We start from the raw sequence: 57,671 nt of genomic DNA, 5'->3' as shown, positions 1-57,671 counted from the left end.
TTTTGATTCAATGGAGTTAACAGATGATTTGGATTCAGAAGATGATAATCCTTTTCTAAAAGACTCACTTTTTATGAAACTAAAAATGTCGTTAACTCAAAGTAAACAGGATCTGATTGATAAATGCTGTGGGGAGGTGAGAGGTATAACAGAACAAAATGAACAAAAAGATATAAAAAATACTCCAGAAAGTACTAAGTGCATAGTAGCTAAATACTTAGAAAAAGAAGTAATGTTAAATTTAAAATGTAGTTGTTGTAACAAAACTGTAACAAATACAGTATTTGAAGAAATAAAAGATCTTACTAGTGGTAGTCATATAAGTAACAGAAGTAACACTTTTGTATTTGATAACTTTCCCTATCAAAGTAAAGATAAAAACTGTAACAAAGAAAGTGAAGATCAAAACTGTAACAAAAAAAATGAAGTGTCCGAAGAGGACATTATCAAAAGCATTGTTAGTAATTTATTGTTAGAAGGTGGGAAGGTAAAACGCCATAATTTTTTCGATGGGAATGAGTTTGAGCAGATAGTTACTTGTAATGGATTTGATGATGGTCTTTCTGAGAAATGTAAGGAAATTGAAAGCAAGCTAAAAGGTTTAGCATATGAAAGTATTGTAAACAAAAGCAAGCAGACTCAAAATGTATTAGGAGTAGACAAGGATAATAGATATTTTTGTATAGAGTACTCGCAAGATAGTATTGTTGAAGTTGCAGAAATCCTAAACAATGAAAAAGCCAAAGACTTAAATTTAAGAGTTGGCATACTCAAAATTGGAGAAAGTATAGTAAGAGTTGAAAATGTAGAAGAAATAGGGGGAAAAAGAAATTACATGGATGTCTCAAAAGGTGGTATTGAAATGTCTTTTACTACTGAGGTAGGAGAGATAAGTATTTATCTAAGTCCTAGTGAGAAAGGCAGCAATAAAATAAAAGTGGAGATTGATGGGGAAAACAGAGCAAGGCTTAATGAGTTAAAAAATAGGGGAAAAAGTTTAGGGGAAAACTGTCTTTTAGGAGGAAAAAGTGTTGAGGAAGCTATAGAGCATGAAAGTTTTGAAAGATATGGCAGTGTACCTAACACTGCTATGAAGGAACCTAGCTTAGGTTGCGTTGCTAACATAGCAAGGGGGGGATAAGCTTGCAGAGATAAAATGATGGGCCAAATTGGCGGTATTTTGCTCTTGTAATGTACTTCAAAATTGCAAAGTTTGCACTAGATAGAACTTAATTGACAGACAAGAATCAACTGACAGAAAAATTTACATAGTCAAACAATCACAGAATAAACTAGTGAATTTTTTGAAAAGTATATAAAATTCAAGTTTAAGTAAATAGCATGGCACTTAGACTCATTCCAGATAACCTCAATATAAAATTTAGTAAATATAGGGATTTGACTGCATTAATTAGCATTATTCTTATCATCTTTTCAATATTCACTGTTGTGCTGCGTGGAGTGAACTTAGGCATAGACTTTGCAGGCGGAATTTTGATAGAGATAAAATCTTCAGATGAGAATCACTCTATTCTTGATGCATTAAAAGAGAATGGTTTTACAGTGCAGAGTTCAAAAGCGGGTGATAATTTAGTCATGCGTTTTAAAGATGAAGGAGATGAAGATAAAATCAAAAAGATAAAAAGCATACTAGAAGAAAAGCTGGGGAGCTCAATAAGCTATCGTAAAATAGACTATGTTGGCCCACAAATAAGCTCAACACAAATATTTGAAGGAATGTTATCCATGTTGATCGCAATTGTTGGAATATTTTTTTACGTTTGGTTTAGATTTAATTGGCAATGTGGATTCAGTGGAATAACAGCACTGATTCATGACGTGATTTTAACTGTTGGTTTTATTAGCCTAACTGGCATTGAGTTTAATATTTCATCAGTTGCAGCTCTTCTCACTGTCATTGGTTATTCAATCAATAACTCAGTAATTATATACGATCGGATTCGAGAGTATTGCAAGAGTGGTAAAAGTGGGCGGATGAGTGAGATAGTAGATGCAAGTATCAACGCTACATTATTTCGCACTATATTAACCTCGGGTACAACCCTTCTTGCTGCTCTTCCTTTGGCATTAATCTGCACAGATGCAGTGAAAGACTTCAGCTTGATCATTTTTTTTGGTATTTTGATTGGCACTTGTTCTGCAATATTTATTTCTGCTCCTATATTAACCTACAGAGCTTTGATAAGTAGATTGTAGAAGTGTTTAGTCGCGGTATAATATCAACTTATTATCTCTTATAGTGAAATGAAAATACCTTAAAAAGCTCATTCCAAGTAGTGAATGAGACATAGAATGAGTGTTAACGCTTGCCTGTACATCATTAATCAAAAAATTTCCTATTTTAACTTGAGGTATTTGAACCACTCCAGCTTTTATTTGACCTTTCGCAGTTTCATATATTTTAAAATCCTGAACATTTTGTAAGTTAATACCAACATGTAATGCGTCTTTTTGTGATAGAACAATATCGGTTGCTCCAGTATCAAGCAAAAACGTTATATTGCGATCATTGACTTGAGCCTGAATATAAAAGTGTCCATCATATGACTTCGTAAATTCAATACTTCCACTATTCTGACCGCTATTTTGAATTCTTCCTTTATATGGTAAAAAAGTACTGAGAAATCTGTCGCTTAGTTTGTCCCTTTGTGAATCAATAAGCATTGCAGTAGTGGCTATTATTAGCAACCAAATAACTAGATTTTTCACCGCGTTCATATTGTTAAAATTTGAAGCTATTAAAATAAATTTTAAAGATCAGCGTTAAAAGTTATTATTAAAAATAAGTAAATTTCATTGTTTTAGTACAATATTTAGTATACACTTTAAGAAGATATGTTTGATTTAATTTCATGTCAGAAGCAAAAAGTTTAATTTTGGCAGCTATCCTTTCCATGTTAATCATGGTGTCTTGGCATATTATTTATGATAATTTTTTTAGTACAAACCAAAACCAGCCATTGATTGAAAATATTGAACATATCGAATCTTTCAACGACCTTGCTCCTATAATATACCAAAATCGTTCTGAAATTATTAATTCTACTCGAGAACAGAGGGTTAGTTTAACCAATAACATGATTAAAGGATCAATTTCTCTGAAAGGTGCAAGGTTTGATGACTTAATTTTAACTAATTACCACTTAGAACCGAGTTCTTCTTCTCCACAAGTGGTGTTACTGTCACCTGCAGAATCAAAAGATGTATATTTTGCAGAATTTGGGTGGCTCGATCCGAGTAACAAGATTAAAGTTCCAGATTCTAAAGCATTCTGGCGAGCAGATAAACTTAATCAAAAAGAGGTCAATTTATCTTGGGACAATGAGAATGGCATTTTATTTAGAATGAAAATTAACCTCGACGATAATTATATGTTTAAAGTTGAGCAAGTTGTTGAAAATAATACAAAGGATAATGTAGTTTTGGTTCCTTATGGTAAAATTAACCGTAAACGTGACAATATCAACGAATCTTATTGGATATCCCATGAAGGAGTACTGGGTGCATTTGATAATAAACTAGAGGAGTGGACATATAAGGATATTTCCAAAAAACATTTAATAAAAGCAAGCACGAGTGAAAAAAATTGGTTTGGTTTTGCTGATAAATACTGGCTCACAGCCATCATACCTGAAAAATCTGATAAAATAAATGTAAGCATTAAACATACTAACGCTAATGATATTGATAAATTTCAAGTAGATTTTGTTAAGTCTTATAAGAGTATACTTCCTGGTGCAAGCACTTCTAATGTGAATTATTTTTTTGCTGGAGCAAAAAAGTTGAATTTACTGGATTCTTATAAGGATACTCTCAATATACCTTTGTTTGATAAAGCTGTAGATTTTGGTGTTCTTTACTTTATAACTAAACCAGTGTTTTTACTGCTTGAATACTTTAACTTCGTTTTAAAGAATTTTGGCTTAGCAGTATTATTGCTGACTTTAGTAATCAAACTTTTGATGCTTCCCTTATCTAATAGATCATATGTTTCAATGTTCAAGGTGAAAAGCTTGCAGCCTGAGCTAACTCGTGTAAAAGAGTTGTATAAAAATGACAGCTTAAAGCAGCATAAAGAGACAATTGCATTGTTTAAGAGAAACAACGTAAATCCAATGTCGAGCATTTTTCCCATGCTAATACAAATACCGGTATTTTTTGCTCTATATAAAGTATTATTTGTTACTATAGAGATGAGGCATGCTCCTTTTTTTTTATGGATTAAGGATCTTTCAGCTCCTGACCCAACGAACATCTTTACATTATTTGGGTTGTTTAATTATAACTTTCCTATTTCTATAGGCATTTTACCTATAATTTTCGGTGCCACCATGATAATTCAGCAGAAGCTAAGTGAGAAAGATCAAACCAGTAAAGATGATATTCAAGTAAATGTTATGAAGTTTTTACCTTACATTTCTGTCTTTATTTTTTCTTCTTTTCCTGCCGGCCTGGTAATATATTGGATATTTAGTAATATTATAACTCTAATTCAACAGTCATTAATAAAGTTGTTTTTAACAAAAAAAGTGGTAGTAAATGTCGAGAATACTAATAGTTAATTCGATTTATTATACTGAAATAGCGAACCTTTTGCTTGAAGGTGCAATTGATAAATTAAAAGGCAGTAATGCCAGTTACGATGTAGTTGAGGTTCCTGGTACATTTGAGATACCAGCTACAATTCTTTTTGCAGTCAAGAGTGGGCATACTAATTATGATGGTTATTTAGCTCTTGGGTGCGTAATTCGCGGTGAAACCGATCATTATCAATATGTTTGTAAAGGAGTAATTGAAGGCTTAAATGAGGTTGTTATGCATTATGCAATACCCCTTGGTATGGGTGTAATTACCGCTGACAGCAAAGATAAAGCACTAGTTAGAGCTGATAAAAACAAAAAGAACGTTGGTGGCCATGCAGCCTCAACTGTTTTGCGTATGATAGATTTACACAATAAATTAAAATAATGGAGGAAAAACCAGTAGATAAAAAGTGGCGCATAAAAAGAAGCACGGCAAGATTTCTTGCTGTACAAATTGCTTATTCAAATATTTTCGTAGGTTACAACAAAAGCACTTTTAAACTGGAAAATTGTGAGCTTAAGGACTACATAAATAAGTTGAAAGATATATTTGAATGTGAAGAATTTGAACATCAGTTCTTAGAAAACTTGTTATATAAGGTTATAAAAAGCAGTGAAGAATATGATAAAATAATAGAGTCTTATTTACACCCAAGTTGGTCCCTTTCACGGTTAAATCTTATAAGCTTATCTATTTTGCGTGTTGCAATATGTGAGTTAGCTAATTGTGATACGCCAGTTCCAGTTGTCATTAATGAATATACTAACATTGCATCTGATTTACTTGATAAACCAAGCGAAATTGGTTTTATTAATGGGTTATTGGATAAGGCAAAAGATGCAGTTAAATTAAATAAAAATCCTTAGCAATTATAGCCAGCAAGCACAAGGTGTCATCCGAGTAGCTGCTGTATGAACATTGTCTACCAGATCCCAGATACTGTCTCTGCTGTCAAACAAATTATCCAACAAAATTACAATTAAATGGTTGATTATTTTTAAGAATACCAAAAAAGACATGCATTAATTTTCGCATTAACGCAAGAACTATGACTTTTGGACATTTGCCTTTACTTGCTAGACGCTGACAAAACTTTTGAAAATGATTATTATGGTTTTTGACTACTATAGCTGGCATATAAAGAGCTTTTCGAATACGCTCAGATCCTATTTTGCATATGCAACTTCTCTTACTTACTGACGATCCCGATTGATAATGTCCTGGATTTAGACCAGCAAAAGCTGTAAATTGTTTAGCATTGTCAAAGTTATCAACTGATGGCATTTCTGCGACAACAGCAACAGCAGTAAGATATCCTATACCTTTTATAGTCTTAAGGTTTTCCACCATATTTTTTAGATGTGGATAGTTATTTATATGCTCATTAATTTCTTTTTCGAGAACAATAATTTGCTCCTCTATTGCCAAAATTACTTTAGATATAGCTTCTTTGCAACTGGAATGCATATTTTTGTTTTCCAAGCGATTTGTCTGTTGCACCTTATCATCTTTTAGCGATTGCATGCAACGGTAAAGCTCCCTCAAATGCCTCATTTCAGGTGTAATGGGCTTCCAAAGAGCAGGTTTGTTGGCGATACAAAATCTAGCTATCATAGCTGCATCTGATTTATCTGTCTTATTTCTGAGCAGCTCACTTTTGCCAAAAGCTTTGATTTGGGCTGGGTTTACTATACTGACATTATGTCCTAAATCGTGCATAAAAGTAGCCAAATCTTCTCCATACCAACTAGTTGCTTCAAGACATAAATGAGTAAGATTTGCTCCATGGCCATTGCACCAAACTACAAGTTTTGCAAAACCATCTTGATTATTTTGAAAGACTTTGTGTCGTTTTTTACTGTCCACTAACAAACAAACATCAAATTTCTTTTTTGAAATATCCACACCCAAAATAGCATTTACTTGCATAAAATTGCCTCCAAGACTATAAATAAACTGAGAGTTTAGACTAACCTTGTAATACGGGATATAATTCCAAAAGATACTGTTCAGTCTTTAACTCTATGGGAGGGAAGCAAAATCTGGGATTCGGCCTTAATGGCATTAGTGTCGCATCAGCTTCACCCTCCCTGTGAGGTATTTTAGCTCTAATGCCTCACATCATAAAGATACAAGTGTCAGCTACTTGGATGACAAGAAAGGGAGCACTGGAATGACATTATCTGTTGTGCAATTTACCTTCAAAAATGAATGTTTGTACAGTTATGTGTCAAGCACTGGGATGACAAGAAAGGGAACACTGGAATTTTTGTTTCAGCATTAGCCATGCATCTAAACAGATGCGTTGCCTTGAGAATCGCAACATCCATGCAGTTATGCGCGTAACACTAAAAATCAAAAAAAACAAAGAGGCAGACTTAATCTACCTCTTTTATTTCACTTGGCTATACTGTCTGTTGTTGAGAAGCAACTTGTTCAACAATAAGCGAGCCTAAATAAGTGTTAACCTCTTTAGCACCCTCTTTTTCTAAACCTAATGTTTTATTCCATTCTGTTTTATCTACCATACGCGTCAAGTTAAGGAATGTAGAGAGCTTAAAGTAGATACCCTGGTCTTCCTATATCTGTCTTTCAAAGAAAACTTTGACCAGATTATAGTAAGCTTTTTTAGAAAAATTTTTAAATTATTGACAATATTGTTTAATATCAAAAAGAGCTCTCTAACCCGCCTTTTCAATTCAATAAATGCCTTTGTTAAACTGAGCTCCGTGTTCTTTTTTAGTTTTACACAGCCAATCATTCCGTGAAATACGAGAATAGCACATAATTTTGCGTATAGCTCGCACAATACTCTAAATGGATTTGTCTTTCCTTTTAGTTTATCAAGATTGATATGACTTTTATATAGTTTAAATAGTAATTCGATTTGCCATCTTACTCTATAAACCGTCAATATTTGTTCAGCATTAATTTTACTCTCTGGAACATTAGTTATAAATATTGACCAATCTAATAACTTTTGATTCTTTTGAGAAGATGTATATCCATGTGACTTTGCTAATTTATTAGCCTTTCTTCTTCTAGCCATAGACTGTTCTTCAGTTAGCTTTTGACATATAATTCTTACCTTAATTTTTACTTCCTTTCCTAATAATACTTCTTTTTCTGAAGATAATTGACCTTCCAAATACTCCAATAGCTCTATTTTTTGATTTGTTTCTATATCATATATATTGGTATCAGACTTATAACGACTAACAAAATATGCACCTGCTTCATCAATCTGTTTAAAAGAACTAGGCACAAAGTAGCCCAAGTCAAATATTAGCAAATCATTGGCTGATAAACCGTTCAGATAATCCCTATAACCTTGATCCGACCTTATTCCTTCCATAAAATTTAACTTATCTAGCGCTTGATTCAGGTAATCAAAGACTAACTGTAGCTTTATTCCTGATTTGGTATTATTCTCACAATCTCTATAGCTACTGCCATATCCTTTGTACATATCTTCCATGCTACTGGGCAGGCTAATGTAGCTGCTATCCAATAATTTAACGCTTCCAAATTGCTGTAAAATTTTGCAATCAATCTGTAGACTTTTTTTAAATAAACACAAAGCTTCGTTATACATTTTTTTCATGAACTCAACTGCTTCTTCACTAAACCTAAAATCTAAACCCTGTTTTGTAATTTCTATCGAGTCTTCATTTAGCAATTGGCACATTGTTTCTATGCTGCAATCATCAACTCCTATGTTACCAAAAACCATAGCTTTTATGAATGATGAGCCATTAAGTTTTCTCTTTCTTTTTATAAAACCTACTGCAATTGATATTTCGTCTGCTTTTTCATTAAAGAATTCATTGAGGTCTTTTGATAAGCAAGCTATTCTGTCCATTGTAAGTTCTCTCATTCATATATCCAAGAGAATTTATACCTTATTATTTTCCTTCACTCTATCAACTTTACTTACACTTTTCCTTAACTTGACGCGTATGGTTTTATCTACTGTCTCGAACTTACCTTCTTTGTTTTTCACTTCTAGTGAATCTATCTCGAAGAGTGAAGTATTGCCCAGCTTATTGGTAAACTGATTAATATCAACAATAATACGGTAGTTCTTGCCTTCTAAGCTGAAGTCTATATAATATTTATCCTTTTCTACCTTACCTTCTTCATCTTTAACTTGGTTATTCCTTGCAATTTCCCTAAATGCGTCTTCTGTTACTAGCAACCCATCCTCAATAACCTTCAGAGCTTTCAACTCAGATATTTCGTTATTTTTGCTGATAGCATATATTGCTAAATAAGTCAGCGCAGCAGCAACAAATGCTAAAACGCCCATTCCAAGTGGTGTAGCTGCAAAAGCTGCTAGCTTGCAAGTTGAAGGCCTCCAAAGCGGTGTTGAAAGTATTGCTAATCCACCTATAACGTATATAGCAGTAAATGCAACAAATACAGTGTTTGCTTTGTGGAGCTGGCCACAATGATTTTTGAAAGTTAGCATAAACGACTTCATTTAATAAAATATTAATATGCTTAAATTGTGTATAAAAGAACTGTCATAGTCAAGCTTTTTCGTAAGCTACCTGCCGCTTGAGCCAAAGCCCCCTGCATTGCGACCGGTTTCTTCTGCGCAGAATTCTTCTCTGTCATCCCAAATTACCTGAGATACAGGAGAAATAAGGATTTGTGCGATTCTATCTCCTCTTTTTATTTCGTATGGCTGATTACTTAGATTAATTAGACAAATTTTAACTTCACCTCGATAATCAGAGTCTATAGTGCCCGGAGAATTTAAGACAGTGATTCCATGTTTTGCAGCAAGACCAGAACGTGGGCGGATTTGCCCCTCAAAACCGTTTGGTATTGCAATCACAATTCCAGTTGGAACAAGTAATCTTTCAAGTGGATTTAAAACAGCAGAATCATTCAATGCAGCATAAAGATCCATGCCAGCACTCTGCGTAGTTGCATAACATGGAAGAGACAAGTCTTCTCCGTGTGATAATCTTTTTATTTCTACTTTAATTTTACTTCTTTGCACTCCAATTTACCATCTATGAAGACTCAATTATAGCATGTAAATTGTATCTGCAAAAGTGATAAATGTTACATCGTAAATGATGTCATTCCAGCGCGTGACGCTAGGCCATAAAATTCCTTGACAAGTTCAGTGCCCCTTTTTTTGTCATCCCAGTGCCCCTATGATGTCATTCCAGTCTGGAATCTAGTCCTTATTATGCAGCCACTTGGTTGAAATTAAGTCTTCTAGATCCCAGATACTGTCTCTGCTGTCAAACAAATTATCCAACAAAATTACAATTAAATGGTTGATTATTTTTAAGAATACCAAAAAAGACATGCATTAATTTTCGCATTAACGCAAGAACTATGACTTTTGGACATTTGCCTTTACTTGCTAGACGCTGACAAAACTTTTGAAAATGATTATTATGGTTTTTGACTACTATAGCTGGCATATAAAGAGCTTTTCGAATACGCTCAGATCCTATTTTGCATATGCAACTTCTCTTACTTACTGACGATCCCGATTGATAATGTCCTGGATTTAGACCAGCAAAAGCTGTAAATTGTTTAGCATTGTCAAAGTTATCAACTGATGGCATTTCTGCGACAACAGCAACAGCAGTAAGATATCCTATACCTTTTATAGTCTTAAGGTTTTCCACCATATTTTTTAGATGTGGATAGTTATTTATATGCTCATTAATTTCTTTTTCGAGAACAATAATTTGCTCCTCTATTGCCAAAATTACTTTAGATATAGCTTCTTTGCAACTGGAATGCATATTTTTGTTTTCCAAGCGATTTGTCTGTTGCACCTTATCATCTTTTAGCGATTGCATGCAACGGTAAAGCTCCCTCAAATGCCTCATTTCAGGTGTAATGGGCTTCCAAAGAGCAGGTTTGTTGGCGATACAAAATCTAGCTATCATAGCTGCATCTGATTTATCTGTCTTATTTCTGAGCAGCTCACTTTTGCCAAAAGCTTTGATTTGGGCTGGGTTTACTATACTGACATTATGTCCTAAATCGTGCATAAAAGTAGCCAAATCTTCTCCATACCAACTAGTTGCTTCAAGACATAAATGAGTAAGATTTGCTCCATGGCCATTGCACCAAACTACAAGTTTTGCAAAACCATCTTGATTATTTTGAAAGACTTTGTGTCGTTTTTTACTGTCCACTAACAAACAAACATCAAATTTCTTTTTTGAAATATCCACACCCAAAATAGCATTTACTTGCATAAAATTGCCTCCAAGACTATAAATAAACTGAGAGTTTAGACTAACCTTGTAATACGGGATATAATTCCAAAAGATACTGTTCAGTCTTTAACTCTATGGGAGGGAAGCAAAATCTGGGACTCGGCCTTAATGGCATTAGTGTCGCATCAGCTTCACCCTCCCTGTGAGGTATTTTAGCTCTAATGCCTCACATCATAAAGATACAAGTGTCTGGGCACTGGGATGACACCCTGACAACCGTCATCCCGCTACTTGTTAGCGGGATCTAGAGATACCGCGAATGAATCGCGGTATGACGTGGATTGCTGTCATTCCAGTGTCAGCTACTTGAATGACACCCTCTTGGTATTCGTGTGGTTGTAAGCAGTATAGCTATAAATCACTCACAATCAATATGCTTGAATTACTCTCAGTAAATAAATCAAGCATAATGTTAGGTATTCTACCATCAACTATGTGAACAACTCCAGCACATTCCTCCGCCATTTTAACGTATGCCATAAGCCTTTCAATAAATTTTTCCCCTTTAATTTTCCCACAATCAATCGATGCATTTAAATTTTTAACAGATATCTTCCTGCCACCAATTTTATCTATTTCTTCATCTGTGTCACTCAAGATTATCATTTTAGATGCAGAAACTGCAATTGCAATTGCGCTTGCAGTGCTATCGGCATCAATATGATACGTTTCCCCATCTTTTCCATGACCAATTGGTGCAATAACTGGTATAAAATCTGATTCTTCAATAAAAAATAATATATCAGGATTGATTTCAGTGGGTCTACCGATGAACCCCATGTCTAATATCTTTTCGATATTATTTGATCTATCTTCTCTAAGCGTAGCGGTTATTTTTTCGGCTTTAATTAAGTGACCATCTTTTCCACATAATCCAATAGCTGAACCACCAGCAGAATTTATATACTGAACAATTTTTTTATTAACTGAACCACACAGTGCCATTTCAATGATTTTCATAGTGTCTTTGTCTGTAAGTCTGATACCATTCACAAACTTACTGTTCATATCCAGCATTTTTAACACTGAGTTAATTTCATATTCTCCGTCATGAATTATTACCGGATTTATACCAAGCTGCTTCAACAAGACAACATTATGCACAAAAGTATTAAATAGTGTTTCATCTAAGATTATTGTACCACCGCATTTAATGACAAAAGTCTCGCCTACAAAGCTAGGTATGTTAGATAGCACTTCAAGTAATATTTCTGCTTTTTGTTCAAATGATACCTCACCCTTTAAAAATTCACTACTCTTCATTTTTTTATCTTGTAAACTTGAAAAACTCATCTCTTACCTTGGTTATTTTATGCTTAACACGGATGCTCATTTGATGAATTGACACATTCTCATTATTAATCCATTTTTGAATATCTTCTATAACAGCACCTAAGCTTTTTTGACTTACTTTATCTATTTTTGTTAGCACAATGTTAAAGTTAATGTTATTATATATTAACCAATAAATGAAGTCTTTGTCTATTTCTTTTAATCCTACCTTGCTATCTATCAACACAAACACTCTTCTTAGATTTCTTCTTTGAATTAGATAATACTCAATTAAGTTTAAATATTGTATAATTTCCTCCTTACCTGCATGAGAATAACCATACCCTGGCAGGTCAACAAGCCTGAACTTATCATTGTACATAGAGTAAAAATTTATTTGTCTAGTGCATCCAGGTTTAGAGGAAACTCTGGCAGCTTTTTTGCTGTTTATCAGTAAGTTAATCAGACTGGATTTTCCTACATTTGATCTACCAGCAAACGCAATCTCTGGAGCCGATTCATCTGGTAATGTTTTTATGTCCGAAGCTCCAAATATGAAATTGCAGTTTGATGTTATCTGTTTTGCCATTATATTCAACTAGAAGGTAGTAGGTATATTATAGTGTTATTGCTTGATATAAGAAATTTTTTATTTCAGTATATATTACTTAGCTAGATCTGTGCTATATGGATATGGAAAATAATTTACAAGACTTAAAGAAAAAATTTAATGATATAGAGAGGAATTTGGAAAATCCTACCAATTTAAGTCAAAAAGAATTCATTACCCTTTCAAAGGAATACTCTGAGCTCAGGCCAATAATCAAGATAATTGATGAATATAACACGCTGAAAGAGGAAATTTCAGACTTAGAAGAAATAATGAAAGATGAAAACAGCGAAGGTGATATAAAAGAGTTAGCAAAAGAAGAATTTTTCGAAAAGCACAAGGTATTATTACCAAAAATAAAAGCAAAATTAAAGTTAGCATTATTGCCCAAAGATGAAGATGACTCAAGAAATGCAATATTAGAAATTAGAGCAGGTACAGGCGGAGAAGAAGCAGCATTATTTGCAGCAATGTTATTTCGTATGTATCAAAAATATGCAGAAAGAAGAAATTGGAAGTTCGAGCCAATAAGCATTTCTAATACAGGTATAGGTGGCTATAAGGAAGCTTCTGCACTCATTAATGGAACAGAAGTTTTTGCAAGGTTGAAATTTGAATCAGGGGTGCACAGAGTACAGAGAGTGCCAGAAACTGAATCCTCAGGAAGGTTGCATACCTCTGCCGCTACTGTTGCGATATTACCTGAAGTAGAAGAAGTTGACTTTAAAATAGAAGAAAAAGACTTACGAATAGATGTTTATAGATCCAGTGGTCCTGGAGGGCAATCAGTGAATACAACTGACAGCGCAGTAAGGGTCACCCACTTGCCAACAGGGATAGTTGTGATACAGCAAGATGAAAAATCGCAGCACAAAAATAAAGCTAAAGCGCTCAAAGTATTGAGGGCAAGGCTATACGAAATTGAAAGACAAAAAAAAGAAATGGAAAGGTCAACAATGAGGAAAAGCCAAATTGGCTCTGGTGATCGTTCCGAGCGCATAAGAACATATAACTTTCCACAATCAAGAATAACAGATCATAGAATTAATCTAACTTCACATCGGTTAGAGCAGATTATAAAAGAAGGTGAACTAGATGAATTTATTGAGGCATTAATTTCACGCAATGAAGCAGAAAGATTGGCCGGGGAAAGTTAGCAGCCTACAATGGAATATCTTTATTAATTACATAGGATCTTTTAAACGCAATAGATAGACAGTAAAAACAAGTTCTAGTACTATCGCGGATAAAACAAGAACAGCTACACTAATTGTTTGACCATTGTAAATGTAGCTTGTTAAGCCGATAAAAATAGCCATGATAAAAGCTCTAATGAACGAGACTGCAGAAGAAGCTGTGCCTTTAATTTCAGGGAAAACATTTATTGATGCATTAAAAATCACTGGCTGGAAAATTGCACAACCGATAGAAAAAATAATCATAGACAGTGTTACTAAGAGGTTGTCCGGAAACAAGTAAAAGGCTATAATATCTGAAATTTTAGTACGGGGTAAAGATGAGAAAAAAGTATCCAACAGATCTAAGCGAAAGGGAATAGGCAAGAATAGAAAAACACTTCAGAGTATCATACAAGAAAGGAGGAAGGCCGCCAAAGTATAGCAAAAGAGAAATATTAGAAGCAATTTTCTATGTATTGCGTACAGGGTGTCAATGGCGGTATTTACCAAATGATTTTCCGCTATGGAAGACTGTGTATGAGCAGTTCAGGCAATGGAAGAAGCAGGGAATTTTTGAGAAAATGAATTATGAAATTACAAAATATAGTAGAAGAAAAATAGGAAGGAATGAGCAGCCAAGTGCCTGTATAGTAGATAGTCAATCTGTAAAGACTACAGAAAAGGGGGGATCAAAGGCTATGATGGAAGTAAAAAAGTAAAGGGTAGAAAAAGGCATATAATTACAGACACTCAGGGTTTTATACTAGGTTGTTACGTAGGCGCTGCTAACGAAAATGATAGAGATGGTATTAAAATAGCATTAAACAATATGAGAACAAAATATACTAAAGTTAAAAAAATGTGGGCTGACATGGGATACCAAGGAAGAAATTTAAAGAATCACATAAAGGAAGAATATGACATAGATATTGAAATTGTTACAAGGCCTCCATGTAGATTTTGGGTGCACAAAGATACGCCACCTGAGCTACTACCAACAAGAGAACAAGGGTTTAAAGTACAGCCAAGAAGATGGGTTGTAGAAAGGACTTTTGCTTGGGTTAATAGGAATAGAAGGCTATCGAAGGAGTATGATTTACTCACAACATCCACTGAGAATTTCATATACCTAGCTATGAGTAGGGTTATGTTAAAGAGGGAATATGCTTGAATTTACTTGTTTCCGGACAACCTCTAATACCAATTCTCATTGTTGTCCAGTCAAATAGGAAACATTGCAGAGTTGTTTAATTGTGGAGCTGGCAAGAGAAGTAATAAATTTGCACAAAGCACCCTCAAGTAGAGCAATTGTATCGTATATTTTATTGCGCAAAATGTTCTGTTTTATATATAACCAAAGCCTCTCAACAGGATTTAGCTTAGGTGAGTATGGAGGTAGGTATATAATGTCGATATTTTTAGGTACCTTTAAATTTTTTGACCTATGCCAACTAGCACAGTCCATAACGAGAAAAGCCTCTCGTGTTTCTAGATATTGCGAAATTTGCTCAAGAAATATGTTCATGCAATCAGTGTTGACATTTGGTGCAAATAAGCTAGAACTCTCTCCATTTCTAGGATTAACTGCACTATAGAGATAGAAATTTTGCCTACCTAATTTTGTTTTAACCTGTGTTCTAATCCCCTTTTTAAACCACCCATGTCCAACTTTTGAATGTGTGCCAAACCGTGATTCATCAAAGAAAAATAGCTCTTTTTCTGGATACTTGCTAATAGCTCAATTGAGATTTTTTTTTGAATTCCTCTTGTTTGCTTTTATCTTGTCCATTATGAACTGGTCTTGGTGTAATATATGAGAATTTCATCTTTTGCATATGGCGGTGTACTGTAGATTTGCTGATATTTAATCCGAACTTTTCCTGGATTCTTATTCTCATTTCTTTAATGGTGATATTAGGATTTTCTTCTATCCACTCTTCAATTTGCTGTAGTTGAGCCTGATTTAATTTAGTTTTTCTACGACGTTGTGAAGGAGCAAACAGTTTTTCTTCTCTGCCAATTTTCAAGAGTTTTACCCACGAAGTTAGTGCGCTTCTTGAAATGCAATATATTTTTGCTACAGCCGTTATACTGTACTTTTTTGCTGCAATTACAGCATTTAGTTTTTTTGAAACATATGCATTATTCCTTACTTTCTTCAGCATTTCTTTTGCTGATTCTACTACTTTTTCATCCAATAATTTTGATCTTAATGCCATTTAAACCTCGCTATTTTACTTACTTCAGTATGGCTTTTCTTCCATCATTGTCCATCTGTTTGCCCTGTAATGGGAATTGGTATTAGAGGTTGTCCGGAAACAAGTAAAAGGCTATAATATCTGAAATTTTAGTACGGGGTAAAGATGAGAAAAAAGTATCCAACAGATCTAAGCGAAAGGGAATAGGCAAGAATAGAAAAACACTTCAGAGTATCATACAAGAAAGGAGGAAGGCCGCCAAAGTATAGCAAAAGAGAAATATTAGAAGCAATTTTCTATGTATTGCGTACAGGGTGTCAATGGCGGTATTTACCAAATGATTTTCCGCTATGGAAGACTGTGTATGAGCAGTTCAGGCAATGGAAGAAGCAGGGAATTTTTGAGAAAATGAATTATGAAATTACAAAATATAGTAGAAGAAAAATAGGAAGGAATGAGCAGCCAAGTGCCTGTATAGTAGATAGTCAATCTGTAAAGACTACAGAAAAGGGGGGATCAAAGGCTATGATGGAAGTAAAAAAGTAAAGGGTAGAAAAAGGCATATAATTACAGACACTCAGGGTTTTATACTAGGTTGTTACGTAGGCGCTGCTAAGGAAAATGATAGAGATGGTATTAAAATAGCATTAAACAATATGAGAACAAAATATACTAAAGTTAAAAAAATGTGGGCTGACATGGGATACCAAGGAAGAAATTTAAAGAATCACATAAAGGAAGAATATGACATAGATATTGAAATTGTTACAAGGCCTCCATGTAGATTTTGGGTGCACAAAGATACGCCACCTGAGCTACTACCAACAAGAGAACAAGGGTTTAAGGTACAGCCAAGAAGATGGGTTGTAGAAAGGACTTTTGCTTGGGTTAATAGGAATAGAAGGCTATCGAAGGAGTATGATTTACTCACAACATCCACTGAGAATTTCATATACCTAGCTATGAGTAGGGTTATGTTAAAGAGGGAATATGCTTGAATTTACTTGTTTCCGGACAACCTCTAAGGAAGAAAGCGAAGCCTTCATTAAGGGTGAGGGCACTTTTCAACCAAAAGGAATTTTAGCTTATGAAAATGGAAACAGTTATAATAAAATAGAGCAAGTTAAAACTGAAAAATTAGATAGTGATTCAATAATGATGTTGTATTACTCTCTGGACGAATATTATTCCAAAAATGCGTCATTTTTGATGAACAGGAGTACGTTGAAGGACATTAGGCTACTAAAAGCTCAAACAGGTCAATATCTCTGGCAACCAAGTTTGTCGCTTAAAGCCCCAGATACCTTAATGGGAATACCAGTATATCAATCTGCCGATATGCCACCAGCGCCAAACAATCAGCTACCAGTAATTGCGATGGCAGATTTCAAACAAGCTTATAAGATTGTAGATAACAGAGGAATGAGAATATTAAGAGACCCTTATACGAATAAACCTTATGTGAGGTTTTTTGTCACTAAGTGTGTCGGCGGAGAGGTTGTAAACACCAGTGCTATTAAATTGTTGAAAGTTGCGAGCAAGTACTAAAAACTTCCGCAGCATCATCTTTATAGCTGATCAAAGCAACACGTCATACCGCGATTCATTCCATAACTGTACGAACATTGTGATTTTGGCCCATCAGGAGGGTGTCACCCCAGTGCTTGACACATATAGCTAAACTGACTTAGATTTACCGACAGTTTGAAAAACAAAAATTCGTCATTCCGCTACTTGTTAGCGGAATCTATGCTGAGATATCGTGGCGGTATGACGTAGGAAAACCTTTCTTGGGTTAGCTATAGTTTGCTATATTATGTGATTTTATTTTTAGCGTTGCTTCTTATATTATGTAATTTATTTTCCATAATATACATTATGTAATTTTCGATGCTAAGATCTGTTATAGCTCTCAGTATGATATGAGTGATTCTCTTTTAATAATTATTTTTTAAATAGTTTGTTGGTTCATCAATTTCTTTAGGATTGATATCTACAATTATTTTTCCGTTTTTTAACAGAATAATCCGATCTGATATTTTTGTTAAAAAATCCAAATTGTGAGAAGCGATAATCATAGTAATACCCATATCTCTAACTGATTGTAGTAGTTCCACAACGTCGACTATTGTTGCTACATCTAAACCAGACGTTGGCTCATCGCATAATAGAATCCTTGGATTCATCATTAAGCTTCTGGCAAGCGCAACCCGCTGTTTTTGCCCACCGGATAGATTACTAGGGTAATCATTTTTTTTAGAGGCAATACCCAAAGACTCAAGTAGTGAATCACTTTGATCCTGAGTTTTGTTTTTAAGTTTGGGAGCATATGTAAGATTTTCCCAGACAGTCATATGTGGGAAAAGTTGAAAATCCTGAAATACAAAACCAGTACTATCATTGCATTCAATGCTACCAGAATCTAAAACTTCGAGTTTTTGTATACAACGTAACAATGTTGATTTACCACTACCAGAAGGACCAGCAAGACCAACTATAGATTGTTCTATAATCAGGTTAATATTATTAAGTACTGGAATATTATTAAATAATTTACAAACATTATGCATTTTTATCATATATACCTTTCTGTTCAATCTTTTTGCCTATATATTCAATTAGTAATACAAGAGCGTAATAATAAGCCCCAGCAAGACAAAGTGGTATAAAATAAGTAAATTGTTCTGCTGCAAGCATTTGCGCAGAGCGCATAATATCAACACCACCAATAGTAGAGATTAATGCCGTTTCTTTAAGGAGTGCAATGATCTCATTTATCATTGCAGGAAGAATATTTTTAATAACTTGTGGTAATATAATATCTCTCCACATATAGAAACTAGGTATTTGTAAAGTTTTAGCTGCTTCAAACTGGTTTTTTGATATAGTTTCAATACCAGCTCGTAAAATCTCAGCAATATAAGCACAGCTATTTAGACCAAATGCTATAATGCCAGCACTAAATATGTTTAATTTAGTTCCTGCAATGGTTGGAGTCATAAAATAAACAACACTTAACTGTAATATAAGGGGGGTGCCACGTATTACAGATATAATTCCATTAATTAATGGAATACAGATCTTATTATATCTGAGTACTGAAAATAACCCTCCTAGACTCATACCTAAAAGCAGTCCTCCAATCAATAATTTTAAAGTAAAGGCAAGGCCTGTTCCAACAAACAAGAAATTAGAAATTAATTCTTGCATCAGTTATCTCCTAGCCATTTTTCTGCTATCTTTTGTATTACACCTTTACTTTCTAAACTTTTTAACGCCTCGTTTATTTTATCCTTTAAATCAGATCCTTTATTCACAGCAATAGAATAACCATTATCTGACTTAGCGATGGCTGACCATGATAGACCAGGATTTTTTTTGCTAAATACTTTACCTTGGAATTCATCAATTAGGACGCTATCAACATGACCAGACTTTAATGTTTCTACAGCTTGATTATTATTGTCTATAGCAATAATTTGAGCTGTTGTAGGAACATGCTCTTTTAGCCAAATTTCCATGACAGTTCCTAGTTGAACGGCTATCTTCTTGTGAGTTAAGTTGTTTATACCGGCTATGGGTTTATTTTTGTGATATAGAATACCAAATTCCCCTGTATAATAACTATTTGAAAAATCAAAATTTTTTTCACGCTCTTCTGTGCTACCAATAGTAGATATAGCAGCATCTACAGAATTACTTTGCAATGCTGCAAATATAGTACTAAACTGCATATCTTTAAATATCGCTTCTTTACCTAACTCTTTTGCTACTAATTGAGCAAGCTCAATGTCAAAGCCAGTAAATTTACCATTTTCATAATATTCAAAAGGTGGATAATCTGCAGAAATTGCAAATCTAATGATATTATCGTGTTTATCTTCCTTGCATCCTGTTAATAGAATACTTATCGCTATAATAGCATTTAAAATGTATTTTTTCATATTACTAATTTATATTCATATTTTATTCATCTTGTGAATATAGACATTAAAAATTGAATAGTCAAGAAATAATGAATATAATTTCAAATATACTTATTACATATTCAATATGAGGAAAATGCATAATGCATGACAACACACTAGGTGAACATATTTTAAATATTATTCAAAATCATGAAATTTTAGAACAGAGCGATTTACAGACCTTACTCAAAAAAAGAGGGTATAACATTTCTCAGGCTACTTTATCAAGAAAATTGAAAGAACTTAAAATTGCCAAAGTTGCTGGTATGTATAAAGTAATTGACATCAACCAATATCGATTACCATTAATACTTAATATGCAAATTTCGGATTTTGGTTTAATAGTACTACACACTCAACCAGGACAAGCTAGCAGTCTGGCTTACTTTCTAGATCAGAAATATGTTATTTATTCATTAAATAATAGCAAAAACATAGGAATTATAGGAACTATAGCAGGTGATGATACAGTATTACTGATCATCAAAAGTAAGGCTGAACTTAACAAAGTATTACAATCAATTTATGAAACATTTCCATATTTAAGTCCTGAATAAGAATGTTGTAAGTTAAAAATGTGATATAAAGGAGATAAGAGGGATTTCTTTGTTTAAATCTTTGTCTTCTTTTTTTCAATATACCTACATATCAGAATGGACAATTCATATAGAATCAGCATAGGTATTGCAAGCCCTACTTGGCTTAATACATCAGGTGGAGTTAAGATTGCAGCAATAATAAAAATTACCACTATTGCGATTCTACGTTTATTTGACAAACTTTGTGCAGTCAGTAGCCCAACTCTCACCATTAATGTGAGTATGACTGGAATTTGAAATGCAGTGCCAAATGCAAACATAAATTGGAGAACGAGGTCTAAATATTCGCTAACTGATGGCATAAACTCTATCGGTATATCGAAGGATTTACCACTGTGTTCGAAGTTGATAAAAAACTTCCAGGCTAAAGGAAATATATAGTAATAGACTACAGTAGCTCCCGTTACAAATAAAACCGGTGTTGCAATTAAGTATGGCAACAACACTGCCCTTTCACTTTTATATAACCCAGGTGCTAAGAACATATAGAATTGCCATGCAAACACAGGAAAAGAGAGCAAAAGTGCACTCATCATTGCAACTCTAAGATACACAAAAAATGCCTCTGTTAAGTCTGTGTAAATTAAAGAAAAACCTTCGCTACCTTTTGTTGCTTCTATTAAAGGTGCGAGTAAAAAACGGTATATATTTTCCTTAAAGTAATAACAAAAACCAAAAGCAACGCAAAAAAATAGAAAGCAAAAGATAACTCTTTTTCTGAGTTCCGCAAAGTGCTCATAAAATGAGGCGTATTTGTTTGAGTTCCAGTTCATACTTTACTATAGCTCAATAATACTATGTCTAACATTCTCAGCGAAAAAGCCCACTCATTGTCATACCACGCTGCAACCCTGCATATATCACCTGTAACATATGTACCAGTTAAATCCACAATTGCACTATAAGGGTTATGCACAAAATCTATTGAGACTAAAGGTTCCTCGCATATAGAAAGTACATTTGACATTGGATAACCCTCTGTCATCCTAGTACCCTCTGATGTCATCCGAGTAGCTGACACTGGGATCCAGAAATTAGATTCCAGCGTCACGCGCTGGAATGACGTAGAGGAGAGAGCTGCATCCTTAAATATTTCATTGATTTCTTCAACGGTCGCTTTCTTATCAGTCGTAAATTTAAAATCAACCATAGAAACATTGCTAACTGGAACTCTGACGGAAGTGCCATCTAGTTTTCCTTTTAATTCATGGATGACAGAACCAATTGTTTTTGCTGCCCCGGTTGTAGTTGGCACCATAGATAATCCGCAAGCCCTTGCTCTACGCAAATCTTTATGATTACCATCAAGAACATTTTGATCATTCGTGTAGGCATGTATAGTAGTCATAAAACCGCTTTTTATGCCTAAACTAGAATGTAGGACTTTCACAATCGGAGCAAGGCAATTTGTAGTGCAAGAACCTGCTGATATCACTTTATGCTCTTTTTCGAGCATATCGTTATTCACACCATAAACTATAGTGACATCAGCATCTGGAACTGGAGCAGAGACAATTACTTTCTCTGCATTGTGCCTTATTGCTTCTTCACGTTTGTTGAATGCACCAGTACATTCAAGTATTACATCAACATTCCAAGGAATATTTTCAGGGCTCCGTTCTCTATACAAAGAAAACTTTCTGCCATTTATGGATAGCCAATTTTGAGACTCATTAAAATCAATATCACCACTGAATTTGCCATGAACAGAATCATATTTAATCAAATGTGCATGCTGCTTTGCACTGAGCGATCCATTGATAGCTACAACTTCTATTTGTTTGCTATATTCTTCTATTTCGAAAATAGCACGCAATACGCCTCTGCCTATTCTACCCAGACCATTAATTCCTACACGAATCGTCATCTCTTCATTCAAAAAATTTAATTATAGAGGATATCACTTGATATTTCATTTTATTCTTTTGCTTTTCTATCGGTATGAACATTATAGCAAGGAGACAGGGCTAAAAACTTGCTTGACAAACTCCGCCAGCCCCCTTATCATAAAGTTGAAGCTATTTATTTATCTTCGCAATCTGCAGATTAAAACGACAAAGGGAACTTTGTATTTGGCGTAAGTCATGCTTAATTTTTTGCACTATGTGCACCTCATGTCTTTATAAAACTCTTGGTTTCTACCTATACAAGCCGAAACGCGCTTATAAAGCGTTTAAGACATCAAAAGACGTCAAATAGAACAAGGGAGAATTTGAATACTAGCTACCCTAGGTTTTCTTTGCCTTTTTTTCTGCTTAGTAAATTTTTTAATGTTTATAGCTAAAAGTTAGTTGCAGTTTAAATGCAGCTGAGTCGCGGTTACTAAGTGTAAAAAACATAAAAAAACGCCAATACTGAAAATAGACAATGACTAGGGTTTCTTTTGCCTTTTTTTCGTTTGGTAAGTTTCTTAATATTCATGGCTAAAGATTGCACGAATGTTGCAATTACAAAAGCGTTTCTACTAGGAGGGTGTCATCCCAGTGCTTGACACTGGGATGGCTTTGTTGCATCGCTACTTATGAAAGGCTAACTATAGTTAGGATTATAAGTAACCTATTGAAAATCTTGTTTTTTTGCAATCAATCTGATCAAATTTAAGAATAGTAATTTGTTATTTATATTAATAAATTTAATTCTATTGAAAATAGCTAAAGCATTGAAATTCTTGAATTTTAGCCGGATTGGTAAATGGTAGTGAAATTTCTTTTACTCAAATTTAGGTATTCATTGACCGTTCTTGTTATAAATACCAGAATAATAAGCTACTGATATTCCCTATCTTTTTTATCTTTAATCCATCATAGCTAGCGATGCAACAAAGCCCACTGGGATCCAGGAATTTTATTAAGTTGGTAAGCATAAAAGTAGCCATTTTACGTTACAATACAATGTTTTGATGATTATGGAAAGGCTGGATCCCAGTGTCACGCACTGGGATGACAAAAAAGAGGCTACTCGGATGACAAGAAAGGAGCACTGCTATTATAGAGTGAAATGAGATCCCAGATATTTGTATGGTTAGAGGTTGTCCGGAAACAAGTAAAAGGCTATAATATCTGAAATTTTAGTACGGGGTAAAGATGAGAAAAAAGTATCCAACAGATCTAAGCGAAAGGGAATAGGCAAGAATAGAAAAACACTTCAGAGTATCATACAAGAAAGGAGGAAGGCCGCCAAAGTATAGCAAAAGAGAAATATTAGAAGCAATTTTCTATGTATTGCGTACAGGGTGTCAATGGCGGTATTTACCAAATGATTTTCCGCTATGGAAGACTGTGTATGAGCAGTTCAGGCAATGGAAGAAGCAGGGAATTTTTGAGAAAATGAATTATGAAATTACAAAATATAGTAGAAGAAAAATAGGAAGGAATGAGCAGCCAAGTGCCTGTATAGTAGATAGTCAATCTGTAAAGACTACAGAAAAGGGGGGATCAAAGGCTATGATGGAAGTAAAAAAGTAAAGGGTAGAAAAAGGCATATAATTACAGACACTCAGGGTTTTATACTAGGTTGTTACGTAGGCGCTGCTAACGAAAATGATAGAGATGGTATTAAAATAGCATTAAACAATATGAGAACAAAATATACTAAAGTTAAAAAAATGTGGGCTGACATGGGATACCAAGGAAGAAATTTAAAGAATCACATAAAGGAAGAATATGACATAGATATTGAAATTGTTACAAGGCCTCCATGTAGATTTTGGGTGCACAAAGATACGCCACCTGAGCTACTACCAACAAGAGAACAAGGGTTTAAAGTACAGCCAAGAAGATGGGTTGTAGAAAGGACTTTTGCTTGGGTTAATAGGAATAGAAGGCTATCGAAGGAGTATGATTTACTCACAACATCCACTGAGAATTTCATATACCTAGCTATGAGTAGGGTTATGTTAAAGAGGGAATATGCTTGAATTTACTTGTTTCCGGACAACCTCTTAGTATGGGTTTTGCGTTATAGAATGAAGCACTTTTGGTGAATTTGTAAAGAAAACTGGATTCCAGTGGGCTTTGTTGCATCGCTAGCTATGATGGATTAAAGATAAAAAAGGTGGAGAATATCAGTAGCTTATTATTCTGGTATTTATAACAAGAACGGTCAATGAATACCTAAATTTGAGTAAAAGAAATTTCACTACCATTTACCAATCCGGCTAAAATTCAAGAATTTCAATGCTTTAGCTATTTTCAATAGAATTAAATTTATTAATATAAATAACAAATTACTATTCTTAAATTTGATCAGATTGATTGCAAAAAAACAAGATTTTCAATAGGTTGCTTATAATCCTAACTATAGTTAGCCTTTCATAAGTAGCGATGCAACAAAGCCATTCCAGTGTCAAGCACTGGAATGACAAGTTCTCGGCAACCCCTACGTCATCCCGTCACGGTATCTCTTAGCCGCTAACACGTAGCGGAATGACGATTGTCGGTAAATCTAAGTTACTGTAGCTATAAAGGCTTTCACAACAACCTATTTTCCTTGAAACTAAAATAGCTACTGAATGTAATAATAATGTGGTCTATTAATTCTATTCCTATACTTTGGCAAGCTTCTGCTAGTTGTCTAGTGAGAGATATATCGCTATTTGAAGGTTGTGTATCTCCGCTTGGATGATTGTGAGATATTACAATGGATGTTGAACCAATCAAAAGTGCGCGCTTGATGATCTCTCTGACATAAAGAGGAGTTTGATCTACTGTACCAATATTTTGCAGGTCTTCCGCTATTAGACGATACTTTTTATTCATATAGATGACACGAAAATTTTCCTTATTGAGGCTTCCTATACTTATTCTTAAATAATCAAGCAATTTTTCCCAGTTATCGATTACAGGCAGGTTTTTTATTTCTTCTCTTGCAGAACGAACAAAGGCTTGTTTTACACAAAAGATGGCAGATATCGCTGCATTGCTGACATCATCAACGTTTTGCAGCGCTTCCAGGTCAGCATTAAAAACTTTATTTAAGCTGCCAAAACTTTCTATCAAACTCTTTGCCACCGGTTTTACATCAATTCTACTATATGCTGAATATAAAATGTGCTCTAAAACTTCATAATCAAGTAATGATTGTCCATTATCTAAAATAATTTTCTCTCTTAGGCGCTTTCTATGCCCCTTTTTGTAATTTTTCATCATCAATGAATTGCTTATCTCTTGTATAATAAGAAATTAGATTTTTAAGTAAAATATTTAATAAAGCGCATGACGCACAACTGTAAGAACATTCATTTTTAAAGACAGCAAATGGTGTCATGAAAGTAGCTGAGACACTGTCCTCCTTTGTCATCCGAGTAGCTGACACTGGTTCCTTTACGACGGCAGTGCCCAGAGGTGTCATCCCAGTGCATGCACATAGTGCAAAAAATTAAAAATAAGACACCAATACGCAATACTGTTGTCGTTTAATCTGCACAGATTGAAGATAAATGAATACCTTCAGTGTCATGATAAAGGGGCTGGCGAAGGGTGTCAAGTAGTTTTTAGCTCTGCCTTCTAAGGCTTTTACTCGTGACAACCACTGTGCCTGCGATCTTATCGTGCCAAGTTTGACAGCGTTTGTTGAAATTTGACCATAAAAAGCCCAAGAACAATGGTGCAACTGACAATATAAAGGAAAAAAATCTCTTTGTTGCTTGTTTTAGGGTCATCTTTTCGAAAGTTTGTGCATCCACAACTCTAAGCCCAAATAATAGCTTTCCAGGTGTAGTAGCAAACTTTACCCACATATATATTACATAGCAAAAGAGCATAATAAACTGGACTATTTGATTTAGGATTAGTAATTTTATAAGTCTACTCTGCGTTGTCTTTTCTTCCGCAGACAGTGGTGCTTGCATTGGGGATTTTGCAGCAATTTGACTTAATATTTTGCTATCCTCTGAGTTCATAAAGAGCTGATTTAAGGCTTGGCTGCAAAACTGCAAGAACAAAACGATAATAATCAAATCAAGCAATACTGATATATAGCGCCTGAGGCCCGTTACATAACATATCCCATTTTCATCTTTCTTTACCTTTTGAATAACATTTATAGAAGAAAAAATAGAAAATAAACGATTAAAAAATTTATGTAACATATATATACTTTCCAATATTTAACGTGCCCCTGGCCGGACTTGAACCAGCATGCTTTTGCAAGCAACAGATTTTGAGTCTGCCGTGTCTACCATTCCACCACAGGGGCATTAAGTTTTAATGCTATAGGCAACACGGAATTAGTCAAATTTTTTTGCCTTTACATCTTTCAAATGAGGACTAAATATTCTACAATAATCAACAGTTACTCTCAAAACTTAAAATGAATGAATTAGCTAGTCTCTTGGGTTCAAGAAGTGTAGACAAGGAAATATGTAAATTACCGCATAACCTAGAAGCTGAACAGATGCTTATTGGTGCAATGATTCGTGATAATAGAATCTGTGATGCGGTTGAAGACACAATCACAGCGGAGAATTTCTATGATCCATTACATCAAAGTATTTTTACGCAAATATCCAAAACCAGGAAACATGGCATAATTGCCAATGAACTGAGCCTCAAAATGTTTTTTGAGAACGACCAAGCGTTTACCGAATGTGGTGGGGTAGAGTACTTAGCAAAGCTTGCAGCGAAGGCAAGTATTGCGCTTGATATCTATAGTTTGACTAGAATAATCCGTGATACTTACTTAAGGAGATGTTTAATTAAGCTCGGGCAAGAAATAGTTGGTGATAGCTACAACTACGATATTGAAAATCCTGCACAGGCGCAAATTGAACAAGCAATGACAAAATTGTTCAATTTGGCAGTAAAAAAACAAGGTGAGAAAACATATATAAAACTTGCAAGTTCAATTAAAGATGTAGTTGAGAAGATCAGCACACTGAAAAATAATCCAGAAGCGCTAGGCGTTACAACCGGACTTCAAGATCTAAATCAGCTTCTTGGTGGTCTACAAAAATCTGATTTATTAATTTTAGCTGCAAGGCCTTCTATGGGAAAAACAGCATTGGCGCTAAACATCGCACTCAATGCTTGTAAGATGTTGCAAAAAAGAGCAGATAAGCAACACTATGTAGCGTTTTTCTCGCTTGAAATGTCAGCAGAGCAATTAACTGCAAGGCTGATCACTATAGATTCAGGGATTAGTTATTATAAGGCATTAACCGGGAGAATTAGTGATTTTGAATTGCATGAATTTATCAATACTAGTACAGAATTATCTGAACTGCCTTTCATCATAGATGACACCCCTGCGCTATCGATTAGTGCCCTTCGCACCAGAATACGCTTGCTGTATCAATTATATAATGTAGAAGTGGTATTCATTGATTATTTGCAGCTAATCAGAGGAACAACAAAAAGGAGTAATGAAAATAGAGTGCAAGAAATCTCGGAAGTGACGCAGGGTTTGAAAGCAATTGCAAAGGAGCTAAATATTCCCATTGTTGCACTATCTCAGCTCTCTCGTTCTGTTGAGCAGAGGGATGATAAAAAACCACAACTTTCTGATTTACGTGATTCAGGGAGCATAGAGCAAGACGCAGATATAGTAATGTTTCTCTATAGAGAAGAGTATTATGAACTAAGAAAACAGCCAAATGAAGGAAACAATAAACATCGGGAATGGCAAGAGAAAATGGAAAAAATTAGAAACATTGCAGAGCTCATTATTGCAAAGCAGAGAAATGGACCAATTGGCAGTGTGAAGCTATATTTTGACTCTAACAGAGGTTCGTTTAAAGATTACACAGAAAGGCATAGTTCATAGCTTGGCAGCAATCTTCTTGTTCCCAAGTTCATTGATTATTTTTTTATGTAAAGATAGCTTGACAATTTCTTAAAAATCCTTTTATAATGGTATTATATTTTATAATACGTGAGATGATGAATAAAAACAATGTACCCTATCTTATAGCTGGTGCTCTGGCTACTGCAACTTTATTAGCATCTGAAGTGTTTGCTGCAGCTCCTTATATTGGTTTCTTAGCTCCAGTTGCAGCATTAAGTGTTGGCTTGCCATTTATTATTGGTTATGCTGTGTTTTCTGTTGTAACTATTGCACTTTCGTATAAAGCAATTAGTGAGAACAAAACAAATTCTGAGTTAAAAAATAAAATGAAAGCTCAAGAGCAAACAATTTCTGGGCAAAAAACTCAACTAGCTAAAAAAGAAGCGGAAGTAAAAGCTAAAGAGGAAGAAAATTCTAAGTTAAAAAATAAAGTAGAAGCTCAAGAGGAAGAAAATTCTAAGTTAAAAGATCAAGTACGCACTCAAAAGCAGAAAAATTCTGAGCAAAAAACTCAACTAGCTGAAAAAAATAAAAAGATAGAAGAAGACAAATTAAAAGTGGCAATTGCTGATGGCACTGTTCAGCTTGCAAAAGGAACAGTTAATAGCGCTGTTTGGTTTGCAAAAGAAGCAGTTAATGGTGTCTTGTATTCTGGCAAATATGCTTACGATAATTATGTGCCATCAACTGAGTCTACAAAAGGAACACTTAGTGGTATTGGAGGTGGCTTGAAAAATACTTATGATGCGTCAATTGCATCTGTAAGAGGAGCACTTAACAGCGTTGGAAGCAGCTTGTACAGTAGGATTTATGGTACTAAGGTTTCTAGTCCGGAAGAGCAGTTTAAGCGTGAAGATGGATCTAAACCTAGCATGCAAGAACTAACTCGTTTGGATTATTTAAATCTTGAGGTTCTTTCCAGTGAGCAAAAGCAACGAGCTAATAGTTTGGATTATTTAAATATTGATAACGTTCCTAAGCAACCTGATCATTTAAATGTTGATGCTGCTAAAAGTGATTTAATGAGTCTTTCTGAGGATCAGGATGTATTTTATGATGCAGAATCTGGTGATGAAAAAGATACTGAGGTTTCTAGCCTGAAAGAGCAGTTGGATGAAAACAATAAAACAAAAATTCACTCAACCACTATCGGCTGAGAGCCGAAAGGTTGGATATAGCGCTGGAAGCGCGATGAGAAGCTAAAGCTACTCCAATCTTATACTAGATATAGAATGAGGCTGATGTGCATCTGTATGTTTATTGATGTACTCATTAATGACTTCATCTGTGATATGTCCGCTGGTAGCACTAAAGTATCCTCTTCCCCAAAAACGCTTTCCCCAGTACATTTTATTTAGCTCTGGAAATTCTTGTTGAACTTTGCGTGAAGACCTGCCTTTGGCTCTTTGAACAAAATCACTCACAGCTATATGAGGAGGTATTACTACGAATAAATGTAAATGATCTGATGATATTACTCCGTTTTCTATCTTAATCCCCATTTCTTCAGATACTTCTGCTATGATTGTTCGTATTCTCTCCTTCATAGCCTTAGTTAATACTCTGTACCGATATTTTGTAATCCAGACTATATGGTACCTATGATAAAATACAGTGTGTTTTCCTTTGTCATATTCCGTCATAACTATACTTTATAAAGTACAGTTATGACATTGACAAACTAAAGTTTCTCCACCTAGAAGGTGGAGGCTTGTACCATCTTATGGAAAGTCAAGAATTTCTGTTGTATATGAGTTAGTAAAAGGGAAATTTATCAGCTTTTGGAGTGGTGTACAAAATAGTTATGTACTAGGTACTAATCTGTTGCATGCTCAACATAAAAACACCTTGGCTAATGTACCACAAGAAGAGGTTATAAATAAAGAAGCTCAAAAGCCAGAAGAGCAAGCAGAGCAAAAGCCAAATCTTCAAAGGGACAACAGCATAAACAATACGAAAGAAGACGGTAAAAATAAAAGAAGTGGAGCCGCAAGAAGAAAAAGAAAACAAGCACGAGTAGAACAACCTATAGTGTATGCAGTTAAAATAAGTAATAAATATGATGTGTTACTACCTGAATGCTTCCTTGGTTAAACATCAACCCTCAAAAAAACCGGCGTAGGTTTAGGCAGCGTAATGCCTGAACTTACGCACGTGTCGTACAAAGATTTTAAATCTCGTTGTTCTTTCGGAATTTGCAGTTGATTTAGTATCATCTCTGCTGACTTTGGAACAATCGGTTGCAATAAAGTGCCAATTATCCTGATATATTCCAGTAACTTGTAAATTACTAAATTCATGCGTTCTCTATCAGTTTTGCTTAATGTCCAGGGTGCACTTTTGTCTATGTAGGCATTTGCTTCAGAAGAGATGTTGATAATTAGAAGTATAATCTGGTTAAATTCATACTTTGATAAATGGTCCATCACTTGACCTAGTATAGCTTTGCAATTTGGCAGACTTTCTTCACCTCTAAGTAAATCTCGATCAATTGTTGGTACAATTCCAGAGCATTGCTTGTGTAAAAATGAAATTGTTCTTTGTACTAAATTGCCTATGTTGTTTGCCAGTTCTGAATTTATCCGGCTGATCATATTTTTCTTACTAAAGTTACCATCCTGGCCAAAACTTGCTTCTCGAAGGAGAAAATAGCGTAGTTGATCAACACCAAACTCTTGAGCGAGGCCAATTGGATCTATGACATTACCAAGGGACTTGGATATTTTTTCTCCCTCGTTTAGCCACCAACCATGAACTGCAATTTGTTTTGGTAGTGGCAAATCTGCTGCAAGGAGAATTGCCGGCCAATATACGGCGTGAAAGCGCAATATGTCTTTACCAATTACATGAACGTTGAAAGAGCTGTCAGCTAGGTTTGCAGCGCGTAACACTGGAATCTGCGTTTTCCCTTGGTTTGGTGTCATTCCAGCGCGTGACGCTGGAATCTGCGTTTTAGATTCTGCCCAAAACCTCTTATATTCCTCACCTTCAGTACTAGGGAAACCTATTGATGTAAGATAATTGGTTAATGCATCTATCCAGACATAGATTACGTGTTTGTCATTACCTGGTACTTTTATTCCCCAGTTAAAACTAGTGCGAGAGATTGAGAGGTCAATGAGCCCTGATCTTACAAACGATATCACTTCATTTCTTCTGCTCTCAGGAAAGATAAAACTTGGCTGATTTTTATAGAGTTCCAGTAATTTGTCTTGCCAGTTTGACAAGCGAAAAAAGTAGCTCTCTTCTTTTATCCACTGAACTTCTGCGCCTGTTGGTGCTTTGCCATCTATCAGCTCTGATTCCTGATAAAATGCTTCATCACGAACTGAATACCAACCCGAATAGGAATCCAAATATATTTGCCCTCTCTCTTCAAGTCTATTCCATAAAGCTATAACTGCTTTTTTGTGACGTTCCTCCGTAGTGCGAATAAAATCGTCATACTCAAAATTCATGAACTTAGCCAATTCTTTAAATGAAACGCTCACTTCATCTGTAAATTCTTTTGGCTGCATTTCCTTTGCTTTAGCTGCTTTTTCTATTTTTTGTCCATGTTCATCTGTACCGGTGGTAAATTTGACATTTTTCCCAGCTAGTTTCATGAACCTTGCCACCACGTCACACAAGAGAGAAGTGTATGCATGACCAATATGTGGCTTATCGTTTACGTAATATACTGGCGTGGTGATGTAAAAGTTCTCGAATTGTTCCATGGTTTAGCATTTTGATAAAAATCAACTGAGTTAATTATAGTATTAAAAAGGCAGTAATAAATAAATATTGATTAGGTTAAGCATAATTTTTGAAAAAAGCGATTTACTGAAATTTTATAAAAATAAGAAACAATCAGGCATGATTATTGAAAGAACAATGGGAAATTTTCTTGTAATTCTATTTATAGTTTTCTATGCATTTGATGCACACGCTGATGGAGCAACAGATGTAATGTGTAATGTAATAGGTTACGTTCATGGAATAGGTGGACCAATGATTACAGTGGTAATAATTGGTTCAAGCTTACTTGCAATATTTGGCAGAATGCCTTGGCCTGCACTTTTCGCACTGGGTATGTTTGTTGCTGTGTTTTTTGGTGCTCCTCAAATTGTAACAAAGGTAACAGAAAAAGAAGTTTGTTGTCTTTTTAAAGGTCAAACCTTGGAGAATGGAAAGTGTGTTGCTGATCCTGGATATGAACGTGTAGGTACAGGTTATGCTTGTCGTTCCGGTTGGGCGCTAACTAATAAAGGCTACTGTATAAAAGCTGGCCAAGATCCTTCAAAGTATTGGAAGTGAAAATGGTGCTTTTATAGAGTTAAATCTAACAAACCGCAGAGTATATAATTAACATCCACGCCTTTAGTTAGATTCCACTCACGCTTTATTACGTTGTACTCCATGCCAGCCATGTTTTGCAGCGTTACATTATTTTCTCTTAAGTGATTTGCAATTTCTGACGGCTTGAGAAATTTATTCCAGTTATGTGTACCTTTTGGCAGCCAATTTAATATGTACTCTGCACCAATTATTGCAAGACAAAAGGATTTAATAGTTCTATTTATTGTGGATATAAAGATTAACCCCTCCGGTTTTAGCAGTTCTATCGCTTTTTTCATGAAAAGCTCTAAATTATCCACATGTTCAACTACTTCCATCAGCAGAACCACGTCGTACTTCTTGTCATTGCTTAGCTCTTCAATGCTGGTGTGTATATATTCTATATTTAACCCTACTTTTTTTGCATGTGAATGCGCTACTTTTATGTTTTCTTCACATACATCTATTCCCACAACGTTAATGCCAACGCGTGCCATTGACTCTGACAAAATGCCACCACCGCATCCAACATCAAGCAATGATAATTCTTTCAAATTGCATTTTTTTAACTCTTTTATTTTCTCAATAATGTAAGATACTCTAACAGGATTCATCATGTGCAATGGTTTGAATTTGCCGTTCTCATCCCACCACTGGCCTGCCATTTTAGCGAATTTTGATATTTCATCTTCGTTATAAGTTTTTGTTTTTTTTTTCTTAGAGGTTATATTGCTGAGTTTATCAAGGCGTTTTTTATGTCTGCTTTCTTTTGAAAATTCTGTTTCGAGGAATTGTTTGACTATGTCTTTTGCTAATCCACTCGCAGTAAACCCTGCACCAAGACACAGTACATTTGCGTTGCCATGCTCGCGAGCTAATTTTGCGATCTCAACACTGTTACATAAAGCAGCGTAGATTCCTTCAAAACGATTTGCTACAGTACTCATGCCCAAACCTGTACCACAAATTAATATCCCATAATTTGCTTTTTTGCTTGTTATATCTTCTACAACTTTAACAGCATAGTTTGGGTAATCTACACACTTTTGCTTAACAGTGCAGCCTTGATCTACTACTCTGTAACCTAGGGCTTCCAGGTAAGGTTTTATTTCTGATTTTAATTCATAACCAGCATGATCTGAGGCAATTGATACTATACCTAACATATAAGAAATAAGGACATTTTATATGGGTTTGAACTTTCTGTCAAGTCATTCAATGCTTCTGACCTTTTGGGAGTTCTAAAGCTATAGCTAAGGTTTTCCTACGTCATACCGCAATTCATTCCACAACTGTACGAACATTGTGATTTGAGAATAATCTCCGCCAGGAAGGGTGTCATCCCAGTGCTTTGGCACTGAGATCCAGAAAACTTAATTTTAAATAAGTACACCAGATAGCTGTATAATAAGAACTGGATTCCAGTGGGCTTTGTTGCATCGCTAGCTATGATGGATTAAAGATAAAAAAGGTGGAGAATATCAGTAGCTTATTATTCTGGTATTTATAACAAGAACGGTCAGTGAATACCTAAATTTGAGTAAAAGAAATTTCACTACCACTCACTAATCCGGCTAAAATTCAAGAATTTCAATGCTTTAGCTATTTTCAATAGAATTAAATTTATTAATATAAATAACAAGTTACTATTCTTAAATTTGATCAGATTGATTGCAAAAAAAACAAGATTTTCAATAAGTTGCTTATAATCCTAATTATAGTTAGCCTTTCATAAGTAGCGATGCAACAAAGCCATTCCAGTGTCAAGCACTGGAATGACACCTTCTGTATAAATATTAAGAAATTTACCAAACGAAAAAAAAGGCAAAAGAAGCCCTGGGGTTGGCTAATTACTTACATTATACTTTCAAGTATGGCGTTTTTTTATTCTAAACACTTAATAACCGCGATTTAGCTGCTTTTAAGCCGCAACTAATCTAAATTATAAACGTTAAGAAATTTACTAAACAGAAAAAAAGGCAAAAGAAACCCTAGGGTAGCTAGTTATTCACTATCCATTTTTTAAGTTGGCGTTTTTTAATGTTTTAAATGCTTTATAAGCGTATTTCAGCTTGTGTAGGTCAAAACCCGGAAATTTGATAAAGACATAAGGTGCACATAGTGCAAAAAATTAAACATGAGACGCCAGATACGTTGAGTTTTTTTGTCATTTAATCTGTACAGAGAAGATAAATAAATAGCTTCAGTTTCATGATAAGGGGGCTGGCGGAGTTTGTCAAGGAAGTTTTTTGTTTCTGTGGGCTACCTGGATGACAGGATTGCTCTTGAATTTGTATAGCTACATTGTCGGTAAATCTAAATTGCTTTAGTTATAGAAATAAATTTCGAGTCAGATGTGTATAAATTCTATATAATTTTTATCCTACTACTAATTCAATAAGATGGATCACATAGATATTATAAAATCAAAATTATTATTATCCGACATAGTAGGTAAAAAAGTCAGATTAATAAAAAGAGGAGATAGTTTTGTTGGGCTCTGTCCATTTCATAACGAAAAAACCCCATCTTTTTCGGTGAGCAATACTAAGGGGTTATATTACTGTTTTGGTTGCTTAGCTAGTGGTGATGCATTTGAATTTATTTCACAAACTGAAGGATTAAGCTTTAAAGAAGCATTGGAAAAATTAGCATCGGTTACAGGTGTTGAACTGCCCAAAAATCTTAGTATTACAAAAGAGAACAATAAACTATTTTTAGCGCTTGATTTAGCTGCAAATTGGTTTGCACAAAAAAATCAAAGTGTTGTAGATTATTTAAAGCAGCGTAAGATTTCACCTAAAATCATAGATAAATTTAAGATAGGTTATGCACCAAGCTCTGGTTTGAAAGAGTATTTAAACTCTTCAGGTATTGAAGACAAAATTTTAATTGATATTGGATTAGTAAACAAAAATTTTCATGATTATTTTTATGACCGGCTGATATTTCCTATACAGAGCATTGCAGGGAGAGTTATTGGTTTTGGCGGACGTGCGCTAAGTTCTGAGCAACAGCCGAAATATTTAAACAGTCCAGAGAGTCAGCTCTTCAAGAAGGGGGAGAATTTATACGGATTAAACTTTGCTTTAAGCGAAATACGTAAAAAACAGCACATATTTGTTGTTGAAGGATATATGGACGTGATAGCACTACATCAAGCGGAAATTAGCAATACAGTTGCTCCGCTTGGTACTGCAATTTCTGCAGAACAGATAAAAAATCTATGGAAATTTGCTAAAGAAATCTCCATCTGTATGGATGGCGATAGTGCTGGACGTCATGCTGCTACTCGAGTTGCAGAACTTGCTCTGCTAATATTAGAGCCTGGATACACGTTAAAGTTTGTGACTTTGCCGAGTAATAAAGATCCATACGATATATGTAACGAACTGGAATACAAGAAAGAAGACGTATTGACTGCTCTTGACCATTCAACAAAACTGCATTCTGAATATTTATGGCATCACATGATCGATAGCAATTTGCAAAATTATGAAAAACTTGCTCCGGAAAAATATTCAATTCTTGAGCACAAGTTCATGGAATATGTAAATACTATTAGCAACAGCAGTATTAGAAGGTATTACAGAGATTATTTTTACAATAAGTCTAGTGAACTAAGAAGTAGCTTCAAAAAACAGATTTTTAATAGTAAAACTGGAGCAACAAAAGGTGAGTATCTTCATAACAAATCTCCAGAGCTAATTGAAGCAGAGCAAAATCAGGCCGTAATTTTGCGTATAGCCGTAGAATTTCCTGAAATCTTGAACCGTCCTATATTTTTTGAGCAATTTTCTCATTTTGAATTTACTAATGAGATGAAAAGATTACAACAGCGTGTAATTGATGTAATAAGTAACAAAAGCAAACTTGATAAAGAGGCTTTGTTACAAGAATTGAAACAGTTTAACGTTATAAAGTATGTATTTGAAAAAACTAGTGTACTAAATAGCCAACTGAACGAGAGAAAATCTGCAGAAATTGTGTGGAATAATATAGTGTTACTAAAAGAGTTAAATGCATTACGAAAAGAAAGAACCGAAGCGAGGCTGAGCGGTAATCTTGACTTAGAGGAAAGGTTGATAGAACAAATAAAGCAAATAGAAAGCAGTATACAAGAAATGCAAATGGAGTTTATTGAAAAGTAGATATCGTCTCGTTAGTCAACAAGAAAATTACAAAATAAGACAATATTTTACATAAGATTGAAATTTTTAACTAATTAAGCCTTCCTCTAACAGCTTTGCCCTGTAGTTTTTGATATGGTTAGGATCACTTAAAAATGTATAATTTTTGTAGTTAGCTCTGCTATGCATATAAAGCTTACTATTGACTTTCCATAAGATGGTACAAGCCTCCACCTTCTAGGTGGAGAAACTTTAGTTTGTCAATGTCATAACTGTACTTTATAAAGTATAGTTATGACGGAATATGACAAAGGAAAACACACTGTATTTTATCATAGGTACCATATAGTCTGGATTACAAAATATCGGTACAGAGTATTAACTAAGGCTATGAAGGAGAGAGTACGAACAATCATAGCAGAAGTATCTGAAGAAATGGGGATTAAGATAGAAAACGGAGTAATATCATCAGATCATTTACATTTATTCGTAGTAATACCTCCTCATATAGCTGTGAGTGATTTTGTTCAAAGAGCCAAAGGCAGGTCTTCACGCAAAGTTCAACAAGAATTTCCAGAGCTAAATAAAATGTACTGGGGAAAGCGTTTTTGGGGAAGAGGATACTTTAGTGCTACCAGCGGACATATCACAGATGAAGTCATTAATGAGTACATCAATAAACATACAGATGCACATCAGCCTCATTCTATATCTAGTATAAGATTGGAGTAGCTTTAGCTTCTCATCGCGCTTCCAGCGCTATATCCAACCTTTCGGCTCTCAGCCGATAGTGGTTGAGTTTTATCACATTATCTCACATTATCTCACATAATATGCATGTGAGAAGAATATGAACTGGAAGAATTTTCGTTTTAGTACACGTCTCAACCTAGAAGGGCCTGTAATTGAGCAAGTGTACGAGTTAATTACTGCAGTTGATAGTGTTAAAAATAGCTGGCAGGTAACGAAAAAACTACTACCACAAACAATTGAAAGATTAACTCATTCAGTTATTGTTACATCTTCTGGCGCTTCTAACCGTATTGAAGGAAATCGTCTAACCGATAAAGAAGTTGAGGATCTATATAAAAACCCACGTGTCAAAAAATTTAAAAATAGAGATGAGCAAGAAATTGCTGGCTACTTAGAAATGCTTAAACTAATATTTCATGATTATACGGATATTCCAATTAGTGAGTCATCAATATTGCACATTAACAACCAGATGCTACTTTATAGTGAAAAAGATTTGTATCATAGAGGAAAATACAAAGCAAGTTCTAATAGAGTTGAGGCAAAAGATCAGAATGGAAAAGTTGTTGGTATAATTTTTGATCCCACACCACCTTACCTTGTTAGAAAGGAAGTACAAGAGCTTATTGATTGGTATCACTGGTCCTTAAATAATAAATTTAAGCATCCTCTTATTATTATTGCTAACTTTGTTTTTGAGTATCTGGCAATACACCCTTTTCAAGATGGGAATGGCAGAACTAGTAGATTGATGACTAATTTAATGCTGTTGCAGCAGGGTTATGATTTTGTATCTATTGTATCACATGAAAAGATAATTGAAACTAACAAACTTGATTACTATTTAGCGCTTAATAAAACACAAAGTAGCTGGAAAAGTGGCAAAGAAGATATTTCCCCATGGTTAATATTTTTTCTTAATGTGCTCAAAACGCAAGCAAATGAGGCGCATTATATTCTTGAGAGGGAGAATACTGAATATTTATTATCAAGAAAACAATTATTCTTCTGGGAGTGGGCACTTAGCCTTGCAGATAAAGAATTTAGTAGAAAAGATGCTATAGAAGCTCTAGGATTTCCTCCAAGAACAGTAGAGGCAATTACAAAGAAACTGCTAGGGATGAAATACTTACAGCGTCTTGGAGAAGGCAAAGCCACTAGATATAAAGTTATTATTTAAAAGTTTTAGTATGTTTTTCGAGATTTTTTTAAATCCAGTTTTATGCACAACTTTATTTGCAATTTTACATTTTTATTCGATTCAAAATTGCATTTTTGCAATAGAAAACTTACTTATTGTAGGAAAATCTTGTGTTTGTTCTCATATAAAATTATTTATGGAGTGACAATGGTGCATGTATTATACTTACATTTCTGATTCGAAAATTTATGCAGTTGTTTCTAACAAAATTAGTTAACAAATTCTATTGTTTAAAGATGAGAAATAAAGTAATCATCATTTCCAGTATTGCTTTTATTCTACTGTTTTTTATCAGCAGTGCATTTTTAAAAAAAGATCAGGCGGTTCATAGTGATAATGCAACTAGTAACTTTTCAGTAAAAACTCAAGAATGTGCGCCGCAAAACCGCACTATATATTTAAATTTTTCTGGTACAGTAAATCCCTTACATAGAGCTAGCCTTGTCTCAAAAATAAGTGGTAAGATTATTGCTATTTATTTACCTGATGGTGAAAAGGTAAAAAGAGATGATGTAGTGTTAAAGATAGAAGATTATGACAGGATTGAGCAAGCTCAGAAAGCCAAAGCTTTATTAAAGCAGCGTGAAATTGAGTATGATTCCTCTCACAAACTGAATAAAAAAGGCTATGGGGCACAAATACAAGTAGAAGCAGCTTTTACTGCGTTACAAAGTGCAAAAGCTGACCTAAAAAGGCTAGAATTGGATTTAGAAAATACTGCAGTCACATCTCCTATAGATGGTTATATTGATAAAATCAATGCAAACGAAGGGGATTTTGTTAATGCTGGGCAAAAAATAGCTGACGTGGTTAATTTCGATCAAATTCTTGTAGTGTTATACGTTTCGGAAAATGAAGTAAATAAAATAGAGCTAGGCAGCACAGCTCAAATTAATTTGCTGGACGGAAAAGAATTGGCAGGTGAAGTAAGTTTTATTAGTAAAATTGCTGAGCCTAAAACTGGGTCTTATAGGGTAGAAGTAAAGGTAACTAATAATAAAATGATATCCTTGCAGGGACTAACTGCCAACGTAAGGCTACCTTCAGGCGAAAGATTTGCATATAAAGTTCCTTCTTCAGCCCTGAGCTTAAGTGACGAAGGTGCTCTTGGAATAAAGATTGTTGATGATAATAATTATGTAGTATTTGCACCAATAGAAATTGTTGATCATGAGAGCGATGGGGTTTGGATAGTAGCAAATAACGAAGGTAAACCCATAAAGTTAATAGTATTGGGCCACCTATTTGTTAAGCCTGGTGATAAGGTTTAAGACACAAGATCCTTTGACCTTACCCAGAAAAAGTGGAGAGAAAGTGTGGAATGTTTTTTACAAAAAGAATGATGCATCAAATTGTTCTGGAATGCAATAGTTAATAGTGACGTTGTTTGTTATAAAAAATTTCTATGTATTCAAATATTGCAGTTCTAGTTTGTTGAGCAGAGTGTTGTGAAGTATCAATAAGTATTTCTCTTTTCAATGAGCTAAAGAAGCTTTCTGCAACAGAATTGTCGTAACAACAGCCTTTATTACTCATCTATATTCTTTACAGTAAGAGATATTGATACCCTTGCGCAGTATATTGTGAACCTTGGTCACTGTGCAGCAGTAGATTTTTAACAGGTTTACGCCTATTAATGGCCATTAATAAAGAGTTCATAACCAATTGTTTATTTGTTGCACTACTCATTAACTACCATACGTGAGAATTATTGCTGCCAAATATAGCCATCCCTCCTTGGTTTTGATGTAAGTAATCCCATACTTTATTTGGTTGATCAACAATAAAGTTTTGATCTAGTATATTGGGAGCTACAGCTCTATTATCTGTTTGTTGTTTTTTAATTTTAAACTTTCTTCTCAGTATAGCCCTGATGTCATTTTTCTGCATAATACTTTGCACCGTTTTCAAATTGCAACTTTTACCCAAAGCCTTCAATTCAGCATGAATTTTAGGAGCTCCATATCTACATTTAGAAACTTGATATATTTTTTGAATAGCTTCGAGTAGCTCTTTATTTGCTGATTCTCTACTGCTTATTTTTCTTGTGGTCCACTTATAGTAGCAACTAGCAGAAAATCCTACATAATTCCTGTACTTTATAGCAGTTACTATGCTCTTTTATAAAAAAATATTTTACTCTTTTTGACTGGCCAGGGCTTTTTTTTAAATGTCTCTTTCTCTTGTTACTTTTGCTAACTCTTTCTGTAAATCAAATCTCTCTTTGTCATAAGGTGCTACATCTGGAAATGCATTTGCCGCTGACTTTTTTTCGTTATATTTCTTCATCCATTTTCCTAATACACTATCCCTTATTCTTAGATCTCTTGCTACTTTTGCAACTGGTTGACCTACCTTTCTTTGTTCATTTGCCAGTTTAACAGCTTCCAATTTGAATTCTGCTGTATATTCTCTTACCATTTCTAATCCTCCAAAATTTTATTTTACCCAAAAAAACTCTTTTCTTTCTCTCCACTTTTTCTGGGTAAGGTCACTACTGCTATTCCACGTCAAGAACAACCATAAGTTCATTAGGGTTCACATAACCTAAAGCATTTTTTGCTTGCTCATCAAGCAGATCTAAATCTAAGCTTTTTTCATATAAGCCAAATACTTTGTTGTCCAACTTTTCCTTTTCAGAAGAGACATCCTTTAGCAAAAGTTCATTGTACTCGATTTCTTTTTTTAAATCGATTAACGTCAATAAGCCACGTTTACCTGTAATTGTGCTAATGCTGAAATATAATGTAAGAGAAGAAATGAGTAAGGTTACGCTTAAACACAGTAATTTTTGCTTCTTTTTAGATATAAGCACCGTACTTTCACATATAAAAAATATATAACATGAAAAGGTGAACAAAAAGCTAAGAACCTTGACGCGCTTTACACCTTGGCTTTACCTTATTTATAATGTAAATCTTACCACCCCTTTTCACAACTTTACAATTTTTATCTCTGTTACGATGAGATTTTAGCGACCCTTTGACTTTCATATCTATAGTAAGAATTAAATTACTTTGCATTATAATCACTTATCAAGAGTTAGTCAATTGATAACATTTTATTAAAATATTGTATAATTGTTGCTGATACTTCTTCGATCGACTTTTGCGTGACATCGATAATTGGCCAGTTATTCTGTTTAAAGAGCTCCTCTGCTTCTTTAATTTCCTTTTCTACTTTCTCAGGGTTAGCATATATATTATTATCTTCGTTGTTAATTGAAGTAAGTCTATTTTTGCGTATTTCTATTAGCCTACTTACGTCTGTTGTTACCCCTATCGTTAGTTTATTTTTTAATTTTGCCAAGTCAACATAAAAGGGTACTCCACTAACAAAAGGAATATTTGCAACTTTATAGCCTCGGTAAGCTAAATACGTACTGGTGGGAGATTTTGATGTACGTGAAACTCCAACCAAAATTATATCTGCTTTATCAATATCTTGAATATTTTGTCCATCATCATGATTAATAGTGTAGTTTATTGCCTCAATGCGCTGAAAATATTCGTTATTTATCTCAGTATGCAAGTCAAGCTTTTCGTCTTTTTCAATTTTAAGATAGGACGAAACTTCTCTAATAATATGTGATAATATTGCTCTATAGGGAATTTTCAACTTTATACAGTTATCTTTTAAATATTTTCTTAGCTCATCATCAGTAATAGTGCATATAACAAAATTATGCTCATCACTTTTCCTATTAATTTCCTCCAGAATTTTGCCAATCTGCTCCTCTTTTTTCACAAAAGACCAAACATATTCGATCGTTTCTATAGAACGAAAGTGTTTCAGAGCTGATTTTGCAACTGATATAACAGTTTCACCACTTGAATCTGATACTAAGTGTAGATTAAGCTTTTTAATGGTCATGTTTTATATAGTGTTATACTAAAAATAATGGCTAGCAATCTGCTACTGAAATTATGCTAATTTGTTGACCTACGTAAATATAGAAAAACTATCCTGTTGATAAAACTCAAACTAATTGGTAAATTCTTAACACAATTATTCTCAAAACGAATGTTTTTATTAAAGCCTACAAATTTCTCTTATTTTTCTAAGAAAGCTCTACCTTGGCTTGGGGTTATTTGTTTCGCATGTTTTTTAATTGGAATGTCTTTGGCGTTATTCTTCTCTCCAGAAGATTATAAACAAGGAGAAATTGTACGAATCATGTACATTCATGTGCCTTCTGCATGGCTTGCTCTTGGAATATATGGATTAATTGCATCACTCAGTTTCATTTCATTGGTATGGAACAATAGCATTGCTAGTGTCTTGGCACATGCTGCTGCTCCTGCAGGGACAATCTTTTCGGCAATATGCTTAATCACAGGCAGCATCTGGGGAAAAGGAACCTGGGGCACTTGGTGGGTATGGGATGCAAGGCTTACTTCAATGCTGATTTTACTTTTCCTATATGTTGGCTACCTTTCATTGTGGAGCGCTTTTGATAATGAAGCGAGGGCAGAAAAATCAGCAGCAGTATTTGCCATCTTTAGTGCTATAAATATTCCTATAGTAAAATTTTCCGTGAATTTATGGTCCACTCTCCATCAGCCAGCAAGCATTTTGAGAAAAGGTGGAATAGCAATAGAAAGTTCCCTGCTGTTGCCACTGGTTGCAATGTTTATGTTTTGTGCCACATTTTTTTTAGTAGTGTGGATACTGTATTCACTTTACTTAATTAATTTATATAAGATAAAGAGAGAAATCAGTATGCGGTATTAGGCCGAGAGATGAAAATAGAACACACCACATCACCAAGTAGCAAAGACATTGAATTCCTACTCAAAAAGATTAATGAAGAAACCGTTGATAAAGGTACGTGTAACCCATTTGCTTTTTTTATTCGCGATGATACTGAACAAATTATTGCAGGTTGTAGCGGTTTTGTTATCTATGGTTCAATTTACACTGACTTGCTTTGGGTACATTCTGATTATAGAAGAAAAGGTATGGGAAAGCAGCTAATGGAAGAAGTTCATGATTATGGTCGTGAGATGCACTGTAAAATAGCAACCGTTGCAACCATGAATTTTCAAAAAGCGAAAGTATTTTATGAAAAGCTTGGGTATAAGTGTGATCTTGTACGTCCAGGGTATGTTAACATGTATATTTTTGAAGAAAGTGTTGTGAGATGCACTGTAAAATAGCAACCGTTGTAACCATGAACTCTAAAATATTTAAAGAGCCTACTAATATCTTTAAGGTAAATGTTCATGTGATTCCGCAGAATAATTCTGTTTTTTGATTCTATCTGTCCATTTATCATTTTCTATATCTTGTTTGTTGGTTGCTTTTTTTTCTTGCTCAACAATTGCCTTATCTATCTCCTTATGAATTGCATCAATTGCATTAATCGCACCTCCTTTTTTGTATACTTCGCTTTTCCCTTCAATAATTAACTTAATAAAAGTATTTACAACAGACTGCACTTGATTATGATTAACCTGACCTTTTATCAAAGAAGGTAAAGAGCCTAATTCCATCAATACTTCTGGTGCTGTTTTGTCTTGAGTGGAAAGTCCTAAATTATCTGCTACTTTACTTATTAATAACTCTCTGTGTTCTTTATTATCTTCCAATTTAGCATAATCACTCAATAGATCTATAACGGTAGATACTCTGACTTCAACAATATCATCAACATCTTCATCTTCTAGAGCAACTCCTGACCCCAATAACCTCTCTCTGAGATTTTCGCTTAAAAGATTGATAAATTCTTCATTTGCATCTGATCCTGTGGTTGATATTGTACCATCTAAATAGTTACTTTGAGCACCGAAGCCATGCTCTATTTGTATTTTTGTCTCAGGTTTAAATCCTAATTTTGCACAGAATTTCTGAAAATATTCTTTAATAATGTCAAACAAGCTCTTGCCATTATCTTTATAATTTTTTAACTCTTTAGGAATAGTAAGTGACAATTTACCATCTCTGTATGTTACAAAGTCTTCACCATTGTGAGATTCAATTGTAAATTCCAATGAACTAGACAGATTACATATCTTATCGCCATGCATAACTTGATTTTTAACAGAGAGTATTGGTAGCCTCATATCAGATCTAATTCTCACATTATTTTGGTTAGCACAATCAATGTTTATTACTTTTTTAGGATTTTCTACTATGAACGACTGTCCAAGTGCAAGTTGGGTTTGTATAAATGGAGCAGCCTCATACCCTGCTTGATTACAATTGGTAACTAGCTCTTCTAAAATAGCATCACTTGGAACTTCTGCCCCAGCGTATCTGAACATTTTTTTGAAAACTTCTTTTGCAAAGGAACGGTAATCCTTGTTTTCATCTTTCTCTGTTGGTAATAGATGGATATACCTTTGGCCAGCATTGTAAAATTCTTCAAATTCTTTCTTATATGAATCAGTTTTTTGATGATCAGTAGTTTTGGGATCTTCGCAGTGATTTTTCCACAGCTCACCCAATGCGTCACTTACAAGCTCTTTCTCAATATCTTCGAGTACTGAAGCAACAAAAGCTTTGCCACGATCCGTATCTATTTCTCTTGTTCCTTTTTTGTTAAATATTTCGTCATTATATATATCATCACTATTAAAAAGTTCGCTTCTGCGGTGCTTAGCTCCTTCCTTAAATGCAATAATAAGATTTTTATCTATTTCTTTTCCGTTAATAATAAAATTCATCCTTTGAAAATCTAAGAACATTGTTTCACCGGAATTCGCTAATTTATTATCTTGATCTGCTCTTAATTTACTAAAATTGAACTCTTTAGCTGTGGCCTTTAATCTAACTACTGGACTCTTATTATTTTTTCCTTTTGTCTCTTTCATAAATAACACCTTACTGCAAATATGCTGTAAGTTATATCATATAATGATGAATAATTTGGTAATATATTAAGAAAATCGACAGTATATTTCTTTATTTAAGAGGTGTAGGAAAGGCGTAGATTTCTCTTTCCATTTGTAGCGTACTGCATTAATATTTATGTATTAATCTAGAAAATAATGATGAATAACATTGTAATTGTTGGTCTGCAATGGGGTGACGAAGGCAAGGGTAAAATAGTAGATTATCTTTCTGAGAATGCAGATGTAGTTGTGAGATTTCAGGGAGGAAATAATGCAGGGCACACTATAGTAGTAGATGATGAGGTTTATAAATTAAATTTACTGCCCTCTGCTGTTTTGAGGCCAGGCAAAATATCTATCATAGGAAATGGCGTTGCTCTTGATCCACACGCTCTAATCTCAGAAATAGAGTCATTGAAAGTTAAAGGAGTAGACGTAAACTATAACAACTTGATGGTATCCGAGAGCTGTCCATTAATACTTAGCATACATAAGGACAAGGAAAAGCTATTTGAAGATTTAAATGGAAATCACAAAATTGGTACAACAAACAAAGGGATAGGGCCATGTTATGAAGATAAAGTTGGAAGGAGAGCTATACGCCTTTGTGACTTAGAAAACGCAGATGAGCTCAATAAAAGAGTGGATACTCTTTTGAATTACCACAATGCTATCAGGAAAGGCCTTAACTACCAGGTGGTTAAAAAAGAAGAAATATTAAAGGAAATTCAAGAGATTTCAGAAAAAATTCTTTCATATAAAAAACCTGTGTGGAAGATATTAAATGACTTGATGAAAGAAGGTAAGAAAATAATATTTGAAGGTGCCCAAGGCGCATTTTTAGATATCGACCACGGAACTTACCCTTTTGTTACTTCAAGTAATACTGTAGCATCGCAAGCAATAACAGGCTCAGGGTTATCCTCCAATGCTTACATTATTGGTGTGGTAAAAGCTTATACAACAAGAGTGGGCAATGGCCCATTTCCTACTGAGCAGAAAAATGAAGTAGGAGATAGCTTGTTTACTATAGGTAAGGAACTTGGAACAGTGAGCAATAGAAGAAGGCGTTGCGGATGGTTCGATGCAGTTTTAGTGCGCCAGGCCGTACAACTCTCTGGAGTTTCAAGCATTGTATTAACCAAATTAGATGTGCTTAATTCTTTTGATACAATTAAAATATGCACTGGTTACAAGTATAGCGGAAAAATGTATGATTATTTACCCGCATCGCATTCAATACAAGGGGAATTAGAGCCAATATACGAAGAGTTTCCTGGCTGGAAAGAAAACACTCAAGGTAAAAGGTCAATTAAAGCATTGCCTATCAATTTAATAAAATATATAGACAGGTTAGAAAAATTAATAGGTGTACCAATTCATCTAATTTCAACTAGTCCAAAGAGAGAGGATGTTATTAAGCTTAAAGATTTCTGAAAACGTCTTTGTATCTTAGAGCCTGTACGTAATCTCAAAAAAGAGATAAAGTGAGAGGATAAAGTATATAAAGTAGGATATGCGAAGTTTATAACCAAGTGACATAAGTCGAGAAAAGTTTGAGATTATTGTAGCAGATCTGGAATCTTGCAGAAAGAAGACAAAACCAAGAACACTTGATTTACATGATGTATTTTGTGGAGTGTTATACGTGTTAAAAAGTGGTTGCCAGTGGAGAATGGTATCAAAAGAGTTCCCAAAATGGCGCAATTGTTACGACTATTTTAAGAAGTGGAGTGAAAAACCAGATGCAAATAAAGAAAGTGTTCTGGAGCTGGTATTAAAAAAAAATAATTGCGACAAAACAATGGTCGGAAAAGCTTCTGTATAATTGATGCACAGAGTATAAAAAATGCAGATACTGCTGAAGCTATGATGCAGGCAAGAAGATTTCAGGGCCGTATTGCAGTAGATACGCAAGCATGCAATTTATACAACAACAGCAGAGATAACTGACCGTAGCAGTGCTGTGAGAATGGTCGAAAATGCAAAAGAAAACCTCTCGGGAGTTAAAAATGTACTGGTTGATGCAGGCTATACTGGAGAGAATTTTGTAACTCAAATAAAAACGATTATTGGTGCAACCGTTGAAGTGATCAAAAGAAATGAATTACGTTCCTTTGTTGTATTGCCCAAAAGATGGGTTGTGGAGCGATCTTTTGCTTGGTTAGAAAAATGTAGAAGATTGTGGAAAAATTGTGAGCGAAAACTCAATACTAGCCTACAAATGGTCGTTCTGGCTTTCACTGCCTTACTTCTGAAAAAATTATGAACAGGCTCTTACTAACTCTTATCTAATAAAAAAAATACTTGTGTAACTTCGAATAGTCTATTATGCAAGACAGCAGTATAAACATGTAGTAATACCAATTCTCATTGTTGTCCAGTCAAATAGGAAACATTGCAGAGTTGTTTAATTGTGGAGCTGGCAAGAGAAGTAATAAATTTGCACAAAGCACCCTCAAGTAGAGCAATTGTATCGTATATTTTATTGCGCAAAATGTTCTGTTTTATATATAACCAAAGCCTCTCAACAGGATTTAGCTCAGGTGAGTATGGAGGTAGGTATATAATGTCGATATTTTTAGGTACCTTTAAATTTTTTGACCTATGCCAACTAGCACAGTCCATAACGAGAAAAGCCTCTCGTGTTTCTAGATATTGCGAAATTTGCTCAAGAAATATGTTCATGCAATCAGTGTTGACATTTGGTGCAAATAAGCTAGAACTCTCTCCATTTCTAGGATTAACTGCACTATAGAGATAGAAATTTTGCCTACCTAATTTTGTTTTAACCTGTGTTCTAATCCCCTTTTTAAACCACCCATGTCCAACTTTTGAATGTGTGCCAAACCGTGATTCATCAAAGAAAAATAGCTCTTTTTCTGGATACTTGCTAATAGCTCAATTGAGATTTTTTTTTGAATTCCTCTTGTTTGCTTTTATCTTGTCCATTATGAACTGGTCTTGGTGTAATATATGAGAATTTCATCTTTTGCATATGGCGGTGTACTGTAGATTTGCTGATATTTAATCCGAACTTTTCCTGGATTCTTATTCTCATTTCTTTAATGGTGATATTAGGATTTTCTTCTATCCACTCTTCAATTTGCTGTAGTTGAGCCTGATTTAATTTAGTTTTTCTACGACGTTGTGAAGGAGCAAACAGTTTTTCTTCTCTGCCAATTTTCAAGAGTTTTACCCACGAAGTTAGTGCGCTTCTTGAAATGCAATATATTTTTGCTACAGCCGTTATACTGTACTTTTTTGCTGCAATTACAGCATTTAGTTTTTTTGAAACATATGCATTATTCCTTACTTTCTTCAGCATTTCTTTTGCTGATTCTACTACTTTTTCATCCAATAATTTTGATCTTAATGCCATTTAAACCTCGCTATTTTACTTACTTCAGTATGGCTTTTCTTCCATCATTGTCCATCTGTTTGCCCTGTAATGGGAATTGGTATTAGAGGTTGTCCGGAAACAAGTAAATTCAAGCATATTCCCTCTTTAACATAACCCTACTCATAGCTAGGTATATGAAATTCTCAGTGGATGTTGTGAGTAAATCATACTCCTTCGATAGCCTTCTATTCCTATTAACCCAAGCAAAAGTCCTTTCTACAACCCATCTTCTTGGCTGTACTTTAAACCCTTGTTCTCTTGTTGGTAGTAGCTCAGGTGGCGTATCTTTGTGCACCCAAAATCTACATGGAGGCCTTGTAACAATTTCAATATCTATGTCATATTCTTCCTTTATGTGATTCTTTAAATTTCTTCCTTGGTATCCCATGTCAGCCCACATTTTTTTAACTTTAGTATATTTTGTTCTCATATTGTTTAATGCTATTTTAATACCATCTCTATCATTTTCGTTAGCAGCGCCTACGTAACAACCTAGTATAAAACCCTGAGTGTCTGTAATTATATGCCTTTTTCTACCCTTTACTTTTTTACTTCCATCATAGCCTTTGATCCCCCCTTTTCTGTAGTCTTTACAGATTGACTATCTACTATACAGGCACTTGGCTGCTCATTCCTTCCTATTTTTCTTCTACTATATTTTGTAATTTCATAATTCATTTTCTCAAAAATTCCCTGCTTCTTCCATTGCCTGAACTGCTCATACACAGTCTTCCATAGCGGAAAATCATTTGGTAAATACCGCCATTGACACCCTGTACGCAATACATAGAAAATTGCTTCTAATATTTCTCTTTTGCTATACTTTGGCGGCCTTCCTCCTTTCTTGTATGATACTCTGAAGTGTTTTTCTATTCTTGCCTATTCCCTTTCGCTTAGATCTGTTGGATACTTTTTTCTCATCTTTACCCCGTACTAAAATTTCAGATATTATAGCCTTTTACTTGTTTCCGGACAACCTCTAAGTAATCCCATACTTTATTTGGTTGATCAACAACAAAGTTTTGATCTAGTATATTGGGAGCTACAGCTCTATTATCTGTTTGTTGTTTTTTAATTTTAAACTTTCTTCTCAGTATAGCCCTGATGTCATTTTTCTGCATAATACTTTGCACCGTTTTCAAATTGCAACTTTTACCCAAAGCCTTCAATTCAGCATGAATTTTAGGAGCTCCATATCTACATTTAGAAGCTTGATATATTTTTTGAATATCTGCTAATAACTCTTTATTTGCTGATTCTCTACTGCTTATTTTCCTTGTAGTCCACTTATAGTAGCTACTAGCAGAAAACCCTACATAATTCCTGCACTTTATAGTGTTTACTATGCTCTTTTATGAAAAAATATTTTACTCTTTTTGACTTTCCATAAGATGGTACAAGCCTCCACCTTCTAGGTGGAGAAACTTTAGTTTGTCAATGTCATAACTGTACTTTATAAAGTATAGTTATGACGGAATATGACAAAGGAAAACACACTGTATTTTATCATAGGTACCATATAGTCTGGATTACAAAATATCGGTACAGAGTATTAACTAAGGCTATGAAGGAGAGAATACGAACAATCATAGCAGAAGTATCTGAAGAAATGGGGATTAAGATAGAAAACGGAGTAATATCATCAGATCATTTACATTTATTCGTAGTAATACCTCCTCATATAGCTGTGAGTGATTTTGTTCAAAGAGCCAAAGGCAGGTCTTCACGCAAAGTTCAACAAGAATTTCCAGAGCTAAATAAAATGTACTGGGGAAAGCGTTTTTGGGGAAGAGGATACTTTAGTGCTACCAGCGGACATATCACAGATGAAGTCATTAATGAGTACATCAATAAACATACAGATGCACATCAGCCTCATTCTATATCTAGTATAAGATTGGAGTAGCTTTAGCTTCTCATCGCGCTTCCAGCGCTATATCCAACCTTTCGGCTCTCAGCCGATAGTGGTTGAGTTTCCATAAGATGGTACAAGCCTCCACCTTCTAGGTGGAGAAACTTTAGTTTGTCAATGTCATAACTGTACTTTATAAAGTATAGTTATGACGGAATATGACAAAGGAAAACACGCTGTATTTTATCATAGGTACCATATAGTCTGGATTACAAAATATCGGTACAGAGTATTAACTAAGGCTATGAAGGAGAGAGTACGAACAATCATAGCAGAAGTATCTGAAGAAATGGGGATTAAGATAGAAAACGGAGTAATATCATCAGATCATTTACATTTATTCGTAGTAATACCTCCTCATATAGCTGTGAGTGATTTTGTTCAAAGAGCCAAAGGCAGGTCTTCACGCAAAGTTCAACAAGAATTTCCAGAGCTAAATAAAATGTACTGGGGAAAGCGTTTTTGGGGAAGAGGATACTTTAGTGCTACCAGCGGACATATCACAGATGAAGTCATTAATGAGTACATCAATAAACATACAGATGCACATCAGCCTCATTCTATATCTAGTATAAGATTGGAGTAGCTTTAGCTTCTCATCGCGCTTCCAGCGCTATATCCAACCTTTCGGCTCTCAGCCGATAGTGGTTGAGTGGCCAGGGCTTTTTTTTAAATGTCTCTTTCTCTTGTTACTTTTGCTAACTCTTTCTGTAAATCAAATCTCTCTTTGTCGTAAGGAGCTATGTTATCTCTACCTGGAAATGCATCTGCTGCCGACTTTTTTTCGTTGTGTTTCTTTATCCATTTTCCTAATAAACCACCCTTTATTCCTAAATCCTTTGCTATTTTTGTAATTGTTTGACCTGCCTTTCTTTGTTCATTTGCCAGTTTAACAGCTTCCAATTTGAATTCTGCTGTATATTCTCTTACCATTTCTAATCCTCCAAAATTTTATTTTACCCAAAAAAACTCTTTTCTTTCTCTCCACTTTTTCTGGGTAAGGTCAGAAATTTAATGATCCAGGATATACTCCTTTGTTAAGGGAGATTGAGCATTTTCGAATATTTCTTGAGTGCTTCCAGACTCAACAATTCTGCCATTATGAAAGAAAATTACACTATCAGATAACTTTTTAGCTTGCTTCATTGAATGAGTCACCATAATTATAGTAAATCTTAATTTCAGCTCTTGTATAAGATTTTCGATTGCATTGGTTGCCATTGGATCAAGAGCAGAGCACGGTTCATCCATTAATAAAATAGTTGGCTTCACTGCAATTGCGCGAGCGATGCATAGCCTCTGTTGTTGGCCACCGGATAAATTGAGTGCACTATCTTGCAATCTGTCTTTCAATTCTTCCCATAAACCAACCTTGGTTAAACTATTTTCCACCATCTCATTCAATTTTTGCTTATCCTTCGCCATACCATGCAGTTTTGGTCCATAAGCAACATTGTCGTATATTGATTTTGGAAAAGGATTTGGCTTTTGAAATACCATGCCAACTTTTGCTCTGAGTAGCACAACATCCATATCGCGTGAATATATATCACCCAGCCCATCGATATCTAATTCACCAACAGTTTTGCATCCAGGTACATAGTCATTCATACGATTAAAACAACGCAAAAATGTTGATTTACCGCACCCGGATGGTCCGATAAAAGTAGTAACTTTTCTTTTATAAATATTCAAATTTATATCGAATAAAACTTGCTTAGAGCCGTACCAGAGATTTAAATCTTTAACAGAGGCACGTGTATTGCTCATATCACATCCTGCATTGAATAGAGCCCCGGAATTTCTCTTTTATTTTCGTATAGCCATACTGCTGCTTGAACAGCTCCTCTAGCAAATGTTGTGCGATCAATTGCTTTGTGGTTTAGTTCTATCCGTTCATCAGAATTGACAAACATCACGCTGTGATCTCCTATTACTCCACCTCCACGAGATACCGCAAAACCTATTCCCCCCTTTTTTCTTATGTTTGAACCACTATGTAAATATTGATTGGACTGAAAATCCACTTTTGAAGCGTTAGCAATTGTTTTGCCAAGTTCTATAGCTGTTCCAGATGGTGAATCCTTTTTTAAGTTATGATGCATTTCCCAAATCTCAACGTCATATTCATTACCTAAAAGCTCAGCAGCTTTTTTTACCAATTTCAGCAACACATTAACCCCAACACTCATATTTGCTGACCATAATATTGGAACTTCAGCAGCATATTCTTTCAAATCGACACCTTCTATTCCAGTTGTGCCACTAACCAGCGGTGTTTTAAATTTTACAGCTGCTTTAAGGCAGTCTAACATACATTCTTTAGTTGTAAAATCTATTACAACGTCGGATAACTCAAATATGCCACTAATAGAACTTGTAACTTTAATTCCTAGATTGGCTATAATTGGTCCAATATCTGAATCTATGTACTTACTGCCTGAACGGGCAACAGCACCTGCTATTTCCACTTTGGTATTTGTAATTAATTCATTGAGTATTTTCTTGCCCATCCTGCCTAAGCAGCCTATTACTCCAACTCTGATTTTCATAAAGCTTTTTACGTTTATTAAGAATGTTAGGCCTTTTTTTAAGCTCTGTCACTTCTGATCTATATTCTATAGCTAACACGTCATACCACGATTCATTCGCGGTATCTCGGCATAGATCCCGCTAACACGTAGCGGAATGATGGTTTTTCAAATTGTCGTAAGTCAGTTTAGCTATATATGACTCATTTCTTTACTTTCCATAAGATGGTACAAGCCTCCACCTTCTAGGTAGAGAAACTTTAGTTTGTCAATGTCATAACTGTACTTTATAAAGTATAGTTATGACGGAATATGACAAAGGAAAACACACTGTATTTTATCATAGGTACCATATAGTCTGGATTACAAAATATCGGTACAGAGTATTAACTAAGGCTATGAAGGAGAGAATACGAACAATCATAGCAGAAGTATCTGAAGAAATGGGGATTAAGATAGAAAACGGAGTAATATCATCAGATCATTTACATTTATTCGTAGTAATACCTCCTCATATAGCTGTGAGTGATTTTGTTCAAAGAGCCAAAGGCAGGTCTTCACGCAAAGTTCAACAAGAATTTCCAGAGCTAAATAAAATGTACTGGGGAAAGCGTTTTTGGGGAAGAGGATACTTTAGTGCTACCAGCGGACATATCACAGATGAAGTCATTAATGAGTACATCAATAAACATACAGATGCACATCAGCCTCATTCTATATCTAGTATAAGATTGGAGTAGCTTTAGCTTCTCATCGCGCTTCCAGCGCTATATCCAACCTTTCGGCTCTCAGCCGATAGTGGTTGAGTGTAACTTAACAAGAACTGGTCTGTAGCTAATAGTTATTGATAATAAGGGTAATTAACTTTGATAAGAATCTTTTCTGTGTTCAATTGAAGTCTGTATGTTCTGGAATATCTATATAGTAAATTATGCGGTAATCGTAGACTACGCTGCCCACTTAAATTATGCCACAAAGGTTTTCCAAGTGTAACCGTTCACAGATTTCCACTTAATTCTTCAATCTCACTAATAGAAAGGCCAGTAAACTTGACAATAGTGTTGACATCAACATTATTAGCCAGCATTGCTTTTGTGACTTCAATTTCCCTTTCTTTTCTACCTTCCTCTCTACCTTTCTCTTCAGCAAGATCAAGTCTGTATTCAAGAATGGCTTCTTTTTTGCGTAGATCCATTATCCTTTCTTCGTAAGCTACTAAATCTTTTTCGTTCCAACGAAACTTGTCTAATTCATCATATGCTAGCTTTATTATTGGTGCTTTTTCTGCTATCTCCTTTAAGTCCTCTTCTGTTGTTTCTTCTGCGTATTTAAAAAAGAAACACCACCCTTCTACTGTACTTTCTAGCTGCTCTACTTTACTTTTTGAAAATTTGGGCATTCTATAAAGATAAATTGAAAATCTTTTAAGTAATGGCCGTTGGTTTTTATATCACGTATATTATGAGTAGAGATATAATCAACTTCTTCAGGAAGTAAGTTACAATTGGAAATAGCAATAAAGAAGACTTTCTTTAAATCAATGTAGTTGCCAGATTTATCTAATTGTCTTGAGTAAGCCTTAGCAGCATACAGTTGGGCACGTTTCTCAAAACCTTTATCACGAGCAAGCTGCATCTCAATCACAAACCTATTACCAATAGAATCCTTGCAGAGAACATCAACAATACTCTGTTTATCAGAGGCAACTTCGGGATCCATAATAGTACTGAGGAATTCAACTTCTTGTATTGCATTTATCTCAGTAAACCCTAAAATATCGTTCAAAAAGTGAATAAGGATATTCTTATTTTTTTCCGTTCCAAAGATTTTTTTGAAACACAAATCATTGCGAGGATCGAGAAATTTTGAAAGAGCCATAGCCAAAGTGCTTAAAAATATTAATAATTATACACTATTATTAACAATTATTCAACCATATTTTTGAAGATAGCTATAGCTAACATGTCATAACCGCCACGAACCGTCATACCGCGATTCATTCGCGGTATCTCGGCATAGATTCCGCTAACAAGTAGCGGGATGACGATTGTCGGTGAACCTAAGTTACTTTAGCTATAGGCAGCAATTTTCTGTATTTATTTTAAATTGAAGAAAGCTCAAATGAAAGATCGTGTTTTGCTAAAATCACAGAATGCAGTCTGGTTACACCTTATCTTTGTTAGCTATAGCAAGTAACTGTATTTGTAATATGACAAATCACCTGTTGAAAAATCATTTTATGATCCAAGTCAGTTTTTTTACAGGTAACTTCTAAGCTTATCAATTTTTCCAAGATCTTCTTAAGTTCTGAAAGTTGCAAACTTTTCAAATGAGATTTAAAACTCTGCAATTGTTTAAAAAACAATGGAGGGCTTAGCTGATCAATCGCAGCCTGCTCACTCATTCCACCTTGCACTGACAGCAAAACGGTTTCAAGGCGTAGGAAATAATTTGATATAATGCGAATTAGTGCTATCGGTGAAAAATTTTCTTGCGATATCAATGCATCAGAAATTCTAATGAAACGCGACATATCTTTACTTGCTATGGCAGAGCATAGATCATCAAGTGTAGCATAGTCGTTGCCGGAAGTTGAAAAGCATAATTCTATATCAGTAAGTTTTAGGTCTTTTCTCTCCCCTAAGTATAAAACTAACTTCTCAAGTTCTGAACATATAGGCAGCTTGCTATGATTAAAGTAAGATTGCAAATGGTAGATTATCTCATTTGTGCATTTTATATCATTTTGTTTTAAGTAACTTGATATAATATCATAAAGATTGCTGTTGCTGTCTTTATAGCAAGCAATCACACCAAAAATTTTTGAACTCTCCATATAACTTTTGGTTGCAGAATTGTGTGGAAGATCAGTTGCTGTCATCATTACATAATGACCACTTGCATTATAATCCAATACGTTTTTTAACTCTTTGGATATACCTCCACTCACATTTATCAGTTTAATTAATTTTTTGCTGGTAAACATCGAAATGTTTGCCAATTCAGAAAATAGTAAACCGGGTGACTTATTCACTATTGCAAAATCCATCACCTGAACTGAATACTCATCCAAACTGGCAATTATTTCTTGTACATAAAAATCAACCCTACTGTTATCACTTCCATGAATTAACACACCACGTAAAGCATCAGGTTTCTCTAGGAATCTTTTAACTTTGGATGGTGTAACCCTCATGCCACCTATATGATATCATTCTCATTTGATTGTACATGAGTGTCCAAAGACTCTGAGCTTTCTTGTACAATATCATCTGCCGTACTCTGCACATTATCCGACTCTTCTGTTTTTCCTGTAATATAATTATAAAATTTTTTCACAGGTTAAGATATATATTTGGAAAAAAATCCTTCTTCGCTCATATTGCTTACTCCATAAAATTAACAACTTATCATTAGCATATAAATAATAGTATAGCAAAAACTATTTTGTGCTAAGATAGTGATGTTTTATAATGAGTATATTACAAAATTATTAACATTCGAGATTAAAATTAAGCCAACCTGCTTAATACTAGCCTTATAAAATAAGCGATAATTAAATATACGGCTGCAACAAGTATAATTGCAGGTCCAGTTAACAAATCAAAACTTGCAGATAACATGAGACCTGATATCCCAGAGATCACAGAAAAAACTGTTGCAACAATAATCATCTGCATCGGAGTTTTCGAAATGAGCCTTGCAGATGCTGCTGGTATTAGCAAAAATGCAGCAATAAGTAATATTCCTATTAATTGGGCAGCAATTGCTATAAATATAGCAAGAGTGATTAAAAATTCTAGTCTAACAAAGGTAACATTAATTTTTTCAACTACTGCTAAATCTTGATTAATTGAAATCATTAACCAATAACGCCATCTAAATATTAATATCAAAGTAACTACTGCAGAGGTTAAAAAAATCAATACTATATCACTTTGATCGAGCGTTAATATATCACCAAACAGTGAGCTAATAATACTATTATTGCCAGATGGAAGAAAAGACATAAGTATTAAACTCGATGATAAAACTACATTGGTAACAATGTTCAATATCGTATCAGCAGAATATAATCTGTTAAAATTAAGAGAAAGTAGTATAGCAAATGTAATT

Annotated in this window: 60 protein-coding genes, 1 tRNA gene and 6 pseudogenes (2 of these 67 running past the window's edge); 28 read left to right on the top strand and 39 right to left on the bottom strand. The window is 34.5% G+C overall.

The window, feature by feature from the left end; translation table 11 throughout:
• On the top strand, positions 1-1,141 hold the 3' portion of the coding sequence (locus LA754_RS02425) for a hypothetical protein (RefSeq protein ID WP_006279650.1). Its footprint begins 842 nt before the window's first position; only the last 1,141 of its 1,983 coding nucleotides appear in the window; the start codon falls outside the window, past its left edge; the stop codon is at positions 1,139-1,141.
• A 200-nt stretch (positions 1,142-1,341) separates the two neighbouring features.
• On the top strand, positions 1,342-2,217 hold the full coding sequence (secF, locus tag LA754_RS02420; RefSeq protein WP_006279649.1) for a protein translocase subunit SecF: 876 nt from the start codon (positions 1,342-1,344) through the stop codon (positions 2,215-2,217).
• A 6-nt stretch (positions 2,218-2,223) separates the two neighbouring features.
• Here the strand turns inward: secF and LA754_RS02415 are convergent, their stop codons facing one another.
• Entirely contained in the window at positions 2,224-2,739 is a 516-nt protein-coding gene (locus tag LA754_RS02415) for a TIGR02281 family clan AA aspartic protease (RefSeq protein ID WP_006279648.1), read from the bottom strand.
• A 134-nt stretch (positions 2,740-2,873) separates the two neighbouring features.
• Between LA754_RS02415 and yidC the strand changes: the two genes are divergently transcribed.
• The 3 genes from yidC to nusB are packed head-to-tail and all read left to right on the top strand — an operon-like array spanning position 2,874 to position 5,471.
• Positions 2,874-4,583 carry a membrane protein insertase YidC gene (gene yidC / locus LA754_RS02410; RefSeq protein ID WP_457923682.1) on the top strand — a complete coding sequence of 570 codons (1,710 nt, stop codon included), beginning with the start codon at positions 2,874-2,876 and terminating at the stop codon, positions 4,581-4,583.
• Complete coding sequence (locus tag LA754_RS02405) at positions 4,561-4,989, top strand: 6,7-dimethyl-8-ribityllumazine synthase (RefSeq protein WP_006279647.1); 429 nt, start codon at positions 4,561-4,563, stop codon at positions 4,987-4,989. Before yidC ends, LA754_RS02405 begins: the two co-directional genes overlap by 23 nt.
• Entirely contained in the window at positions 4,989-5,471 is a 483-nt protein-coding gene (gene nusB, locus LA754_RS02400; protein ID WP_007549265.1) for a transcription antitermination factor NusB, read from the top strand. Before LA754_RS02405 ends, nusB begins: the two co-directional genes overlap by 1 nt.
• Positions 5,472-5,565: 94 nt before the next feature.
• Here the strand turns inward: nusB and LA754_RS02395 are convergent, their stop codons facing one another.
• The 8 genes from LA754_RS02395 to yihA form a co-directional block, all read right to left on the bottom strand.
• Positions 5,566-6,534 carry an IS110 family RNA-guided transposase gene (locus LA754_RS02395; protein WP_077190114.1) on the bottom strand — a complete coding sequence of 323 codons (969 nt, stop codon included), beginning with the start codon at positions 6,532-6,534 and terminating at the stop codon, positions 5,566-5,568.
• A gap of 476 nt (positions 6,535-7,010) precedes the next feature.
• Positions 7,011-7,133 (bottom strand): hypothetical protein, encoded by a 123-nt coding sequence (locus LA754_RS02390; protein WP_255324039.1) that lies wholly within the window; start codon positions 7,131-7,133, stop codon positions 7,011-7,013.
• 5 nt (positions 7,134-7,138) lie between these two features.
• Positions 7,139-8,467: an IS4-like element ISWosp9 family transposase gene (locus LA754_RS02385; RefSeq protein ID WP_041573564.1), complete on the bottom strand. Its 1,329-nt coding sequence runs from the start codon at positions 8,465-8,467 to the stop codon at positions 7,139-7,141.
• Positions 8,468-8,500: 33 nt separating this feature from the next.
• Entirely contained in the window at positions 8,501-9,076 is a 576-nt protein-coding gene (locus LA754_RS02380) for a hypothetical protein (RefSeq protein ID WP_236717775.1), read from the bottom strand.
• 78 nt (positions 9,077-9,154) lie between these two features.
• Positions 9,155-9,616 (bottom strand): dUTP diphosphatase, encoded by a 462-nt coding sequence (dut, locus tag LA754_RS02375; RefSeq protein ID WP_006279458.1) that lies wholly within the window; start codon positions 9,614-9,616, stop codon positions 9,155-9,157.
• Positions 9,617-9,875: 259 nt separating this feature from the next.
• Positions 9,876-10,844 carry an IS110 family RNA-guided transposase gene (locus tag LA754_RS02370; RefSeq protein ID WP_077190114.1) on the bottom strand — a complete coding sequence of 323 codons (969 nt, stop codon included), beginning with the start codon at positions 10,842-10,844 and terminating at the stop codon, positions 9,876-9,878.
• Between the two features lie 372 nt (positions 10,845-11,216).
• Complete coding sequence (gene argB, locus LA754_RS02365; RefSeq protein ID WP_006279509.1) at positions 11,217-12,128, bottom strand: acetylglutamate kinase; 912 nt, start codon at positions 12,126-12,128, stop codon at positions 11,217-11,219.
• Between the two features lie 4 nt (positions 12,129-12,132).
• Entirely contained in the window at positions 12,133-12,726 is a 594-nt protein-coding gene (gene yihA, locus LA754_RS02360; protein WP_015588868.1) for a ribosome biogenesis GTP-binding protein YihA/YsxC, read from the bottom strand.
• A 98-nt stretch (positions 12,727-12,824) separates the two neighbouring features.
• On the opposite strand from yihA, the gene prfA reads away from it, so the two are divergent.
• Positions 12,825-13,904 carry a peptide chain release factor 1 gene (gene prfA / locus LA754_RS02355; RefSeq protein ID WP_007548640.1) on the top strand — a complete coding sequence of 360 codons (1,080 nt, stop codon included), beginning with the start codon at positions 12,825-12,827 and terminating at the stop codon, positions 13,902-13,904.
• A 27-nt stretch (positions 13,905-13,931) separates the two neighbouring features.
• On the opposite strand, the pseudogene LA754_RS02350 reads toward prfA, so the two are convergent.
• Positions 13,932-14,204, bottom strand: a pseudogene (locus LA754_RS02350) (multidrug effflux MFS transporter); the annotation flags it as partial.
• A 107-nt stretch (positions 14,205-14,311) separates the two neighbouring features.
• Between LA754_RS02350 and LA754_RS02345 the strand changes: the two are divergent.
• A protein-coding gene (locus tag LA754_RS02345) for an IS5 family transposase (RefSeq protein WP_238513981.1) occupies positions 14,312-15,096 on the top strand; the annotation gives its coding sequence in 2 pieces (ribosomal slippage) (positions 14,312-14,633 and positions 14,633-15,096; 786 coding nt in all).
• A gap of 36 nt (positions 15,097-15,132) precedes the next feature.
• On the opposite strand, the gene LA754_RS02340 is transcribed toward LA754_RS02345, so the two are convergent.
• Positions 15,133-16,144 (bottom strand): IS630 family transposase gene (locus tag LA754_RS02340; RefSeq protein ID WP_457923681.1). Its coding sequence is split into 2 segments (ribosomal slippage): positions 15,133-15,663 and positions 15,665-16,144, totalling 1,011 coding nucleotides; the frame shifts between segments, so codons are not numbered across the junction.
• Between the two features lie 192 nt (positions 16,145-16,336).
• Between LA754_RS02340 and LA754_RS02335 the strand changes: the two genes are divergently transcribed.
• Positions 16,337-17,121 (top strand): IS5 family transposase gene (locus LA754_RS02335; protein ID WP_457923730.1). Its coding sequence is split into 2 segments (ribosomal slippage): positions 16,337-16,658 and positions 16,658-17,121, totalling 786 coding nucleotides; the frame shifts between segments, so codons are not numbered across the junction.
• On the top strand, positions 17,114-17,671 hold the full coding sequence (locus LA754_RS02330) for a phage major capsid protein (RefSeq protein WP_457923680.1): 558 nt from the start codon (positions 17,114-17,116) through the stop codon (positions 17,669-17,671). The genes LA754_RS02335 and LA754_RS02330 overlap by 8 nt, the downstream gene beginning before the upstream one ends.
• Before the next feature lie 389 nt (positions 17,672-18,060).
• Here the strand turns inward: LA754_RS02330 and LA754_RS02325 are convergent, their stop codons facing one another.
• The 3 genes from LA754_RS02325 to LA754_RS02315 are packed head-to-tail and all read right to left on the bottom strand — an operon-like array spanning position 18,061 to position 20,067.
• Positions 18,061-18,702: an amino acid ABC transporter ATP-binding protein gene (locus LA754_RS02325; RefSeq protein ID WP_077188144.1), complete on the bottom strand. Its 642-nt coding sequence runs from the start codon at positions 18,700-18,702 to the stop codon at positions 18,061-18,063.
• A complete protein-coding gene (locus LA754_RS02320; RefSeq protein WP_077188143.1) occupies positions 18,686-19,333 on the bottom strand; it encodes an amino acid ABC transporter permease in 648 nt (215 codons plus the stop codon). Before LA754_RS02320 ends, LA754_RS02325 begins: the two co-directional genes overlap by 17 nt.
• Entirely contained in the window at positions 19,333-20,067 is a 735-nt protein-coding gene (locus LA754_RS02315; protein ID WP_077188142.1) for a substrate-binding periplasmic protein, read from the bottom strand. Before LA754_RS02315 ends, LA754_RS02320 begins: the two co-directional genes overlap by 1 nt.
• A 125-nt stretch (positions 20,068-20,192) precedes the next feature.
• On the opposite strand from LA754_RS02315, the gene LA754_RS02310 reads away from it, so the two are divergent.
• Entirely contained in the window at positions 20,193-20,648 is a 456-nt protein-coding gene (locus tag LA754_RS02310; protein ID WP_064125001.1) for an arginine repressor, read from the top strand.
• Between the two features lie 53 nt (positions 20,649-20,701).
• Here the strand turns inward: LA754_RS02310 and tatC are convergent, their stop codons facing one another.
• Both tatC and LA754_RS02300 read right to left on the bottom strand, forming a co-directional pair.
• The gene (gene tatC, locus LA754_RS02305; protein ID WP_006279807.1) at positions 20,702-21,463 is read right to left on the bottom strand and encodes a twin-arginine translocase subunit TatC; all 762 of its coding nucleotides are present in this window, start codon (positions 21,461-21,463) and stop codon (positions 20,702-20,704) included.
• A complete protein-coding gene (locus LA754_RS02300; protein WP_077188141.1) occupies positions 21,460-22,557 on the bottom strand; it encodes a type I glyceraldehyde-3-phosphate dehydrogenase in 1,098 nt (365 codons plus the stop codon). Before LA754_RS02300 ends, tatC begins: the two co-directional genes overlap by 4 nt.
• A gap of 563 nt (positions 22,558-23,120) precedes the next feature.
• Here LA754_RS02300 and LA754_RS02295 point away from each other — a divergent pair.
• Complete coding sequence (locus tag LA754_RS02295; protein WP_414517213.1) at positions 23,121-23,291, top strand: hypothetical protein; 171 nt, start codon at positions 23,121-23,123, stop codon at positions 23,289-23,291.
• Between the two features lie 142 nt (positions 23,292-23,433).
• On the opposite strand, the gene LA754_RS02290 is transcribed toward LA754_RS02295, so the two are convergent.
• A complete protein-coding gene (locus LA754_RS02290; protein ID WP_353285592.1) occupies positions 23,434-23,565 on the bottom strand; it encodes a hypothetical protein in 132 nt (43 codons plus the stop codon).
• A gap of 256 nt (positions 23,566-23,821) precedes the next feature.
• Between LA754_RS02290 and LA754_RS02285 the strand changes: the two genes are divergently transcribed.
• A protein-coding gene (locus LA754_RS02285; RefSeq protein WP_238513981.1) for an IS5 family transposase occupies positions 23,822-24,606 on the top strand; the annotation gives its coding sequence in 2 pieces (ribosomal slippage) (positions 23,822-24,143 and positions 24,143-24,606; 786 coding nt in all).
• Between the two features lie 553 nt (positions 24,607-25,159).
• On the opposite strand, the gene radC is transcribed toward LA754_RS02285, so the two are convergent.
• The 4 genes from radC to LA754_RS02265 all read right to left on the bottom strand — a co-directional run bounded on the left by radC (position 25,160) and on the right by LA754_RS02265 (position 26,885).
• Positions 25,160-25,834: a RadC family protein gene (radC, locus tag LA754_RS02280; protein ID WP_010962534.1), complete on the bottom strand. Its 675-nt coding sequence runs from the start codon at positions 25,832-25,834 to the stop codon at positions 25,160-25,162.
• Positions 25,809-26,039: a hypothetical protein gene (locus LA754_RS02275; protein ID WP_077190228.1), complete on the bottom strand. Its 231-nt coding sequence runs from the start codon at positions 26,037-26,039 to the stop codon at positions 25,809-25,811. Before LA754_RS02275 ends, radC begins: the two co-directional genes overlap by 26 nt.
• A 142-nt stretch (positions 26,040-26,181) precedes the next feature.
• A complete protein-coding gene (locus LA754_RS02270; protein WP_015589093.1) occupies positions 26,182-26,778 on the bottom strand; it encodes an RDD family protein in 597 nt (198 codons plus the stop codon).
• Positions 26,779-26,802: 24 nt separating this feature from the next.
• Positions 26,803-26,885 (bottom strand) — tRNA-Leu (locus LA754_RS02265).
• Positions 26,886-26,999: 114 nt separating this feature from the next.
• Here LA754_RS02265 and LA754_RS02260 point away from each other — a divergent pair.
• Positions 27,000-28,451, top strand: coding sequence for a replicative DNA helicase (locus LA754_RS02260; protein WP_006279932.1), 1,452 nt, complete (start codon positions 27,000-27,002; stop codon positions 28,449-28,451).
• Between the two features lie 113 nt (positions 28,452-28,564).
• Entirely contained in the window at positions 28,565-29,629 is a 1,065-nt protein-coding gene (locus LA754_RS02255; RefSeq protein ID WP_186811190.1) for a hypothetical protein, read from the top strand.
• A gap of 48 nt (positions 29,630-29,677) precedes the next feature.
• Here the strand turns inward: LA754_RS02255 and tnpA (LA754_RS02250) are convergent, their stop codons facing one another.
• Positions 29,678-30,115 (bottom strand): IS200/IS605 family transposase, encoded by a 438-nt coding sequence (gene tnpA, locus LA754_RS02250; RefSeq protein ID WP_006279552.1) that lies wholly within the window; start codon positions 30,113-30,115, stop codon positions 29,678-29,680.
• Positions 30,116-30,320: 205 nt separating this feature from the next.
• Between tnpA (LA754_RS02250) and LA754_RS02245 the strand changes: the two genes are divergently transcribed.
• Positions 30,321-30,566 carry a hypothetical protein gene (locus tag LA754_RS02245; RefSeq protein ID WP_174930899.1) on the top strand — a complete coding sequence of 82 codons (246 nt, stop codon included), beginning with the start codon at positions 30,321-30,323 and terminating at the stop codon, positions 30,564-30,566.
• On the opposite strand, the gene metG is transcribed toward LA754_RS02245, so the two are convergent.
• Positions 30,563-32,188: a methionine--tRNA ligase gene (gene metG, locus LA754_RS02240; protein WP_006279930.1), complete on the bottom strand. Its 1,626-nt coding sequence runs from the start codon at positions 32,186-32,188 to the stop codon at positions 30,563-30,565. The genes LA754_RS02245 and metG overlap by 4 nt on opposite strands.
• 67 nt (positions 32,189-32,255) lie before the next feature.
• Between metG and LA754_RS02235 the strand changes: the two genes are divergently transcribed.
• Positions 32,256-32,768 carry a TrbC/VirB2 family protein gene (locus tag LA754_RS02235; protein WP_236717777.1) on the top strand — a complete coding sequence of 171 codons (513 nt, stop codon included), beginning with the start codon at positions 32,256-32,258 and terminating at the stop codon, positions 32,766-32,768.
• Positions 32,769-32,779: 11 nt separating this feature from the next.
• Here LA754_RS02235 and ubiG read toward each other — a convergent pair whose 3' ends face one another.
• The gene (ubiG, locus tag LA754_RS02230; protein ID WP_077188583.1) at positions 32,780-33,955 is read right to left on the bottom strand and encodes a bifunctional 2-polyprenyl-6-hydroxyphenol methylase/3-demethylubiquinol 3-O-methyltransferase UbiG; all 1,176 of its coding nucleotides are present in this window, start codon (positions 33,953-33,955) and stop codon (positions 32,780-32,782) included.
• A gap of 575 nt (positions 33,956-34,530) precedes the next feature.
• Between ubiG and LA754_RS02225 the strand changes: the two genes are divergently transcribed.
• The 5 genes from LA754_RS02225 (at position 34,531) to LA754_RS02205 (ending at position 40,144) form a co-directional block, all read left to right on the top strand.
• Entirely contained in the window at positions 34,531-34,704 is a 174-nt protein-coding gene (locus tag LA754_RS02225; protein WP_457923679.1) for a hypothetical protein, read from the top strand.
• 487 nt (positions 34,705-35,191) lie between these two features.
• On the top strand, positions 35,192-36,940 hold the full coding sequence (gene dnaG, locus LA754_RS02220) for a DNA primase (protein WP_457923678.1): 1,749 nt from the start codon (positions 35,192-35,194) through the stop codon (positions 36,938-36,940).
• Between the two features lie 273 nt (positions 36,941-37,213).
• The gene (gene tnpA / locus LA754_RS02215) at positions 37,214-37,651 is read left to right on the top strand and encodes an IS200/IS605 family transposase (protein ID WP_006279602.1); all 438 of its coding nucleotides are present in this window, start codon (positions 37,214-37,216) and stop codon (positions 37,649-37,651) included.
• Positions 37,652-37,769: 118 nt separating this feature from the next.
• Positions 37,770-38,852 carry a Fic family protein gene (locus LA754_RS02210; protein WP_006279432.1) on the top strand — a complete coding sequence of 361 codons (1,083 nt, stop codon included), beginning with the start codon at positions 37,770-37,772 and terminating at the stop codon, positions 38,850-38,852.
• Positions 38,853-39,061: 209 nt separating this feature from the next.
• A complete protein-coding gene (locus tag LA754_RS02205; protein WP_236514883.1) occupies positions 39,062-40,144 on the top strand; it encodes an efflux RND transporter periplasmic adaptor subunit in 1,083 nt (360 codons plus the stop codon).
• Positions 40,145-40,201: 57 nt separating this feature from the next.
• On the opposite strand, the pseudogene LA754_RS02200 reads toward LA754_RS02205, so the two are convergent.
• The 4 genes and pseudogenes from LA754_RS02200 to LA754_RS02185 all read right to left on the bottom strand — a co-directional run bounded on the left by LA754_RS02200 (position 40,202) and on the right by LA754_RS02185 (position 42,746).
• A pseudogene (locus LA754_RS02200) lies at positions 40,202-41,294 on the bottom strand (IS3 family transposase).
• Positions 41,295-41,373: 79 nt separating this feature from the next.
• Positions 41,374-41,688, bottom strand: coding sequence for an FtsB family cell division protein (locus LA754_RS02195; protein WP_006279630.1), 315 nt, complete (start codon positions 41,686-41,688; stop codon positions 41,374-41,376).
• Between the two features lie 49 nt (positions 41,689-41,737).
• Positions 41,738-41,866, bottom strand: coding sequence for a type B 50S ribosomal protein L36 (gene ykgO / locus LA754_RS02190; protein ID WP_006279631.1), 129 nt, complete (start codon positions 41,864-41,866; stop codon positions 41,738-41,740).
• 49 nt (positions 41,867-41,915) lie between these two features.
• Positions 41,916-42,746, bottom strand: a complete 831-nt coding sequence (locus LA754_RS02185) for a pyruvate, water dikinase regulatory protein (RefSeq protein WP_006279632.1) — start codon at positions 42,744-42,746, stop codon at positions 41,916-41,918.
• 150 nt (positions 42,747-42,896) lie between these two features.
• Here LA754_RS02185 and ccmC point away from each other — a divergent pair, with 150 nt between their 5' ends.
• Both ccmC and LA754_RS02175 read left to right on the top strand, forming a co-directional pair.
• The gene (gene ccmC / locus LA754_RS02180; RefSeq protein WP_006279633.1) at positions 42,897-43,607 is read left to right on the top strand and encodes a heme ABC transporter permease CcmC; all 711 of its coding nucleotides are present in this window, start codon (positions 42,897-42,899) and stop codon (positions 43,605-43,607) included.
• A gap of 8 nt (positions 43,608-43,615) precedes the next feature.
• Positions 43,616-44,032 (top strand): GNAT family N-acetyltransferase, encoded by a 417-nt coding sequence (locus tag LA754_RS02175; RefSeq protein ID WP_006279634.1) that lies wholly within the window; start codon positions 43,616-43,618, stop codon positions 44,030-44,032.
• Positions 44,033-44,083: 51 nt separating this feature from the next.
• Here LA754_RS02175 and LA754_RS02170 read toward each other — a convergent pair whose 3' ends face one another.
• Positions 44,084-45,688: a hypothetical protein gene (locus LA754_RS02170; protein ID WP_006279635.1), complete on the bottom strand. Its 1,605-nt coding sequence runs from the start codon at positions 45,686-45,688 to the stop codon at positions 44,084-44,086.
• 180 nt (positions 45,689-45,868) lie between these two features.
• Here LA754_RS02170 and LA754_RS02165 point away from each other — a divergent pair, with 180 nt between their 5' ends.
• Both LA754_RS02165 and LA754_RS02160 read left to right on the top strand, forming a co-directional pair.
• Positions 45,869-47,146, top strand: a complete 1,278-nt coding sequence (locus LA754_RS02165) for an adenylosuccinate synthase (protein ID WP_077188589.1) — start codon at positions 45,869-45,871, stop codon at positions 47,144-47,146.
• Between the two features lie 103 nt (positions 47,147-47,249).
• A pseudogene (locus LA754_RS02160) lies at positions 47,250-47,978 on the top strand (IS5 family transposase).
• 101 nt (positions 47,979-48,079) lie between these two features.
• On the opposite strand, the gene LA754_RS02155 reads toward LA754_RS02160, so the two are convergent.
• From LA754_RS02155 to LA754_RS02145, 3 genes and pseudogenes are all read right to left on the bottom strand, one after another.
• Positions 48,080-49,091 (bottom strand): IS630 family transposase gene (locus LA754_RS02155; protein WP_410530061.1). Its coding sequence is split into 2 segments (ribosomal slippage): positions 48,080-48,610 and positions 48,612-49,091, totalling 1,011 coding nucleotides; the frame shifts between segments, so codons are not numbered across the junction.
• Between the two features lie 109 nt (positions 49,092-49,200).
• A protein-coding gene (locus tag LA754_RS02150; RefSeq protein WP_238513981.1) for an IS5 family transposase occupies positions 49,201-49,985 on the bottom strand; the annotation gives its coding sequence in 2 pieces (ribosomal slippage) (positions 49,201-49,664 and positions 49,664-49,985; 786 coding nt in all).
• Between the two features lie 116 nt (positions 49,986-50,101).
• Positions 50,102-50,495 (bottom strand): annotated as a pseudogene (locus LA754_RS02145) (IS3 family transposase); the annotation flags it as partial.
• An 85-nt stretch (positions 50,496-50,580) separates the two neighbouring features.
• Here LA754_RS02145 and tnpA (LA754_RS02140) point away from each other — a divergent pair.
• Both tnpA (LA754_RS02140) and tnpA (LA754_RS02135) read left to right on the top strand, forming a co-directional pair.
• Positions 50,581-51,018 carry an IS200/IS605 family transposase gene (gene tnpA / locus LA754_RS02140; RefSeq protein ID WP_006279552.1) on the top strand — a complete coding sequence of 146 codons (438 nt, stop codon included), beginning with the start codon at positions 50,581-50,583 and terminating at the stop codon, positions 51,016-51,018.
• A 154-nt stretch (positions 51,019-51,172) separates the two neighbouring features.
• On the top strand, positions 51,173-51,610 hold the full coding sequence (gene tnpA / locus LA754_RS02135) for an IS200/IS605 family transposase (RefSeq protein ID WP_457923677.1): 438 nt from the start codon (positions 51,173-51,175) through the stop codon (positions 51,608-51,610).
• 69 nt (positions 51,611-51,679) lie between these two features.
• Here the strand turns inward: tnpA (LA754_RS02135) and LA754_RS02130 are convergent.
• The 3 genes and pseudogenes from LA754_RS02130 to dapB form a co-directional block, all read right to left on the bottom strand.
• Positions 51,680-51,957: pseudogene (locus tag LA754_RS02130) on the bottom strand (transposase); the annotation flags it as partial.
• 78 nt (positions 51,958-52,035) lie between these two features.
• A complete protein-coding gene (gene pstB / locus LA754_RS02125) occupies positions 52,036-52,794 on the bottom strand; it encodes a phosphate ABC transporter ATP-binding protein PstB (RefSeq protein ID WP_065094809.1) in 759 nt (252 codons plus the stop codon).
• A complete protein-coding gene (gene dapB / locus LA754_RS02120; protein WP_006279993.1) occupies positions 52,791-53,576 on the bottom strand; it encodes a 4-hydroxy-tetrahydrodipicolinate reductase in 786 nt (261 codons plus the stop codon). Before dapB ends, pstB begins: the two co-directional genes overlap by 4 nt.
• A 281-nt stretch (positions 53,577-53,857) precedes the next feature.
• Here dapB and tnpA (LA754_RS02115) point away from each other — a divergent pair, with 281 nt between their 5' ends.
• Positions 53,858-54,295 carry an IS200/IS605 family transposase gene (tnpA, locus tag LA754_RS02115; protein ID WP_006279552.1) on the top strand — a complete coding sequence of 146 codons (438 nt, stop codon included), beginning with the start codon at positions 53,858-53,860 and terminating at the stop codon, positions 54,293-54,295.
• Positions 54,296-54,552: 257 nt separating this feature from the next.
• Here the strand turns inward: tnpA (LA754_RS02115) and LA754_RS02110 are convergent.
• From LA754_RS02110 to LA754_RS02095, 4 genes and pseudogenes are all read right to left on the bottom strand, one after another.
• Positions 54,553-55,433: pseudogene (locus LA754_RS02110) on the bottom strand (Rpn family recombination-promoting nuclease/putative transposase).
• Positions 55,434-55,734: 301 nt separating this feature from the next.
• Entirely contained in the window at positions 55,735-56,751 is a 1,017-nt protein-coding gene (holA, locus tag LA754_RS02105; protein ID WP_006279994.1) for a DNA polymerase III subunit delta, read from the bottom strand.
• Between the two features lie 5 nt (positions 56,752-56,756).
• Complete coding sequence (locus tag LA754_RS02100; RefSeq protein ID WP_220468367.1) at positions 56,757-56,894, bottom strand: hypothetical protein; 138 nt, start codon at positions 56,892-56,894, stop codon at positions 56,757-56,759.
• A gap of 173 nt (positions 56,895-57,067) precedes the next feature.
• Positions 57,068-57,671 carry the 3' portion of a metal ABC transporter permease gene (locus tag LA754_RS02095; protein WP_049973644.1) on the bottom strand. Its footprint extends 206 nt past the window's final position, so 604 of the gene's 810 nt are visible here — the last part of the coding sequence; its start codon lies off the right edge, out of view — the gene reads right to left on this strand; the stop codon is at positions 57,068-57,070.

This window comes from Wolbachia endosymbiont of Muscidifurax uniraptor (assembly GCF_054149795.1).
This window is presented reverse-complemented; position numbering and strand designations above follow the sequence as displayed.

Bases quoted from the DNA above. Each gene is read 5' to 3' on its own strand.
- secF (WP_006279649.1), top strand. From the start codon at position 1,342: ATGGCACTTAGACTCATTCCAGATAACCTCAATATAAAATTTAGTAAA.
- LA754_RS02415 (WP_006279648.1), bottom strand. From the start codon at position 2,739: ATGAACGCGGTGAAAAATCTAGTTATTTGGTTGCTAATAATAGCCACT.
- yidC (WP_457923682.1), top strand. From the start codon at position 2,874: ATGTCAGAAGCAAAAAGTTTAATTTTGGCAGCTATCCTTTCCATGTTA.
- LA754_RS02405 (WP_006279647.1), top strand. From the start codon at position 4,561: ATGTCGAGAATACTAATAGTTAATTCGATTTATTATACTGAAATAGCG.
- nusB (WP_007549265.1), top strand. From the start codon at position 4,989: ATGGAGGAAAAACCAGTAGATAAAAAGTGGCGCATAAAAAGAAGCACG.
- LA754_RS02395 (WP_077190114.1), bottom strand. From the start codon at position 6,534: ATGCAAGTAAATGCTATTTTGGGTGTGGATATTTCAAAAAAGAAATTT.
- LA754_RS02390 (WP_255324039.1), bottom strand. From the start codon at position 7,133: ATGGTAGATAAAACAGAATGGAATAAAACATTAGGTTTAGAAAAAGAG.
- LA754_RS02385 (WP_041573564.1), bottom strand. From the start codon at position 8,467: ATGGACAGAATAGCTTGCTTATCAAAAGACCTCAATGAATTCTTTAAT.
- LA754_RS02380 (WP_236717775.1), bottom strand. From the start codon at position 9,076: ATGCTAACTTTCAAAAATCATTGTGGCCAGCTCCACAAAGCAAACACT.
- LA754_RS02370 (WP_077190114.1), bottom strand. From the start codon at position 10,844: ATGCAAGTAAATGCTATTTTGGGTGTGGATATTTCAAAAAAGAAATTT.
- argB (WP_006279509.1), bottom strand. From the start codon at position 12,128: ATGAAGAGTAGTGAATTTTTAAAGGGTGAGGTATCATTTGAACAAAAA.
- yihA (WP_015588868.1), bottom strand. From the start codon at position 12,726: ATGGCAAAACAGATAACATCAAACTGCAATTTCATATTTGGAGCTTCG.
- prfA (WP_007548640.1), top strand. From the start codon at position 12,825: ATGGATATGGAAAATAATTTACAAGACTTAAAGAAAAAATTTAATGAT.
- LA754_RS02330 (WP_457923680.1), top strand. From the start codon at position 17,114: ATGCTTGAATTTACTTGTTTCCGGACAACCTCTAAGGAAGAAAGCGAA.
- LA754_RS02325 (WP_077188144.1), bottom strand. From the start codon at position 18,702: ATGATAAAAATGCATAATGTTTGTAAATTATTTAATAATATTCCAGTA.
- LA754_RS02320 (WP_077188143.1), bottom strand. From the start codon at position 19,333: ATGCAAGAATTAATTTCTAATTTCTTGTTTGTTGGAACAGGCCTTGCC.
- LA754_RS02315 (WP_077188142.1), bottom strand. From the start codon at position 20,067: ATGAAAAAATACATTTTAAATGCTATTATAGCGATAAGTATTCTATTA.
- LA754_RS02310 (WP_064125001.1), top strand. From the start codon at position 20,193: ATGCATGACAACACACTAGGTGAACATATTTTAAATATTATTCAAAAT.
- tatC (WP_006279807.1), bottom strand. From the start codon at position 21,463: ATGAACTGGAACTCAAACAAATACGCCTCATTTTATGAGCACTTTGCG.
- LA754_RS02300 (WP_077188141.1), bottom strand. From the start codon at position 22,557: ATGACGATTCGTGTAGGAATTAATGGTCTGGGTAGAATAGGCAGAGGC.
- LA754_RS02290 (WP_353285592.1), bottom strand. From the start codon at position 23,565: ATGGCTACTTTTATGCTTACCAACTTAATAAAATTCCTGGATCCCAGT.
- radC (WP_010962534.1), bottom strand. From the start codon at position 25,834: ATGAAAAATTACAAAAAGGGGCATAGAAAGCGCCTAAGAGAGAAAATT.
- LA754_RS02275 (WP_077190228.1), bottom strand. From the start codon at position 26,039: ATGACACCTCTGGGCACTGCCGTCGTAAAGGAACCAGTGTCAGCTACT.
- LA754_RS02270 (WP_015589093.1), bottom strand. From the start codon at position 26,778: ATGTTACATAAATTTTTTAATCGTTTATTTTCTATTTTTTCTTCTATA.
- LA754_RS02260 (WP_006279932.1), top strand. From the start codon at position 27,000: ATGAATGAATTAGCTAGTCTCTTGGGTTCAAGAAGTGTAGACAAGGAA.
- LA754_RS02255 (WP_186811190.1), top strand. From the start codon at position 28,565: ATGATGAATAAAAACAATGTACCCTATCTTATAGCTGGTGCTCTGGCT.
- tnpA (WP_006279552.1), bottom strand. From the start codon at position 30,115: ATGACGGAATATGACAAAGGAAAACACACTGTATTTTATCATAGGTAC.
- metG (WP_006279930.1), bottom strand. From the start codon at position 32,188: ATGGAACAATTCGAGAACTTTTACATCACCACGCCAGTATATTACGTA.
- ubiG (WP_077188583.1), bottom strand. From the start codon at position 33,955: ATGTTAGGTATAGTATCAATTGCCTCAGATCATGCTGGTTATGAATTA.
- LA754_RS02225 (WP_457923679.1), top strand. From the start codon at position 34,531: ATGCAACAAAGCCATTCCAGTGTCAAGCACTGGAATGACACCTTCTGT.
- dnaG (WP_457923678.1), top strand. From the start codon at position 35,192: ATGGATCACATAGATATTATAAAATCAAAATTATTATTATCCGACATA.
- tnpA (WP_006279602.1), top strand. From the start codon at position 37,214: ATGACGGAATATGACAAAGGAAAACACACTGTATTTTATCATAGGTAC.
- LA754_RS02210 (WP_006279432.1), top strand. From the start codon at position 37,770: ATGAACTGGAAGAATTTTCGTTTTAGTACACGTCTCAACCTAGAAGGG.
- LA754_RS02205 (WP_236514883.1), top strand. From the start codon at position 39,062: ATGCAGTTGTTTCTAACAAAATTAGTTAACAAATTCTATTGTTTAAAG.
- ykgO (WP_006279631.1), bottom strand. From the start codon at position 41,866: ATGAAAGTCAAAGGGTCGCTAAAATCTCATCGTAACAGAGATAAAAAT.
- LA754_RS02185 (WP_006279632.1), bottom strand. From the start codon at position 42,746: ATGACCATTAAAAAGCTTAATCTACACTTAGTATCAGATTCAAGTGGT.
- ccmC (WP_006279633.1), top strand. From the start codon at position 42,897: ATGTTTTTATTAAAGCCTACAAATTTCTCTTATTTTTCTAAGAAAGCT.
- LA754_RS02175 (WP_006279634.1), top strand. From the start codon at position 43,616: ATGAAAATAGAACACACCACATCACCAAGTAGCAAAGACATTGAATTC.
- LA754_RS02170 (WP_006279635.1), bottom strand. From the start codon at position 45,688: ATGAAAGAGACAAAAGGAAAAAATAATAAGAGTCCAGTAGTTAGATTA.
- LA754_RS02165 (WP_077188589.1), top strand. From the start codon at position 45,869: ATGAATAACATTGTAATTGTTGGTCTGCAATGGGGTGACGAAGGCAAG.
- tnpA (WP_006279552.1), top strand. From the start codon at position 50,581: ATGACGGAATATGACAAAGGAAAACACACTGTATTTTATCATAGGTAC.
- tnpA (WP_457923677.1), top strand. From the start codon at position 51,173: ATGACGGAATATGACAAAGGAAAACACGCTGTATTTTATCATAGGTAC.
- pstB (WP_065094809.1), bottom strand. From the start codon at position 52,794: ATGAGCAATACACGTGCCTCTGTTAAAGATTTAAATCTCTGGTACGGC.
- dapB (WP_006279993.1), bottom strand. From the start codon at position 53,576: ATGAAAATCAGAGTTGGAGTAATAGGCTGCTTAGGCAGGATGGGCAAG.
- tnpA (WP_006279552.1), top strand. From the start codon at position 53,858: ATGACGGAATATGACAAAGGAAAACACACTGTATTTTATCATAGGTAC.
- holA (WP_006279994.1), bottom strand. From the start codon at position 56,751: ATGAGGGTTACACCATCCAAAGTTAAAAGATTCCTAGAGAAACCTGAT.